The following is a 52,238-nucleotide window of genomic DNA, read 5'->3' on the forward strand; positions in this document are numbered from 1 at the left end:
GAGCGTGATGAAGTCCGGCGACGGGCCGGCGAGGGCGCGGACACCGGGGTTGAAGCCGCCGCGGGTCTTGATGTTGGCGTTCGCGACCAGGACCTGACCGCGGACCGGCCCACCGGGCGTGGCCGTGATGCTGGCGGGCATCACACCCAGACCAGCGCTAGCTCCTGGTCGACCGGACTCTGAGCCGGCCAGCTGGGCGGTGGTGTAGACGAACGGGTGGTCGGTGTAGTTGTGCGCCTTGTCGTTGGTGCTCCGGTCGACCACGGTGCCGGAGAAGGTGACGGCAGGGCTGCCCATGATCCAGTCGATCTGCTGGTCGCTGGGGTTGGCGCTCGACCAGCCCGGACCGGCCACCGACAGGAACAGGCGCTTGAACCGGGCCTTGTCGTTCATGTCGCCGACGAGGAACAGCGGCGTGCTCGGCTCGGCGGCTTGCAGTTTCCCCAACGCCTCGGCCTCGGCGCGGACGGCGGCATCGCGCATCGCGTCCGAGCCGCCGACCGCGTTGGCGGGGTTGTGGGTGTTGAGCACCCAGAGCGACCCGAGTCCTGAAGTGGAGGTGAACCGCACCAGAGGGACCTGGATCATCGGGCCGCCGTACCTGATCGAGACGTAGCGGACCTCGTCGACGTTCCAGGCCGAGGGCTGATAGGCGATCGCGTCCGCGGGGGATGGGTGCCCCCGGCGCTTGCCCGCCACGATCTTCCACGCCCCGTCAGTGGCCTCGAGGAAGGCCTCAGCCTGTGGCGGCTCGAACTCCTGGAACCCGATGATCGAGGCCCCTGAGGCGCCGATCTTGGTCACCATGTTCGGCACACGCTCGCCGTAGGGCCGCTCGCCGGGGTGGGGGTTCTTGTTGTAGTGCGAAGCGCCGCGCCAGTTCAGCGTGCCGATCCCGAAGGACCCGCCCGTGCTTGAGTTGGTCGTGGTGGCGCATGCCGCGCGGACCGCCTCGATGTTCGCGCTCCCCATGCCCAGCATGAGCAGCATCAGTGGAGCGATCAGCACCAGCGGCAGGCCGAGGAGGATGCCCTTCTTCACGACTACCGCCTCTTCACACAGACGCCGAGCGGCTGCAAGTTCGACGCGAAACCGTCAGAAATCCGGCGAACATTCAGGTCACAATCTCTAGGAACTCAGGTTCGATCGGACGCCCGGAGGCCCTGATCTGAGTTCGTGCAGGTCGCGCCGGTTCGACGCTCATCGGCACTTGACTTGAGATGTCGTCACTCTGGCTGACGGATTCGTTGTAGTGTCGACGCATGATCGCCTCGCTTGAAGTCGGTGTCTGATGGGCTTGGTGGCGTTGCCGGGTGGCAGTACTGCTGATCCGGCACTGATAGGTGCGCAGGCGGCCGCGGACTTCGAGCAGGAGCTTGTTGACCAGTACGCGCTGGCGATGTCCGCGGCAGGTCTGACTGACCGCCACATCGGCTCGACCAGGGCGATCGTCATCGAGTTCGCTCGTTCGCTGTCGTCTCCGCTGTGGGAGGCCAGCTGTGGGGACGCGGACGCCTTCTTGGCCCAGCAGCGCCGGCGGGGACTCAGCGTGTCGACCCGGGCGGGCAAGGCGGGCGCGCTGGCGGGTTTCTACGTGTTCGTGATCGCCCGCTACGAGGGCACGATCCGCCGCGCGACTGGTGTCTTGGTCGAGCAGCCGATCGATGAGTTCAATCGCCAGTCGGGGGCGTCGTTGGGCAAGGTCCGGGTGCCGCCCTCGGATGAGGAGATCGACTCGCTGTTCACCGCCTGGCGCGGGTCGGTCACGCAGGCGCGCAAGTACCGGCCGGCGGCTCGCGACTACTTCGCTGCCTCGTTGTGGCGCCGACTCGGGCTGCGGATCAATGAGACCGTCATGCTCGACATCCGCGACTGGCGCCCCGATCTGGGTGAGTTCGGCAAGCTCCACGTGCGCCACGGCAAGGGATCCGGCGGCCGCGGACCCAAGCCACGGCTGGTGCCCGGAATCAACGGCGCGAACCAGTTGATCGACTGGTGGCTGGCCGAGGTCCGACCGCAGTACGGCGAGGATTGGGCCGACCCGGACGCCCCGCTGCTGCCCTCTGAGCGGTTCGACCGCGATCTGGATCGGTGCGGACGCGTCGGCGCGAACGCGCTGCGCCGCGCCCTCGGGATCCAGGTCGACGAGTGGCTCCCGGCGTGGTCGGGACGGATGACGCCACACGTGCTGCGGCACTACTGCGCCTCGTCGCTGTACGCGGCCGGGATGGACATCAAGGCGCTCCAAGAGCTGCTCGGCCACCAGTGGCTGGCCACCACCTCGGGCTACCTCCACGTCCGCAGCGACCACATCGAACGCGCCTGGAACAGCGCGAGCGACCGCATCGAAGCCCGGCTCGGCCTCAGCACCAACTGACTTGACCGAGGAACCCACCGAAGAACCGAAGGAGAGGATCCAGATGAAGTGGAGCCTGCGGCTGCGGGCAGCCGAACGAGGGATCTGGAAGTCCGCGCAACTGCGGCGGATGCTGGCAGATGCCGGGCTCGAGATCTCCGCGGGCAAGATGTCGTCGTGGTGGGCCGGAACCCCGCCGACGATGCGCCTCGAAGAGCTCGACGTGCTGTGCGCCGTGCTCGAATGCACCCCGAACGACCTGATGACACCAGAGCCGGACAAGGTCGCCGCCCGCCGTCCCCGCAACACCGACGCCGCCAACGGCAACGGCGCCAACGGGGATGCGGATACGAACGGCAACAGCGGCACGCCACCGGCGGTCACACCGCGGCTCGGCAAGCCCCGCTCGACCCCACCGCTGTAGCCCCAGTCCGCGCCGACCACGGACACGACGAGGACCGCATGCCCGCGCCCGGCCCCAACGCGGCGTTGCGGCTGCCGCCCAAGTGCAACGCCTGCCAGAGCAACCGCGTCGCGTGGACCAGCCCCCGGGTCGACTTCTGTTATCAGTGCCTGCCCGGCGGCCCGTTCGCAGCGCCACCCTGCAACCGCTGCCGCGCCCGCACCGACTACTTCAGTCAGGGGTTGTGCAGCCGGTGCCATCCTCGCAGCCCCGAGCACATCGGATCCTGCAAGGGCTGCCTGGCCTGGGGCGTCTACCCCCGCCACAACTGGACCTGCTGGTCGTGTCGCTGGTGGCAGAGCCACTACCCGACGGGCACCTGCGCCTACTGCGGCCGCACAGGCCACGTCAGCGACCGGCAAGCCTGTCGCCTCTGCCTCGAGAACGCCCGCCTCGAACAGGAACCCGGCCGCGCCCCTGACCTGGCGAGCGCGAGCACGGACAGTCAGCAGCTGTTCTTCGCCAACATGGTCTTCAAGAGGCGCCCCACGCCGGTGCCCGACTACGTCAGCTGGGATGGCCGGTGGTCGAAGAAGAACAAGAACCAGCTGCCCTACCAACCCGGCGCCAGCTTCGACGGCCACGCTTTCGAGCAGCTGACTCTGTTCGACATGGACCCCGAGCCGGAGGTGCTGCGCCAACGCCTCCTGATCGAGGACAGCGAACTGACGCGCTATTGCGCGGCCATCGTCGCCGACCACGCCCGCCGCTACGGCTGGAGCGTCAGGCAGCGCAATGCCGTGATCCAGTCCCTGCGGCTGCTGCAGATCCTGCGGCCCACTCCCACCGCGAAGGTCCGCGCCAGTGACGTCGTGGCGTTGCGCCGCTACGACGGCACCATCACCTCCACCCTCGACGTCCTCGCCGAAGCCGGGCTCCTGATCGAGGACGTCCCGACCCGGGTTGAGCGGTACTTCAACGCCAAGTTCATCGAGTCCGGAGCCCTCGCCGACACCATGCGGGAGCACCTCCAGCTGTGGCTTCAGATCATGCTCGGCGGATCCCGGCAAGCACCACGCCAGCTGCCCCGCGAACCCGAGACCGTCGAGATCCACATCCAAGGTCTCGCGCCCGTCGTACAGGCATGGGTCGAAGCCGGGCGCCAGTCGTTCGCCGAGATCAGCACCGACGACATCCTGGCTGCCCTTGCGGCCCTGCCCGCCGGTACCAGCCACCGCCACTTCGCCGAGATCGGACTGAGGTCGCTCTTCAAGATCCTCAAGGGCCGCCGACTCGTCTTCACCAACCCCATGAAGGGCATCGACCTGACCCGCGTTCCGACGAACCTTCCACTGCCGCTCGACCCTGCGCTGATCCGCGCCGAGTTGGACTCGCCGAACCCGGCCATCGCGCTCGCCGTCGCGCTGGTGACCTTCCACGGCCTGACCGGCAAGCAGGCCCGTGAGCTGCTGCTGACCGACATCGTCGACGGCCAGCTCCACCTTGACGGCCGCGACATCCCACTCGCCGCACCCGTCAGGAGCCGGCTCGCCGCCTGGCTCGACCACCGCAACCGAACCTGGCCAGCCACCGCGAACCCGCACCTGCTCATCAACCGACGCACCGCCCCGCGGCTCGTCCCCAGCGGCCCGTCCTTTCCCTGGAGGGACAGCCGCGTCCGCCCGCGCGCCCTGCGAGAGGACCGCATCCTCCACGAGATCCACGCCACCGCCGGCGACGTACGCCGCATCTACGACCTCTTCGGACTCAGCGTCGAAGGCGCCACCCGCTACCTCAAGACGATCGAACACCCCGACCTGAGAAACGAGGACCAGCCCGCCAACCGGCCATGACCATGTCCATTCGTACCGCGCGGCGCGGCCAGAGAGTCCTCGCAACATCCTCACGCCACGGATAAGCAACCGCGACGCGCACGAATCGGACACTCTGACGCCACTGACTTTGGTCACGGGCCGCAGCGTGGCGGCTCAGCGTCCCCCTATCCGTCCCCCCGTGCCCTCCCACCCCAGGGGGACGCGGCAGCCCCCGCCACGTTTGCGCAGGTCAAACAGCGTCCCCCCGAAATTCAAGAAAGTTCTTGAGACCCGGTCGCTCGGACGGTAGGAGGAGTCCCGCAAGCGGATCCGCCTGCGGGACGACGTCATTCACCAGTGCGCCGAGCACAGGTCGGCCCGCTTGACAGTCATACGCGGCGGTATGTGGCATCGACCAGTCCGGCGGTGATCACGACGGCGCGATCCGCGATTGCCCAGGCCAACCAGGCCCCACAGGGCTTCCTCTCGCTGCCCACAGCCACCGGCGTGCTCGGACCCTGGCGCCGGCGCACGAACAGGGCGTCGACGCCGACGCTGCGGCCACCCAGCTCGGCGAGCACGGGCGCCATCACCTGGACCTCCGCCGCGATCGCGGGACGCGACCGGGTCAGCGTCGCCCTTGGAGGCGTGGTACTGCGGGCGGTTGTAACCACCGACGATGCCGAAGACCGAGGAGATGTTGATGATGCTGCCGCCGCCGCCCCCGCGGAGGCGTGGGATGACGTGCTTGGTGCACAGGAAGACGGCGTCACGTTCACCGCCATGACTTGGTTGTACTCCTCCAGCGGGACCGACACGTCCACGGGTCAGTCCCGCCAGAAAGGCGCCCAAGCGAGTTGCACGACGCGGCCGAAGCAGGTGGCGCGTGGTGCGGGCGGCCAACAACACGTACATGCCACGCGTCCTGAGTTGAGTCGTGCCTCGCGTACCGCTCGAGCCTCGTTGTTGTCCGGAACGGACGCTGGCCGAGGTATCGGAAGCGAAGCGACTTCCTCTGCAGCACACGCTTGACCGGCCACGCTTGGGTGTCGCGGCCGGCGCCAGGCTGTGGGCTCACGGTCTGGCCGGCGTCTACCTGACGGGATCTGTCGGGCGACGAGCCGGTTTGGTCTCATACCAGCTCGGGGCCGGTCTTCTCCCGCACCTCGTCCTCGGTGACACCGGGGGCGAGCTCGACGAGCTTGAGCGCCCGGTCGCCGAGGGTGCCGGACGGGGCGACCTCACCGGTCGTCGGGTCGATCACGTCGATGACAGCGAGGTCGGTGATGATCCGCTGCACGACGCGCTTGCCGGTGTAGGGCAGGTCGCACTCGTCGAGGATCTTCAGCGACCCGTCCTTGGCGGTGTGCTCCATCAGCACGATCACCCGCTTGGCGCCGTGGACCAGATCCATGGCGCCGCCCATGCCCTTGACCATCTTGCCGGGGATCATCCAGTTGGCGATGTCACCGACCGCGGACACCTGCATCGCGCCGAGGATCGCGGCGTCGATCTTGCCTCCGCGGATCATCCCGAACGACTGCGCGGAGTCGAAGAACGACGCACCCTTGCGCAGCGTCACCGTCTCTTTGCCCGCGTTGATCAGGTCGGGGTCCTCCTCGCCCTCGAAGGGGTACGCCCCCACACCGAGGATGCCGTTCTCGCTCTGCAGCACCAGCTCGACGTCGTCGCCGACGTAGTTGGGCACCAGCGTCGGCAGCCCGATGCCGAGGTTCACGTAGGAGCCGTCCTGCAGCTCCGAGGCGGCCCGGGCCGCCATCTCCTCACGGGTCCAGCCCTTGCGCTCCGCCATCGCCGATCAGCCTCCCAGTCCGTGCGTCGCCGCGTCGTCCACCAGCGCCTCCCGCGATGTGTCGGCGGACGAGTCCGGCCCCGCCGGACGAGGTCGCGTGGTGACCTTCTCGATCTTCTTGTCCGCCGCCTGCTCCGGCGTCAGCTGCACGACCCGCTGCACGTAGACGCCGGGGGTGTGTACGTCGTTGGGGTCGAGCACGCCGGGCTCGACGAGTTCCTCGACCTCGGCGATCGTGACCCGGCCGCACATCGCGGCAAGCGGGTTGAAGTTGCGCGCGGACTGCCGGTAGACCAAGTTGCCGTGCCGGTCGCCCTTCCAGGCGCGCACCAGGCCGAAGTCGGCGACGATCGCCTCCTCCAGGACGTACTCCTTCTCAACAGTCGAGCCGCCCTCCCCGTCACGGACGGAGAACACCTTGGTCTCCTTCGGCGGCGAGGACACGATCACGTTGCCCTCGGTGTCGTACTTCCACGGCAGTCCGCCTTCGGCGACCTGGGTGCCGACGCCGGTGGCGGTGTAGAAGCCCGGGATGCCCGAGCCTCCCGCGCGCATCCGTTCGGCCAGCGTCCCCTGGGGAGTGAGCTCGACCTCGAGCTCGCCGGAGAGGTACTGCCGGGCGAACTCCTTGTTCTCACCGACGTAGGAGGAGATCATCCGCCGCAGCCGCTTCGCGAACAGCAGCCGGCCCAGGCCCCACTCGTCCACACCGCAGTTGTTGGAGACCGCCTCGAGGTCGGTCGTGCCGGCCTCCAGGACCGCGTCGATGAGCACCGAGGGGATGCCGCACAGTCCGAATCCGCCGACCGCGAGCCTCGCCCCGTCCGGGATGTCGGCCACTGCAGCGGCGGCCGAGCTGACCACTTTGTCCATTTGGTTCCTTCCAGGATGTGTGCGTGCCGGTTGGCTCGAGGTCAGAAGCCGACGTTGTCGGCGCCCTTGAGGTCGAGCATCGACCGGGCCTCTTGTGGGGTGGCGATCTCGTGGCCGAGCCCGTGGAGGATGTCGCGGATCTTGGCGACCTGTTGGGCGTTGGACTCGGCGAGCTCGTGGTAGCCGATGTAGAGGCTGTCCTCCAGGCCGACTCGTACGTGCCCGCCGTGTGCTGCGTTGGTGGTGGCGAACGGAATCTGGTGACGTCCGGCGGCGAAGACGGACACCACGGTCTCTTTCCCGAGGAGCCGATCCGCAGTGTCGAGCATGTGGGTCAGGTGCGAGGGGTGGGCGCCGATGCCGCCCTTGATGCCGAAGATCATCTGGACGAAGAACGGCGGCTTGGCCAGCCCGAGCTCGGCGAAGTGGGCAAGCGTGTAGAGGTGTCCGATGTCGTAGCACTCGAACTCGAAGCGGGTGCCATGCCCCTCGCCCAGGTCTTGCAGGATGCGCCCGATGTCGCGGTAGGTGTTCTTGAAGATCGTGTCGTCGCTGGCGAGGAGGTAGGGCAGCTCCCAGTCGTGCTGCCACTGGTCACGGTTCGAGGCCATCTGCGAGAAGACGAAGTTCATCGAGCCCAGGTTGAGTGAGCACAGCTCGGGCTTCGCGCGCAGCGGGGCGGCCAAGCGCTCCTCGAGGGTCATCTGAACGCTGCCGCCGGTGGTGAGGTTGATGACGGCGTCCGTCTGGTCGCGCAGCGCGGGAAGGAAGCGCATGAAGACGTCCGGGTCGGGCGTCGGGCGGCCGGTCTTCGGGTCTCGGGCGTGGAGGTGGAGGATCGCGGCGCCCGCCTCGTGCGCGTCGCGGCCCGAAGCGATGATCTGCTCAGGGGTGATGGGCAGGGCCGGCGACATGCTGGGCGTGTGGACCGCACCGGTCACGGCGCAGGTGATGATCGTCTTGTTCCGTCGTTCGGCCATCGTGGTCTCCTTCAGCTGGCGGTTGCGGGGCTGGCCAGCAGGTCGCGCAGGCGGTCGTTGAGGGCGGGCGCAGTGAGGTCCATCGACAGGGCCGTGACAGCGACCCGGCCGTCGGCCACGGCGTAGAGGTCGGTGTCGGGTTCCTGCTCGCCGGGGTCGTAGCGGACCTTGACCCAGTAGTAGGGGATGTTGCGGCCGTCGAGGCCGCCCAGGGGCGTGAACGTTCCCGGGTTGCGCTGGCCGAGTCGCGTGACGTGCGGTCGGCCGTCGTCGCTGATGCTTACCGGGAAGTTGACGTTGACCACCTGACCTGGCGCCCACTCCATGTCGAGGAGGCCGCGGAGGAGTCCTGGTGCGGCCGCTTCGGAAGATGCGAAGTCGGGCTTCTGCCCGAGAGTCCTCTTCTGGCTGAGAGCGACAGCCGGGACACCGAGGATGGCGGCCTCCATGGCGGCGCCCATGGTGCCGGAGTACGTCATGTCCTCTCCGAGGTTCTCACCGTGGTTGATGCCGGACAAGACGATGTCGGGTCGTTCGTCCATCAGCTCCCAGTAGGCGAGCAGCACGCAATCGGTGGGTGTCCCGGACACCGCGAACCGACGGTCGTCCAGCTGTCGGGCACGAACCGGCTTGTCGAGGGACACCGAGTGACCCCCGCCGGAGTTCTCGTGCTGCGGTGCGACGACCCAGATGTTGTCGGTGAACTCGGCCACCTGCCGTTCGAGCAGTGCCAGCCCCTCGGCCTGGATCCCGTCGTCGTTGACCAACAGCACCCGCGGTCCCCCGGCCATCCTCAGTACCCCTTCTTGTGGAGCTCGACGTTCATCTGCCCGATCGCCATCTGCAGCGACGGGGCGCGGACGGTCTTGATGAGGTCGACGACCTGTCCCATCTCCGGTGAGCTCAGGAGCGGAAAGACCGTCGCGAGGGGACCGGCTTCACGCATGCGCTGGAGGTCCGTCTCCGGCACGAGGGCGCGCAGCAGCAGCTCGTCGTCGTCATCGGTTCCGTGGCGCTTGCGGAGCTCCTCGATCGTGGGCTGCTCCGGCGGGTTCGCCGAGAGCTCCTTGGCGCGCGTGGTGGAGAGGATCTTGTCCTGCACGTCGGGGTCGATCGGGGCGACCATCTCGCCGTAGTGGCCGGCGGCGTACCAGACCACCTCATCGCTGACTCGCTTGTACCGCTCGCCGGTGACGACGTTGAGCACGGCCTGGATGCCGACGATCTGGCTGAACGGCGTCGCCATCCCGGGGTAGCCGAGCTCGCGGCGTACCGTCGCGGTCTCCCACAGCACCTCCTCGAGCCGGTCGACCATGTTGTGCTGGGCCAGGTTCTGGCGAAGGGTGCCCACCATGCCGCCGGGGATCTGGTGCTGGATGGCGAGCGCGTCGTACTCGTTGTTGAGGTGCACGGGCCAGCCGGTGGTCCGACCGACCTTCTCGAAGTGCTCGGCCACGGGCGCGAGAAGGGCGGTGTCGACTCCGTGGGTGTGGCCGAGCAGCGACAGGTTGTGGCACGTCATCTGCGTCGACGGCACCGCCGGCCCGTTGGCCAGCGGCTTGTTGCTGGTGTGCAGCACGGTGACGCCCAGGTCGACGGCGTCGAGGTATGCCTTGCCCGACTGGCCGAGGATGTTGTTCGCGTGGATCTCGATGGGCTTGCCCTGCGAGACCGCGACGAGGGCCGGGATCAGGGTGCTGAGCCGCTCCTTCTCCAGGACGCCGGCGGTGTCGTAGACGAGGATGGAGTCGATGTCCGGCGACGCGGCGAGCTGTCGTGCCTTGTCGGCGTAGTACTCGTCGGTGTGGACCGGCGAGAGGGTGAACATGAGCGCGCCCGCGCAGGTGGACCCGAACTCCTTGGCGACCCCAGCGAGGCGAAGCATCTTGTCGATGTTGAACAGCACGTCGTAGACCCAGGTGCTGCGGATGCCGTGCACGTTGAGCTGGCGCATCCACGCATCCATCAGCGCATCGGGGGTGATCCCGAACGTGACCGAGGCGTTGGACCGCATGCCGGCGCGCTTGGGGGTGTTCGGCATCGCGGCAACCATGGCGTCGAGACCGTGCCAGGGGTTCTCGCGCATCGTTCGCACGAGGACCTCGAACAACGAGGAGGCGGTCAGGTCGATGGTGTCGAACCCGGTGCGGTCGGTGATCGGCGCTACCGGCAGGGCCATGCCCGCTGTCATCCGCATCCCCCAGACGGCCTGCTGTCCGTCGCGGAACGTGGTGTCGAGGATCTGGACGTGCGTCATGGGGTGTTCCTCCCGATCAGGGTGGTTGCGGCGGAGTCGAGCCACCGCGTGCTGGTGGTGTTGTCGATGAAGTCGCGAGCGCGCACCAGCTCACGCAGGAGCGGGATGTTGGTGTGGATGCCCTCGACGTGGAAGTCCTCGAGCGCCTCGGCCAGCCGTGCGATCGCCGCTGGCCGGTCCTCGGCGGTGACGATGAGCTTGGCGATCATGCTGTCGTAGTACGGAGGCACGAACGAGCCGGCCTCGACCGCGGAGTCGAGACGGATCCCGTCGCCCTCGGGCGCTTCCCAGCGGGTGATGCGACCGGGTGAGGGGCGGAAGCCGTCCGCGGGGTCCTCGGCCAGGATCCTGACCTCGATGCTGTGACCGCGCTGGTGGATGCGCTCCTGGTCCCAGTGGAACTCCTCGCCCGAAGCGATGATGAGCTGGAGGTCGACGAGGTCGATGCCGTTGACCTCCTCCGAGACGGGGTGCTCGACCTGGAGTCGTGCGTTGACCTCCATGAAGAAGAAGTCGTCGGTGTCGGGGTCGTAGAGGAACTCCACCGTGCCGGCTCCGCGGTAGTCGATCGCCCGCAGCAGCGCGACGGCTGCCTCGTGCAGGCGGGCGCGAGTATCCGCGGCGAGGAGCTGCGCGGGAGCCTCCTCGACCATCTTCTGGTGGCGTCTCTGGATGCTGCAGTCGCGTTCGCCGAAGTGCACCACCTGCCCGGTGCCGTCGCCGAAGACCTGCACCTCGAGGTGACGGGCCCGCTCGACGAAGCGTTCGAGGTACAACCGACCGTCACCGAAGGCCTGCTCGGCCTCACGGGCCGCGGTGTCGAAGGTGGCCGCCAGCTCCTCGGCGTCGTGGGCGATCTTCATGCCCCGTCCGCCGCCGCCGGCCGAGGCCTTGGTGATGACCGGGTAGCCGATGCCGGCGGCGATCTCGAGCGCGTCCTCGACGGTCTTGACCTCCAGGCTGCCGGCAGCCATGGGCACACCGGCCTTCCGTGCAACCTCCCGGGCGCCGAGCTTGTCGCCGATGCCTCGAATGGTCTCCCCGCGAGGGCCGACGAACACCAGTCCAGCCTCCTCGACGGCGTCGGCGAAGTCGGCCCTCTCCGAAAGGAACCCGAAACCGGGGTGCACGGCCTGGCAGCCGGTTGCGATCGCGGTGTGGATGAGGAGCGGGATGTTGAGGTACGACGCTGCCGCGGCCGGAGGGCCAATAACGACCGTGCGGTCGACACGTCGTGCGGCGAGGCTGTCCCGGTCTGCTTCCGAGGCCGCGAGCACCGTCTGGACTCCGCGCTCGCGGGCGGATCGGGCGACGCGCACGGCGATCTCGCCGCGGTTGGCGATCAGCAGGCGCTCCATTGTCTCCTCACTCCCCGTGGGGGCGGACCACGAACAGCGGCTGCCCGTGCTCGACCAAGGCGGCGTCGTCGACAAGCACCTGGACGATGACGCCGTCCACTCCCGCCTCGACGGCCGTGTAGAGCTTCATGACCTCGAGCAGGCACAGCTGCGAGGACGCGGTCACGTCCGAGCCGACCTCGACGTAGGGGTCCGCTCCGGGCTTCGGCGAGCGGTAGAAGGTGCCGAGGCTGGGCGCTCGGACGACGACGCCCTCAGCGAGCTCGTCGCCGTGGTCGCCGGCACCCGTGTCGTCTCCCCCGGCGGCGGGTGTCGTTGCGGCGGCCGCTGTCGGCGCTGGGGCAGGTGCGGCGGCTGGTGACGCAGCCGTTGCGGTGGCTCCGGGTGTGGAGACGGCTCGTTCGGAGCGAGGCGACTTGTTGACGTGGAGACGGAAGTCGCCTGCGTCGATTTGCAGTTCGTCCCAGTCGGACTCGTCGAAACGGGCGAGGACCACCTGGACGTCGTCCATGGTCGGCTTCATCGTGGTTGACCCTTCGTGTCTGTGGGTGAGTTGGTGGATGTCGGTGCTGTCGGGTCGGGCTGGCCCGGCGCGGTGTGGTGGACGGCGGCTAGCAGGGCCGGGAGGACCGGGTCGGTGACGATCCGGGAGACACCGGCGTCGATGGCAGCGGCGACTGCTTCGGGCGATCCGGCCGCGCCGCCCCTGATGGCCTGGGTGGGTGGAAGCCCGGCGATGGTCGCGGCGACCTGTTCAGGGTCGATGCCTCCGGGAGTGTTCGCGAGGTCGACCACGTCGTCGGCGTCGAGTCCTTCGGCGGTCGCCGTGATGGAGATGGGTGAGAGCGTGCGGGCCCAGGCGATGACGGTGCGGAGGTCGTCGGAGTCGTCTTCGCGGGGGACGTGGACAGGCAGCTCGCCGGCGTACACAGTGCCGGTGGCGCCGTCGACGGTGACGATGCTGCCGACGTGTGGGGCCAGGCTCCCGGCTCCGCAGCCCACCACGCACGGGAGGCCGAGTGCGCGACTGACGACGGCGGCGTGGGATGTGCTCCCGCCTTCGTCGGTGACGACTGCTCGCGCAGCGAGCATCCCACCGAGGTCTTCGGGGCTCGTCGTCGGGCGGGCCAGGATGACGGCGACGCCGTCGGCGGCGAGGGAGATGGCTTGGTCCGGGTCGTCGACGACCTGCCCGATGCCGACGCCGGCGCACGCGCTCTCGCCGCTGGCCACGGGCGGGTCGCTCTGGTTGGTCGTCGCCAGTCGGGGCGCGACCAAGGACCTCGCTTGCGAGGGGGTGAGCCGGCGCACCGCGGCGTCGATGGAGAGCACGCCTTCCTCGACCAGGTCGATCGTCGACCGCAGGGCGGCCTGGGGGGCGAGCTTCGCGGTGCGCGACTGGAGCAGGTAGAGCTGCCCGCTCTGGACGGTGAACTCGACGTCCTGGACTTCGCGGTTGGCCTGTTCCAGCGTCTGGGCCGCCGCCAGCAGCTCACTGTGCAGCGCCGGGTTCTGGTCGGCCAGGTCGCTGAGTGGCTGCGGGGTCACGCGACCGGAGACGACGTCTTCGCCCTGTGCCCGGCGTAGGTACTCGCCGTAGACCTGCTTGGAGCCATCCAGGGGGTTGCGTGAGAACAGCACACCCGTGCCGGAGTCCTCCCCGAGGTTGCCGAACACCATGGCCTGGACGGTCACCGCGGTCCCCAGGTCGTCCGAGATGCCTTGGTGGGCGCGGTAGCGGCGTGCCCGTCGCGAGTTCCAGGACTTGAACACGGCCTCGATCGAGGCCATCAGCTGACCCTGTGGATCCCACGCGACGTCGGGTCGCGCGGTGGAGACGCTCGCACGGACCGCGGCCGGGGAGTCCGCGCGGTGGTCGTGCGGGTCCAGGCCCAGAACGACGTGACTGAAGAGCTCCAGGAACCGGTGGTGGGTGTCGCGGGCGAACGAGGCGTCCCTGCTCTCGGTGGCCAGTGCCGCCTCCACCTCGTCGGTCATGCCGAGGTTCAGGACGGTGTCCATCATCCCGGGCATGGAGATGGCCGCACCCGAGCGCACCGAGAGCAGCAGCGGCGTAGGGCCGACACCGAACTGGCGTCCTGTCGAGTGCTCGAGGTCCGCAAGGCCCTCGAGCACCTGTGCCCGCAGCCCTTCGGTGAGCTCGCCGGCCTCGTGGAAGTGACGGAACCCGTCGGTGGTGACCACGAACGCGGGCGGGACCCGCAGGCCTAGCGACGTCATCCGCGCCAGGGACCACGCCTTGCCGCCGACCAGGTTGCGGTCGGGCAGGCCGGTGGAGTCCGCGAGCCGGTGCGTGTAGGACCTGGTCGGGAAGGCTGCGCTACTCAACGCGCACCTTGCCCAGCATGCAGAGCAGGTCCTCGTGCATCTCGAACCACACCGTGTGGAAGCTGGGGAGGTTGACGTCGCTGACCCACTGCCGATCTCCTTGCTCGGCCTTGTGGAGCGCGGCGTCGAGCTTGTCGGCGTAGCGCTGCAGCCGCGGGACGACCGTGCACATCTCCTGCAACGTCGGCTCGAAGCGTTCGTGGAGCGTTCCCAGCCGGTCGATCACCTTCTCGTCGTAGGCCGCGTCCGAGTGGTCGTTGGTGACAGCCTCTCCAGACGGCAGTTGGCGCACCTGCCAGCTGGTGATGAGTGCCTTGACCTCTTCGTTGACGCGCTCGAACCGTTCGTATGCGGCGAGGAACGGTTCGCTGCTGCGGACGTCCGCGAAGTGGCGGGAGTACTCGCCCTTGACGATCATTCGGCCTCCGGGCATGAGGGTGTACTTCCCGTTGAGGTCAGCGACGCGGCCCGTGGTGACGTTGGCCGCGAGGACCTCCTCGACCCTCGTGGGGTCATCGCCGATCGCGTCGGCGACCTCCTCCGCGGTGGCGTGCCTCTTGACCGCGAGCCCGTGCAGGACCAGGTGCTCGTCCGCTCTCATGTCTTCTCCTCCATGTGCGAAGTGTCGGTGTCAGCCAGCTGGGGTCACTCGGACCGGAGACGCTCGACGTCGTCGCGGCGCAGCCCGGCGCCCTTGCCGGCCAGCACCCGGGACTGCTCCTGGTCGACCTCGTAGAGCGAGGCTGCCAGTGGGGTGTCGAAGTTGTACTTCACCCATGCGTCGTCGAGGTAGCGCAGGTCCTCGCCGGCCAGGCGCGGCGTGAAGTCGCGCGTGGCCTGGTTGAGCTCGTCGGCCGTCATGGTCCCGCGGGTGGTCCAGTAGCGGTCGACCTTTTCGGGGAGGTAGGTCACTCCGGGGCTCAGGTCCGCGCCCACGGACGGCACGTAGTCGTCGTCCTCGGCTTGCAGGACGGTGTACGGGATGGGCGAGTAGGTCCGCTTCGGCAGTCCCGAGTGCCGCATCATCTGGTACTCGTTCTGCTGGTGGCTGTTGAGCGAGAGCGGCACGAACAGAGCGCCGAGGATCTCGTTGCCGTACTCGTCGTTGAGCAGGACGCGGAACCGGTCGGCGCGCTCGTCGATTGTGAACCAGTCCTTCTGGTCGTACACGCCAGCGACGTGGGCGAAGTCCCGGATGATGGCGAAGTAGGTGAAGGCGCCGGCGTCCATCAGCTGCTCGCGCTGGTAGCCCGCCAGACGCTCCCACAGCTTGGTGGTGACGTCCTTGAGCTTCTGCGCGTAGTCGTTGAGGGTCTGCGTCAGCTCCTCGCGCGATCCCATGCCGACGGGGATGTGGGTCTCCGAGAGGTCGTCGGAGGTGTAGAGCCCGACCGTGACCAGGTTCTCCGCCTTGTACTCGGGCTTGGCCTCGTAGCTGCCCCAGTCGTCGACGATGTAGAAGTGAGTGTCCTTGACGCCCGTGGCCAGGGTGAGTCGGCTGAACGGGAGCTCGTCGGCGATATTGTCGAGCCAGGGCAGGTCGCCCTGGCCGAGGTCGAAGAACTCACGCACGAGAAGCTCCCGGTCCTCGCCGAGGTTGTACGGGCCGTGGTTGGTCATGCAGACACGGCTCTCGCACGCGATGAGGACGGCGTACTGGCTGATGGCGGCGGTGAAGTTGATCGCAGCCTCGTGCAGCTCGTCACCCTCGGCACAGTCGAACATGTCCGCGTGCATGACCTGCACCTGCCGCTCGGGCAGCACCTGCGAGCGGTGTCCACCCTCGAGGTTCGTCAGGTGACCGTCGTCGCGGCGCCAGGCCAGCTGGTAGCGGCGCCAGAAGTCCAGGACGTAGGCGACGTCCTCGGCCGCGTCCTGCGGCCGGATGACGCCCATGTTGATGAGCATCTCGCGTCCGAGCAGGTAGAAGTTCGGCATGCACCAGTTGGTGCCCATCGACTTGAGCTTGGAGTTGGTGTTGCGAATGCGGTCGGCGATCTCCTCGGGCGGCATGGCCGCCTCGACCTTCCGCAGCAGCGCGGGGTAGCGGTAGAAGGCGTTGAGGTACCCGAGCATCACGTAGGCGGAAACGGGGAAGAACTTGGACTCCTGCACGGTGCGGGTGATGCCGAGGAAGAGCGTCTCCTCCCCCTGGCAGCGCATGATGTTGTTGGTCTGGAGCAGGTCTGCGTAGCTGAGCTTGGTGGCGGCCATCGTGGACTCCTTGGTCACGGTCGGTCGGGAAGGATGGTCAGGACGAGGAGGCGTGCTTCCAGACGGGCACGGACATCTCGCGCCCTTCCTGGTAGGCCTCGGTCGTCTTGGCAGCGCCGGACACTCCGACCTCGACGGTGTCGCCGTTGACGATCCCGGAGATCTTCGAGTTCATCACGCACGGGATCCCGTACTCGCGCGTGAGGATGCCCAGGTGGGAGCGGACAGTGCCGCCCGCGCAGACGATGCCGGTGAACTGCTCGATGATCGGCGCGGTGAGCGTGCCGCCCGAGTCGTCGATGATCGCGACCGTGTTCGCCGGCACGCCCTCACGCAGACCGGTCATCACGTCGTCGATGGAGCGGTAGTAGCGCGCCGTGCCGATGACGTTCTTGGCGTAGGTCGCGACGTTGTCGCCCTGCCCGACCTGCGCCCTGCCGTCCTCGAGCTCGCTCGTGACCGCGTCGGCGTGCTCGAACGAGAACGTGTCCGAGGTCGCGTCCGCGCCGGCGATCGGCGAGTAGGCCTCCGGTCGCTCGATGAACGAGATCACCGCAGAGGTCTGATAGCGGTAGCCGCTCTCCACGACGCTCTTCTCGATCGCCGCGATGGCTTCTGGGGTGATGAACTCGTACTCCTTGGAGAATACGAACTCCTTCCAGGAGACGCCCGCCTTGTCGAGCGAGGACCGTACGAGGTCCTTCATCGCGGCGTGGAACGCCTCGACCACGACCGGGCCTTCGTGGGACTCGAACTTGTCGGTGTCCGTATACAGCTTCACCATCTGTCCTTTCCGTTGTGCTGACTCTCCGAGCCAGCCCGCAAGGGCTTCTCGGCCGACGCACCGGTTGGCCCTCTCGTACGGGCGTCGGCGCGGATTCTGCCGATTCGCGTTTCGGCATAGCAGTTATCGCAATTAGAACGTAACATGTGATGGGCGCCACGTCTACGGCCTTCCGTCAACATCAAGGAGATCTCATGAGCACCACCGCGATCCGCCCCACCTACTCCCCACACAGCGTCCTCGCCGACGTCCTGCCGCGCCATGCCGTCGTCGACGTTGCGGTCGTCATTTCCGGCGCCGCGCTGACCGGCCTGGCCGCACAGGTCGCCGTCCACACGCCCCTGTCCCCGGTCCCCTTCACCCTGCAGACGCTGTCGGTCCTGCTGGTGGCCGCTGCCGTAGGCCCGGTGCGCGCCGTGCTCACGATGGCTCTGTACCTGGGTGCCGGCGCGGCAGGTGTGCCGTGGTTCGCGCAGCACTCGAGCGGATGGGGTGGCCCGACCTTCGGCTACCTGCTCGGCTTCCTCGCCGCAGCCCTGCTGGTCGGAGCCCTGGCCCGACGAGGGGCCTCACGCAACGCACTGGCCACCGCACTCACGATGGTGGTGGGCAATGCCGTCGTGTACGCCGTCGGCGTCACCTGGCTGGCACTGTCACTGTCGCTGGACCTGTCCACCGCGCTCGAGCTCGGCCTGTGGCCCTTCCTCGTCGGGGACGCGGTGAAGCTGGCGGTCGCCGCCGCAGCCCTGCCCACCGCTTGGGCGCTCCTGGGGCGCCTGGATCGGCGCGCCCGTTGAGCCGCGACCCGAGCCAGGACCCACACCCGGGCCAGAACCAGGACCCGGACCAGGCCGAGCGACCACTGCTCGTCGAGCGGTTGACCGACGACCCGCGCGTCATGGTTCTGACCCTCAACAGGCCCGAGGCGAGGAACTCGGTCGACATGAGCCTCGCGCGGGCACTCTTCCAGGCACTCGCCGACTTCGACGCAGACCCGGACCTGCGGGTGGCGGTCCTCACCGGCGCCGGCAAGGGCTTCAGCGCCGGGATGGACCTGAAGGCGTTCGCGTCGGGCGATCTGCCGTTCCTCGAGGACGGTGGCTTCGCCGGACTCACGCGACGCCCTCCACGTAAACCGGTGGTCGCAGCGATCGAGGGATTCGCGCTGGCCGGCGGGCTGGAGATGGCCCTGGCATGCGACTTGATCGTGGCAGCCGATGATGCCCAGCTGGGCCTGCCGGAAGTACGGAGAGGACTCGTCGCCGCAGCTGGAGGACTGCTGCGGCTCCCCCACCGGATCCCGTGGCATGTCGCCGCCGAGGTGGCCCTGACCGGAGAGCCCATGAGCGCGGCGCGTCTGCACGAGGTCGGCCTGATCAACCGGCTGACCCCGCCCGGCGGCGCCGTAGAGGCTGCAGTCGCGCTGGCTGGCACCATCGCCGACAACGCACCGTTGGCCATCGAGACGTCGAAGACGATCCTCGCCCGTGCAGCGGAGGGCGGCTCCGACCTGACCTGGGACGAGCACGAGATTCTGACCCGTTCTGTGTTCGAGTCGCATGACGCACGCGAAGGGTCGCTCGCCTTCGCTGAACGGCGTCCGCCCCGATGGGCGGGGAGGTAGACCCGAGCCATGCCGGCCGAGTGCCAGAATGCCGACGTGGCGACTGACAAGCGCGTACCGCGCACAGCGAGCGAGGTAACTGCCGTCGCCTCATCGCGCCTGATCGACTCCCGACGGCTCCTCTACTTCATGCACGTCGCTCAGGGCAGAAGCTTCACGGCCGCCGAAGCAGCACTCGACATCGCCCAGTCCGCCCTGAGCCGCCAGATCCGGCAGCTCGAGACCGATCTGGGCACCAAGCTCCTGGAGCGCCGAGGACACGGGGTCGAGCCCACTGCGACCGGTCGTGTGCTCCTGCAGTACGCAGTCGAGGTGCTCGACCTCATGGGCACGGCGGTCGACGAGGTCCAGCAGTCCAAGCTCGGCCCCCGCGACAGGGTGTCGCTGGCGGTGTCCCGGCCGTTCTCCACCACCTACGTCCCCGACGTCCTGATGCGCTTTGGCAAGGAGTACCCGCACATCCACGTCTCGGTGTTCGAGGCTTCCAGCGGCCAGGTGTACGAAATGTTGACGAGCGGCGCAGTCGACCTCGCAGTCGTTCTCGTGCAGGCGAACTCACCCAAGATCTCGACGACGAAGCTCTTCGACGAGGCACTTCTTGTGACCGGACGCAGCGACAACCCCGACCTGCAGCAGGAGGTCGTCAAGCGCGCCGACCTCGCCGGCCTCGAGCTCATCTTGCCCGCGGCGCCCTTCGGGACCCGCGGCATCTTGGAGCGCTACTTCGAGGACGGAGACCTCGAGATCGACCCCGGGCTGCGCTTCGACAGCGTGTCCCTGATGAAGGAGATGATCCGTCGCGAGGGGTACAGCGCCATCCTCCCCGAGAGTGCCTGCGTCGCCGAGCTCGCGTCCGGTGAGTTCGTAGCGCGGCCCCTCAAACCCAGCTTGCAGAGGACCCTGCGCCTCGCGCACCTGCGCGACAAGCGTCAGTCCGAAGCACTCACCGCGCTGCGTGAGACGCTCCTGTCCGTCGTGATGGAGCAGAGCGCTTGAGCGAGTTCTGCTCAGCCGTGCACCGACGAGGTCATCTGTTGCATGGCCGGGGATCGACTCCAGGTCGCCCTGACCCGTAGGCGCCCGCCTGATTGCCCAGACCGTTGTACCATGCACGAGTTCATCGAGATGTGCGGAGTCCTCGGCGGGTGAGCTACCGGTAGCAGGCCCGATCTTCCAAGCGTCGGTGGAGCTGCAGGAAACGGAGTTCGAGCGCGACACGATCGCGGCGACCGCCTCCACGCTGGATCCCGAGCCGCCCGTGTCTGGATGGTGCTGGCTGCTCCCTCCGGTGTACTGGCAGCTGTCGCGGCGGCGGAGCCGCCGTCAGCGAGATGCCGTGTTCATGGCGCTCACGCCCGACCAGCGCGAACAGTTCGCGGCGTTCATGGCCAAGGCCTTCGGATGGTCGATGGTCGCGACGGGAGCCTTCTTCATCGCACTCAAGTAGACCTTCGAGTTCGTCGAGGCCTACCCACAAGTGCTGCTCGCTGACCCACATGGCGACCAAGTCCAGCCACGCCCATAGCTCAGACCGCATCTGGCCGGTGCAAGAGGCGGGGTCCCATGGCCGCGGCATCTGTGCCAGCAGGTCCAACTCCTCGTCGGCCGGCGGCTCGACCACGGCATGCTGCAACTGCTGCATTGCGGCGCGGAGCGTTGGCCCTGGCTTCGGAAAGGGACGCACCATCAGCCCGACGAGCGGCATCATCTGGGTGCCATTCGGCGCACGGGCCTCACCCGCTGGACGGGATGCAGCCGAAGGGGGTGTGGTGATCTCAGGAGTCATCGGTTGCTCTTGGCTCTACTTCGGCATCCCGAGCCGCTGCTTGGTCCGCGAGGTTGTCTCGGTCGGCAACTTGGGCTCGGCATGCAGCAAGTGGGTGCTCTGTACGGCCTCGTCGTCGCCGTGGGCGGCGAGCCGGGCAAGCTTCTGCGCGGCCAAGAGTTCTTTGCCTCGCTTGCCGTCGATGCACCGGTGCAGGTCCGCGATGATGGGGTCGTACGTTTCGGCCAGCACCAGGGCCCTGCGCTGCTCGATGCGGCGAAGCTCGGCAGGTTCGAGGATCGGCACCCTGCGCTGGTCGAAGGATCGGTCCAGCGCGCCGAACCACTCGCGGCCTCACCGCGAGAACCCAAGGAACCGTCCCCGAGACGGGGGCCGGCAGCAGGCCGGAGGAGTAAGCGTTGCGATGGGGTACATCCTGTGCAGCGGATCCGTGGCAGGTGGTCTCGACCTCAACACGGCGGCTTCTAGTGAATCGCCCCGGGTCTGATGGAGGCTCTCAATCCATGCAGGATGAGAGTCATGGCAGCACCCAGGAAGTACCCCGACGAGCTGCGTGAGCGCGCCACCAGGATGGCCGTTGAGCTCCGCCAGGACCCAGCGACGAAGCAGGGCGCGATCGCGCGGGTCGCTGAGCAGCTCGGTATGCATCCCGAGACCCTGCGCAACTGGGTCCGCCAGGCCGAGATCGACGGCGGTGTCCGGCCGGGCACGACGACCAGTGACGCACAGCGGCTGGCCGAGCTTGAGCGGGAGAACCGCGAGCTGCGACGGGCCAATCACATCTTGCGGACGGCGTCGGCTTTCTTCGCGGCGGAGCTCGACCGCCCCACCAGCAGGTAGTGGCCTACCTCGACGCCCATCGCCACGACGTGGTCGATGGGCGCGAGGTCGGGGTCGAGCCGATCTGCACTGTGCTGAAGCACGCCGGCGTGCAGATCGCCCCGAGCGGCTACTACGCAACGAAGACCCGGCCGCCGTCCGCGCGGTCGGTACGCGACGCTGGGCTGGTCGAGGACATCAAGGTTGCCCATAAGGCCAACCTGGGTGTCTACGGTGCGCGCAAGATCCATGCCGAGCTCAACCGCGAAGGCATCCCGGTCGCTCGGTGCACCGTCGAGCGCCTTATGCGCCAGGAGGGCCTACGTGGCATCCCGCGAGAGAAGACCCGCAAGACCACCATCGGCGATGGTGCGGAGACCGAGCGGCCCGAGGACCTGGTCAAGCGGAAGTTCGTCGCGACCGGTCCGAACCAGCTGTGGGTGGCGGACCTCACCTACGTCCGCACCCACGCCGGCTGGACCTACGTCGCGTTCGTCCTCGACGTCTTCAGCAGGATGATCGTCGGCTGGCAGGTGTCCACCAGCCTGCGCACCGACCTCGCACTCGACGCCCTCGACATGGGCCTGTGGACCCGGCAGCGGGCGGGCCAGGACGTCACCGGCCTGGTCCACCACAGCGACCGCGGAGTTCAATATCGAGCAATTCGGTACACCGAGCGGCTCGCCGAAGCCGAAGCCGTCGCGTCGGTCGGATCACGGGGCGACAGCTATGACAACGCAATGGCTGAGGCGCTCAACTCGCTGTTCAAAGCCGAGTGCATCCGCAACCACGTCATGCGCCCCAAGGGCGGCTGGAAGTCCGTCGGTGACGTCGAGATCGCGGTCGCCGAGTACGTCGACTGGTTCAACCACCGGCGCCTTCACGGCGAGATCGGGCTCGTCCCACCCGCCGAGTTCGAGACCAACCACTGGGCCACTCAGCAGGCAAGCATCACGCCCGAGCACTACCCTCAGACACCCGTCCCGATCGGGGCAGGTTCCAAGTAACCGAGCCTCCACGAAACCCGGGGCGATTCAGCGTCCTGTACGGACTCGCGATGGACTACCAGGTCTTCCTGGTCTCCTCGATGCGGGAATCCTACGTACACGGGGACCGCGGCAGCGACGCTGTTGTCCACGGTTTCAACCGGTCCAGCCGCGTCGTCGTAGCTGCTGCGGTCATCATGGTCTCGGTCTTCGCCGGATTCGTGTTCAACGGCGACCCGATGGTAAAGCAGATTGGCTTCGCACTGGCCGTCGGCATCCTCATCGACGCCTTCGCCGTCCGCATGACATTGGTTCCCGCCGTCATGGCGATGTTCGGCGACCGAGCCTGGTGGCTCCCTCGGTGGCTCGACCGGGTCCTGCCGGACCTCGACGTCGAAGGCGACAAGCTTCTCCAGGCACTAGAGGCGAATGCACGCTCAGCCACGCAGGCCGACTCCTGACAGGACCCCCACCGATCGCAAGCGGGGGCGGCGCGGTAGCGCGCCGCCCCGGTTCCGCGATCATTGCGTCAGCAAGTCGGCCTCGTCGAGGGCTTCGGTGGCAAGTTGTCGACCCAGAGCGATCATTTCCGTCGCATCTTGGAACTCCAACATGCGGCAGGCCGCCGTGGGGACCGTGATCAAAACGTCCGGTGGATAGCTCGCCAGTCGGTACCTGACCACGACGCGCTGAAGCGCTCCAAGCGAGAGCTCCATGACGTTCCTCGTGCGCAACCCAGGCGGCAGGACCCCGAAAACCTCCGCTACAACTTCCTCGACTGCTTCCTCGGCCGCCTCCTGGACGGGACCCCCGTCGGGGCCCTGCCGGCTGCTGCCCCCACGGGCGTGCGTGATCCGACCGGCGAGGCGGCCGATCGCGTCGCGATCGAGGACCTGCCCAGCGATGCGCTGAAAGCGTTCGAGCCACTCCTCGGTGGGCCGTTGCTGCGCGGTGTCGCGAACCGGGCTTGTACCCAACAAGCCCGGACTTTCCTCCGAGAGTGACACCGCCACAGTTGCGTTGGCCTTGGCCGCGGTGGTCGCCGCGACCGGAATCGGATTCAGCAGACCACCGTCGGCAAGTAGCCGACCATGGATCACGACCGGTGAGATGAAAGGTTGGTAGGGCAATGGAGGCTCGGATGGCCGCATCCAGGGGCCCTTCCTGAAACCCAGACCTCCTTCTTGGGCGAGGAGGTCTGTGGCGACCGCGGTGAACGGCACAGGCATGTCCTCGTTGCGGCTGCCGCACATCCGTCGCCACGCACCCGAGGTCGTTGCGACCGCGAAGCCCCAACGCTGGGAGCCCGCCGAGGTGTTGAATGCGCTGTTCGCCGAGGAGGTCGCCGGCCGGGAGCGCTCCGCACTGCCAGCCGCAGAGAGGCCGCGGGGTTCCCGACCGGGAAGACCCTCGACGCGTGGCAGCCCGAAGTTTCTTCGATCCCAGCCCCGACCCAGCAGGCGCTGCGCACCTCGGAATGAGTCCACCGTCGGGAGAACCTCCTGGTGTGCGGGCCGTCGGGGACCGGGAAGACGTTCCTGCTGGAGGCCCCTGGGCAACAGGCCGTCGAGGAAGGGTTGAAGGTCGCCTGGTTCACCCTGAAAGACTTCGGCGTCCTCCTGCGGCGCCATCGTGCCGACGACACCGTGTCGAAGGCGATCGCCCGAGTGCTGCGAGCCGATCTGGTCATCGTCGATGACATCGGCCTGCTGCCGGATGCCGCGGACGCGACCGAGGGGCTCTACCGGCTCGTCGATGCCGCCGATGACAAGCGCTCGGTCGCGATCAGCTCGAACCTGCATCCCTCCGGGTTCGATGAACTCATGCCCAAGACGCTGGCCACCGCCACGGTCGACAGACTCCTGCACCACGCCCACGTCTGTCAGACCAGCGGCGACAGCGTGCGACTCACCCAAGCACTCGCCGGCCAGGGGGTGAGCCCGTTGAGTTGACCATCCCGGGTCGGTGGTGGACCGCAGCCGCTTGGGCAGACCCTGTGGCCACCACCGGGCAGATCTCGTGGCCGTCAGCGGGCAGATTTCATGTCCGCCACTGGGCAGTTCCTACTGTCCCTTGACACTGCGGCCGTACTACACGTGTCGCCCTGCCTCTCCTACGCCGGTGCGGGGTGAACGGCGACGCCGTCGGCAGGCCACTGCTCTACCTTCAACGTGATGCCTCGGGCGGATGGATTCGAACTGTGTGTCGCTTTCATCCGGCCTGCTGATCCAGGATCAGGTCATCGGCATGCCAATCCGAGGTGGTCGATCAGGGAACGGGAGGACTCGCTTCGTGCCTGAAAATGTGAGCTCCGTCCGCGCGGCGCGGCGCATGGCAACGGGTCGCCGCATCGTGCGGGCAGCCAATGAGCTGACCATCGAGCGAGGGCTCGACGGCTGGACGATGGACGACCTCGCCGAACAGAGCGCTGTTGCCAGGCGGACCCTCTTCAACTATTTCGCCACGAAGGTCGACGCAGTCCTCGGGGCAGCCGACCTCCATCTACCGGTCAAGGAACTCGAAGTGTTCCGTGCAGGGGGCCTAGCGGTGTCCTCTTCCGAGACTGCTTGGTCGTGGCTCGCGCAGTCATCGCGCGCGAAGACTTCAGGGTCCACGATGTCGGTCTTCGACGCCAGGCAATGGTTACGGACCCCCGCCTACTCGTGTACGCTCATGAGCGTTTCGAGCAGCTCGGCAGCCAGGGGATCGAGCACATCATCGCCCGCGAGGGGCAAGAATTCGACCCCGTCAAGGCCCGATTGCTCGTCCGGCTGGTAGTCGCCGTCTTCGACACCTGCCTCGATTCGCTGGCCGACTGGACCGAAGGCACGGAGGTGCGCCCGGTCGTCGAGATCTTCGACGAGGTTGCCGGAGCCACCCGGGACCTAGTCACTTGAAGCGTGTGACTTCCACTGGGGGTGTCTCTGCAGCACCATGACGCTGACGGAGCTCAAGGCTCTTCCGCGGAGCCGTCGTCATGCACCTCATCGCGGACAGACCAGCCCGGGTGATCCTCCACCACCCCGCTCAACTCACGAGCTGGGCGTTTCGCAGGTAGGTCCGGGAGCGGTTCAGCGGGCCGCCGGCGCGGCGACGCATGTTGTTCAGGCCGCTCTCCTGGATGTCCTCGGGCAGGCCGCGGCCGTCGTCGGAGATCCGCAGCTGGACCTGCTCGCCGGCGCTGAGCTCCAGGTCGACCGCGCTCGCCTCCGCGTGCCGACTTGCGTTCGACAGCGCCTCGCCGAGCACCGCCAGCAGGTGCGGGGCGACGTCGTCAGAGAACCAGGGTCCGGACGGGCCGTCGAAGCGCAGCGCCAGCCGGAACTTCAGGGTGCCGGCCGCGCGGTCGACGATCCGGGTCACCTCGGCCTTGATGTCGGACGTGGCCTCGAGCGACCCGAGCGCGAAGATCGTGCGCCGGATCTCCTTGATCGTCGCGTCCAGCTCGTCAACCGAGGTCTCCAGCCGCTGCGCGACTCCGGGCGGTCCACGAGCCGGGCCGCGCCCTGGAGCGTCAGGCGCGACCGCGAACAGCCGCTGGATGACCACGTCGTGCAAGTCGCGGCCGATCCGGTCCCGGCCGTCGAAGACCACCCGTCGCTGCTGGTCGGAGCGGGCCCGCGCCACCTGCAGCGCGAGGGTCGCGTGCTCCGCGAAGCTCGCCCAGAGCTTGGCCTCGACCTCGTGGTGCAGGTCCGCCCGCTCGGGAATCCAGGCCAGCCGAGCGCACCACAAACGGCGTGGCCAAGCGCGCTACGGCGCTTCAAAGATGGCTACACGACGGCAGTTCCGAATGCCGAACCCCCAGCGGTGAAGCCGCAGGCCGGCCTGCTCGCCGCTACTCACGCGTTCCGTATGCCCCGCCCGGAGAGGTTCTCGGTGACGGCTGCCTATTGGGGACGGGACACGCGTCCACAACGCCCTCTCCGAACCTGAGTGCGCTCCTCGGGTCGAGGCCGTTGCGTATGCTCAGGTTCGTCGCAGAAACCGTCAAAATTCGCGCGAACTTCTAAAGAGCCGGGTCGATCGCGTCGTTGGTGTACGTGAGCCGCCTTTCGAGAGGCGTGAGCAGCGTCTGCACCTTGTACCGCTGGTCGCCGACCATCCACAGGGCGCGGCCCTTCTCCTGCATCGCCCAGTTCGTGATGACGGACTGCTGCATCTCCGAGAGCCCCATCAGACGGCCGAGCTCGTCGGCGACCGACTCGTCCTGACCCATCAAGATCCGCACGTCGGAGAGGTTGAGCAGGTCCTTGGCGATCTGAGCGGCCTGGCTGCCCTCGTCGCCGGCCGAGAGCGGGTCGGAGGGCTTGTGGTAGGTCACCAGCTGGATGTCGCCCTCGGTGCGGGAAAGCCGCAGGTTGGCGTCCAGCGCCATGACCGCGTCCAGCGACAGCCGGGTCTGCAGCCACGCCTCGTCTCGGAGCACGATCCTCCGATCACCTGCCGATGCGGTCTCCCGCATGCCCTGACCCCAGGAGTTGAGGCACATCAGCGCGATGCCCACGGCGACCTTGTTGCCGGTCTCGTGAAGCGAGCGCAGCGACAGCGTCTGGATCGGTGCACGCCAGTCGGGGTTGAAGGTCGACTCGGTGTCGAACATGCCCTGCAGCGATCCCTCGCACAGCGCACCCAGCGCGTCGCGCAGCGGCCGGGTGCCGTCGTAGAAATCCTGCTCGGTGGCGTAGCGGCAGTCCGCGACCAGGTCTTTCGTGGGCGAGTCCAGTGCTGCCCACACCTGCGGGATGGTGACCGGCTTGAGCCGGGAGGCGCCAACAGACCAGCCGGTCAGGTGCCGCAGCACCTTGTTGATGACCCGCTCCTCGGTCGGGGTGAACGTCACGCCCTGGGAGCCGATCAGGCCCCGGATCAGGAACAGCCAGCGGTTGAAGATCACGTTCGCGCGGCGGTGCTGCTCCTCGCGGGTCTGCTTGTCCCAGTCCACGCCGAGCGGGCCGAGGTCGAGGGGGTTGATCCGGCCCGCGAGACCGGGGCCGATGCGGAACGGGTCGACGCCGAGGAACCGAGCGAGGTCCTCGTACTCGTCCTTGACGTCGCCGAGCACCAGGGACCGGTAGCCGTATCGGATCATCCGGAGCATGAACGCCTTGACGGTCGCGGACTTCCCGCGGCCCGGCTTGCCGAAGATGAAGATGTTGGGGTTGGTGACCGGGATCGAGTCGTCGAGCACCCAGCCCATCGGGTCGCAGTAGAACTTGCCGCCCGAGAGGACGTCGTATCCCATCTCGGCACCCCACGGCGGCAACCCGTCACCGGAGATCAGAGGCCACAGGACCGGGGTCTCCTCCGAGGTCATCTGATAGCCGGCCAGCGGCGGCATCGTGGCCGCCCACCCATGCCCCATCCGGCGTACGCCGTTGGGCTTGACGGAACCGGGGAACAGCTTCTCGGCCGGGGGATCCGCGACCGGAGCCTCCTTGCGCGGCATCGTGGTCCCGAAGTCCGACAGCAGGTCGTCGATCGTCCGCGACGACGGCTGCGGGGTCTTCGAACGACCACCACGAGCGCGGGTCTTGGTCGCCGCCACGCTCACCACTCCCCCGTCGTCACGCGCGTCGAGGGGTGCGTGGTCGCCATGGCGTGCAGGCGACCGACCAGCGGCGGTCGCGCCGCGCTCAGGTCCGAGGGGTTCCTCGATCGCGTCGACATCACAGGGGTCTCCTTCGGCAGGGCGGATTGGTGCTCCATGCCTGGAGAAGCAACAGCCCGGCCGCCAGATCGGACATCTGACGACCGGGCGTTTTCAGGCCGGGCCGGAGTCTGCGCGCTTCTCGGGTTAGCGGCGCTTCTTCGGCAGGCCTGCCCCCAGCGGGATCGCGGACACGGCGAAGGCCGCGTCGTGTGCCCCGTCCAGAGGGAGTGGGGTGAAGCCGCTGATGCGGATCGAGGCGTCGAGACGGCGGCCGAAGTCCTGGATGTTCCATCCTGCCGGAACCGTGACTGAGACCGCCGAGGACACCTTGACCAGTGAGCGACCCATCTCGAGCTTCTCGTCGCGCTCGTGCAGCTTGCCGACCGACTGGCGGTCCTTGGCCCGTTCGACCTTGCCGGCTTTCTCGCGCAGCGTGCCGGCCATCACCGCTGACATCTGCGCCCGGCCGGTGGCCCGGTCGGCCGCCTGCTGCGAGACCGGCCGGTAGAACACCGTCAGTGCGCGCCGCTCGCCGGGCTGGGATGGGACCAGCACCCGCGCCAGCGCACCCATCCGGGCGCCTTTGCGGGGCAGCAGGATGGTGGAGGAGATCGACTCCCACTCCCCGTGCCGGTAGGACCGCAGCGCGGTCGACGCGTTCGTCGGACCGGCGGCGCCAAGCGGGACACCGGCCGCGATCGCCGGGTCTTCGCGGTGGTGGATCGCCGCGTCCGCGAGCGCGGGCGCATCACCGGGCTCGAAGCCGGTGCGGATCGCCACTGCGAGCTCGGAGCTGTCGAGCCAGTTCACCCGGGTGCAGCCGATCGACCCGGTTAGTCGGGCCTCGACCTCGGCCAGCACCGAGTACAGGATCCTCGCCCGGCCCATCACGCCTCGCCCAGCGCGCTTGGCGTCCTTGTTGATGACGTCCTCGCGAACCACCACGGTAACGAACGCCTCGCGGCGCACAGCCGCGCCGGCGGTCATCGACTCCAGTTGGGCGTTGACCCGGGCTGAAACCTCGGGCTCGTCGGGGCGCGCGTTGTGACGCACCCACTCGTCGCGCTCGGTGCCGTCGTCGGGGATGGTGCGGACCTGAACCACGACTAGGTCGATCTGGTTGCCGGCGGTCGCGGCCTCCATCATCTCGGTGAGGCCGGCGCCCATGCGGAACCGATCTGCGTCGTCGCTCATCCCGATGCCGGGGTGGACGACCCGCGCGGTGGCCGCCCACGTGCGGGTTGCGTGGTTCTGGATGATCGCCGGGCGTGCGGTCTGTCCGGTCATCGGCGGGCCGTCGTGGATCTGGATGCTGGACAGGATGCCGGGCAGGTCCGCCTCGCCCGCGTCGCCGTCGTCCTCATCGTCGTCGGCGTCCCCGAGGTCGAGGTCGCCGGCGGCGGCCTTGGACTGGAACCGGGACCAGCCGAACGCTGCCCCGGCCAGGTGCCGGAACAGGACGCCGATCCACTGGAAGGCCGAGTGGCCTCGGATCGGTAGGCAGGTCAGTAGCGCAACCACGCCCCACATCGGGACGAGGCCGAGCAGTGCGAGCCACTGCCCGATGGCGATCGCCATCCAGGTCGGGAACCCGGCGGCCAGCACCATGAAGAACTGGGGGCCGGTGAGCCCGAAGAGCCAGGCCTGCCGGTCACGGGTCGCGGATGCTCCGTAGACACTCATGCGATGAATGCTCCGTCCTCAACTGCGGCCTGGGCCTCGGGTGGAATGTCGTTGGCGACGCCGTCGCCGTTGGTGTCGTTGAGGGGCCGGAGCTTCTGTCCCTGCTGTCCCTGACGTTTCTGCTTGGGGGTGTGGTCGGTCGGGTAGTAGCCCTGGTTGCCGATGCCGGACTGGCCGAGCACGTCGACGCTCATCGAGGCGCCGGCCTGGGCGACCTTTCCGGTCTTCTCCATTGCCCCGCCGACGACCCCGCCGACCTTGCCGCCGAGCTTCTTGAACCCCGAGGACTGGAACCGGTTCGCGGTTTCAGCGTCAGCACCGTTCTCTGAAGTAGTGCGGCCGTCCGAGGCGGTCTCGCTGGCAGCACCAGAGCCGGACGCCTGGGCGCCGGCGCCCTTGCCCTTCAAGAGCCCGGCGACGCCGCCGTTGGCGTCCATCGTCGACCGGAACGAGGCACCCGAAGCGGTGCCGGGGTCGACGAAGGCCAGCAGCCGGAACAACACCAGCGGCATGAAACAGGCCACCAGCATGATGATCGACCCGACCACGGACATGCCGATGTTCTCCGACGTCGAGGAGAAGTGCAGCGCCTTCTCAGCGGGGCTCTGCTCCTCGCCGTCGGGCATGCCGGCCCAGGCGAACTGCGTGCCCATTCCCACCACCAGCGCCAGCAGCGGCTCCATCAGCACGCAGGCCAAGAACCAGCGGATCGACTTCCACATCCACGACTTCGTGCCCTCCGACAGCGCTCCCGCCGCCGCCATGGGCATGGTGGCCACCAGGATCAGCAGTGCCGCCGAGCGCACCATCATGATCACCATGTGACCGAAGGACGCCGGGATCAGGATGAACAGCGCACAGATCCCGAGCGTGGCTGCCTGGGTCGTGCCCGAGACGCGGTCCACGAACCCGTCGCCAGCCGCGTAGCCAGAGAAGCTGTCGACACCGAGCAGCGTGTCCAAGATGCCCTTGGTCAGACCGGAGGCGGCGGCGATGAACCCAGCGCTCACGGTGATCCAGCACGACAGGACGACGCCGTACTGGACCACGCCGGCCGCCAGGGTGCCGAACCCACGGCCGTCCTGCCGGAGAACCGCGAGGCCGATCTGGCCGAACGCCATCACTAAGGCGATCACCAGGGCGATCCACAAGGTGACCGAATACAACTTGGCTAGGTCGGGGTCGGCGACGTTGGGGGTGAAGTTGTCGATCAGTCCGAAGGCGGTCTTGAGCAGCCACAATGCGCCCGACCAGATCGACATCATCATCGACGTGAACCCGTCGGCCAGGCCCTCCTTGGCCTTGTCCCCAAGCCAGTTCAAGGGGTTGAGGTCGATCATGGGGACGACGCCCGCAACGGTCTGCGTGCTCATGACTGCGGCACCTCCAGCCACTCGTAGCCGGCGTCGAAGGAGGCCTGGGAGCCGGGCCACAGCGACGGTGCCGGTGCCGGCTCCTCGCCCTCGCCGATCACCCACCGGCCGTCCTGCCACACCATGCGCTGGCAGTCGGCGGCCGCGACCTGCTGCGGCTGGCCCGACGCGGTGGTGGCGGTGATGATGAAGTTGATGCACGGAATGACGAAGTCGTCACCGACCGTGCCCTTGATGAACCCCATCTTCGGCTCTGCGCCGATCGTGATCGTGTTCTGAGCCTCCGAGGACATTCCGGCCGACTCCAGGAGTGCGGCCAAGCCCTGCACACCCGACCAGCTCTCGGCCGTCGGACCACCGGGCGCGGCCCACGCAGTGATGACCTCCTGGGCCACTCGAACCGACGCGGAGGTCAAGGCGGTCGTGTCGATCGCGGCCAGCTGAGCCAGGGCGCCCTCCGGCGTGTGCGGGAACCCGGTCGCAACACCGACCTCCCCCACCTCCATCGGTGCCGGGATCTCGAGTGTGCCGGTCTCGCCCGACGACAGACTTCCGGGCTGGGCGGCCTCCAAGGGCGCGTCGGGCAGCTGCTTGTCGGCGAGCTGGTCCTGGGCGGACTGTGCCGAATCGGACCCGGTTTCGTCGCCGGACGAGGAGCCGGTGAGCATGCTGACCACCGACCACACGCCGCCCGCCGCCATGGCGAGTACGACGACAGCCACGGCCCCCAGCAGGATCTGGAGCCTGCGGCGGGTCCATTCGGTGTCGGGGTCAACCAGCTTTGACTGGTAGACGTGTCGGGTCCGGGTGATCATGTCAGCAGCCGTTCCCGACGATGCCGTTGAGGATGGCGTAGATGCAGACGAACGCGATCGCGCCGATCACGGTCCAGAACAGCCCCGAGGCGCCGATCTGAGCGGCCCGGCCCATCTGGCCGAACTTCCCCACGATCAGCGCCCCTGACGAGGCGAAGCCGGCGCCGATGATGATGGCGATCACGCCGTACTTGACCCACCCGAGGATGTCGTTGACGTACGGCTTGACTCCGGTCGGGGCCTGAGCGCACACGTCGCCGACGCCTTCGGCCTTGATGTTTCCCGCGGCCGCGATCTGGATGGCGACCTCCGAGATGGTCTCGATGATCATGTCTTCTCCTTCTTTCCTTTCAGGTCCGGTTCGCCGTCAGCGGGCCGGTGATGGTGGTGATCCGCTCCAGCAGGCGCAGGGAGGGGCTTGTGAGCTGCTTGGGCAGCGGGTCGGGGCCCAGACCAGGCAGGGCCTTGGCGGGCAGCAGCGGCGCGAACAGAACGGCCTCCTGCTGTCGAGCTACACGCAGCAGCCGGCCGGCGGGGGCGAACTCGCGGTCGCTCCAGCGGGCCGCGCCCACGACGACGACCACGACCCCGTCGCGGGTGAGCTGGTCCTCGAGATTCGCCAGCGCGGCCTCGGTCTGGCTCAGCGCCAGTCCATGCGGCCGGGTCACCAGGACCTCCGCGCGTGACGGCGTTGTGGCGACCCAGGAACCCGCCCCGGAGGCGGCGAGCTCACGCATCGACCAGCCGGCGTCCAGAACCGTCAGGTCGACGCCGTCCACCGACCGTGGGCTGGGCACCTCCCCGGGCATCCGGACCGGTTCCTCGACGCGGTCGATCAGCACGCCGTCGCCGCGGCGGCCGCGGCGCCATCCCTCGGCGGCGCCGAGCTCGGTGACCGTGGCGCCCAGCAGTCCGGACCACGCCGGGGCGGCCGCATCAAGCACACGGGTGCGGATACCGGCGGCGTCTGCGACATCGGCCAGGGCGAGGGCGATCGTCGAGGCCCCGGCGCCAGCGTTGGCGGCACGCACCCGCACCAGCGGCCCGGCCCCCGTCGACACCGCCGCCGTGGCGCCCGGGCTCGGCGTGTAGCCGTCACCACGGGGGGCACGGTCACGCTCCCCCTCGGTCGCGGCGGTCACTTCGAGGGTCGCCTGCGGGTCCTGGTCCTCGGCCGTCTCCGGTGTCGAGGGTCGAGTGGCCGGGGTGGCGAACTTGCCGGCCGCCAGTGCGGCGGCGGCAGCCCGCAGCTCGCGGGTGGAGTACCGGGTCGCGGTGCTGGTGCTCATCGGGTCGCCTCGATCCGGGCTGCCCGGAGCCGCAGCGCTTCACGGAGAACGGCGGCGGGGGTGTTGCGCAGCACTTCGCGTGCCTCCGCGGCCTCCTCAGCGTCGGCGCGCAGACGCGCAATCATCCGCTCCATGTCGGACAGCGCGTGGTCGACGCTGTGGTCGGCCACCACGTCCAGCAGCTGCGCGACGACCTCGGGGGTCGGCTCGGAGGCCGTGACTGCGGTGTGTGCCTGCTCGCTCATGTTTGGAGAAGCAACCGCGCCCTGTCCGGATCGGACAGGGCGCGGCAAAGTTCTTCGAAGAATGCTGACCGAGGTGCTCAGGCGATGGCGGCCAGGTACTTCGGGGCGGCGTCCCGCAGCCGCGCGGCGGTGCGGTCGCGGCGACGCCGGATCGTCCGCATCGCGACGCCGCGGCGCTCGCCGACGACCCGCTGGGCCTCCTCGCGGGCCATGCCGTCATTCTCCGCTGCGAGGAGCTCGATGAGCAGGTCGATCTCCTCGGTGTCGATCACGCCGACCTCGCGCGCCCAGGTGAGCAGGTCGGCCAGGTCCTCGACCGGGTCCTCGACGTCGGGGCCCGCGAGGATCAGGTCGCGGTCCTGGTCGGAGCGGCCCGCGCCGTCGGTATGGCTGCCGAGCACCAACGAGTTGTTCGTCTCGGTCCGTGCGTCCAGAGAGGTCGTGGCGACCCGGGAGACCATGCCGGCGGCCGGTCGGCTGAGACGCTGTCGGGTGCGCCGCAGCAGGTAGGTGGCCGCGTGGCAGTCCACCTGCGGCTCAGCTCCCTTGACCTCCTCCCACACCGTCGCGTTGACGTCGTCGATCTCGCACACGTCGGTCAGGGTCATCGCCACCCGGTTCACACCCTCCTCGAGCAGCACCGCCGCGGCCAGCGCGGCGTCGTCGTCATCGCCTCCGCGGCGGGACCCGAGGGCGGTCAGGCCGGCGACGACCTGGTAGCAGCGCTCGTCGCGCCGACGCCATCCTTCCCGTGCCTCCTCGAGGCTGGCGAACCCGGCCAGCCGGGGCTCAACCTGCTGCCACTTGGCCCACTTCCCGGAGCGCTCCAGGCTGCTGATGACCGAGGTCGCCAGGGCGCTTTGGGCCTTGCGCCGCTGGTGCTGGCCGTCGCTCCAGGACAGACGAGGGGTCGGGATCTGGGATGCGGCGCCGATGGTGACTTCGTGGGCGGGGTGATTGGCCGACATGGCGGTCCTCCGAGAGAGGCGATCAGGACGCGCCTACTGCAGAACCGACCCCTCACCACCTCGCTCACCACAGCGCTCACCACACCCCCGGACCGGCCCGGTGACCGCTCACCACACCCGCTCACCAAACGCAAAACCGCAGGTCAGAGCCGGTGAGGCCACTCACCAGTTCCCGCCGAGAAAAAGTCAAAAAAGTTCGTCCGAACGGTTGCGGACACCCCTGTGGGCGACCAGAAAACGGGCTTCGGCCTGTCCGTGGCCATGAAAAAGTCCCCACTGGTGGCCAGGTCGAGGTCCCCACTGGTGGCCAGATAGAAGTCCCCACCCTTCGCGTCGTGTCGTAACCGACGGTGAGGGCCCTGCGTGGTGACGGTGGCGGTGCCAACCAGTCACCGAGCACCACGCAGGGGCTTCCATTGAAGAACGCGAAGGAACGAATGGACGTGATTTCCGCCTACCGAGATGTAGGCACCTATCGAGGGGCGGCCGCGATCTGCGGCACGACCCACAAGACCGTGCGACGGATCATCGAGGCCCACGAGGGCGTCGGCACCGGCCAGGTGCCGGCGAAGCCGGTCCGACCGCGGAACTACGACGAGGTGGCCGAGCTGGTCGCTGAGAAGGTCGCCAAGACCTTCGGGAAGATCAGCGCGAAGCGGTTGCTGCCGGCGGCGCGGGCGGCGGGCTATGAGGGGTCGGACCGCAACTTCCGACGTCTGGTCGCGACCGCGAAGCGGGATTGGCGCCATGGCCAGGCGCGGCAGAGTGGACGTCGTCCGGCGGTGTGGTCGTCTGGTGAGGTGCTCGCGATCGACTGGGGCGAGGAGTTCGTCGCCGGCCGCAAGGTGCACGTGTTCTGCGCGGTGCTGGCGTGGTCGCGGTTCCGGTTCGTCCGGTTCGCCGTCGATGAGCAGCAGGCCACCACGCTGGGCATGCTGGCGGAGTGCTTCGAAGTCCTCGGCGGTGTCCCGAAGACGGTGCTCGCGGACCGGATGGCCTGCCTGAAGGGCGGCGTGGTCGCGAACGTCGTCGTGCCGTCCCCGGACTACGTGCGGTTCGCGACCCACTACCGGTTCCGGCCTGACTTCTGCCACGCCGCGGACCCGGAGTCCAAGGGCATCGTGGAGAACTTGGTCGGCTACGCCAAGGACGACCTCCTGGTGCCGCTCGAGCTCGACGACGACCCGTGGGCCGAGGGCATCGCGGGACTCAATGACCGTGCCCTGGCATGGTGCGAGGAGGTCAACACCCGCCGCCACAGTGAGATCCATGCGATCCCGGCCGAACGGTTGGCCGCTGAGGTCGAGCTGTTGGGCGAGCTGCCGTCGCTACGGCTGGAGTTCGGGCCGAAGCCGATCACCAGGAAGGTCGACAAGCTCTCCTGCATCCGGTTCGGATCGGCCCGTTACTCGGTCCCGAACCGGCTCATCGGCAGTACCGTCACCGTCCTGGTCGACGAGCGGGACCGCATCCTGCGAGTCATCGAGCCGGTCACCGGCGAGGTCCACGCCGAACACTCCCTGATGGCGCCGGGCGAGGTGAGCATCGTCGATGACCACTACGACCGGCCACGTCCCGACACCCCCCGGCGGACGGCCCGGGGCCGGACGCCGGTCGAGCGGGAGTTCCTCGCGCTGGGCACGGTCGCTGAGCAGTTCCTGACCTGCGCCGCAGCCGCGGGTGTCACGAAGCTGGGCACTGAGATCGCTGAGATCCTCACCTTGGGCGCCGCCCACGGCACCGACGCGTTGCTCGCGGCACTCGAGCGGGCCGTGACCTTCGGCCGGTGGCGGGCAGCCGACGTCCGGTCGATCCTGGCCACCAACGGTCACGCACCCCATCCGACGCCGGCCGGGCAAGCACTGGTCCTTACCCTGCCGTCGGTGTCGACCCGGTCGCTGGACGCCTACCGGATCGACGGGACCGATGGGGGTGAGGTGTCGTGACCGCGACGACTCCACCGCCGCTGCCAGCAGACCTCAACGAGGGGCTGAAGCGGTTGAAGATGGCCGCGATGCGCCGACTGGCGCCCGAGCTGCTGGTCACCGCGAAAACCCAACGTTGGAAGCCCGAGGAGTTCCTGCGCACCCTGATCGAGGCAGAGATCGCGTCGCGCGATGAGTCCAACGTCCGCACCCGGATGCGGCAGGCAGCCTTCCCCGTCACCAAGACGTTGGCCGAGTTCGACGTCGCCGCGTCCTCGATCCCGGCCGCGACGTTCGACTACCTCTCCTCCTTGGAGTGGATCCGAGCGGCCGAGAACGTGTGCATGATCGGACCCGCCGGCACCGGGAAGTCCCACACCCTGATCGCGCTGGGGATCGCCGGAGTCGAAGCAGGGCACCGGGTCCGCTACTTCACCGCCGCCGACCTCGTCGAGACCCTCTACCGAGGGCTGGCCGACAACAGCGTCGGGAAGGTCATCGACAACCTGCTGCGCAACGACCTGATCCTGGTCGACGAGCTCGGGTTCGCTCCGTTGGATGACACCGGCGCCCAGCTGCTGTTCCGATTCGTCGCGGCCGCCTACGAGAGACGCTCGCTCGGCATCGGATCGCACTGGCCCTTCGAGTCCTGGGGACGGTTCCTACCCGAGCACACCACCGCGGTCAGCATGCTCGATCGGCTCCTGCACCACTGCCACACCGTCGTCACCGACGGTGACTCCTACCGAATGCGACAGGCCCGAGCGAACGGAGGGACCCGGCTCAAGACCAACTGAACCTCAGCGAAGGGTGGGGACTTTCAGTTGGCCACCAGCGGGGACCGCAACATGGCCATTGACATCGGCCCTGTCCCACCATCCAGGTGAGACAGGGCCGAAGCCGTCCTCGAGAGCCCCGTCGGAGCCTGCCGCGAGCTACCCGGTGGCACCCCACTCGCGCTGCTCCACGACGGCCTCCGAGCGCGGCGGGAGGTCCTCGTCGTACCGGTCGAGGACCTGCTCGCGGATGAGCTCGCCAGCGGCGTCACGACCGCTCTCGGCTTCGGTGGCCGCGGCCTCGTCGAGCCACGCGATGTCACTATGAGGGCTGGCCTTCCGGGCTGCGTCGCAGGCCACCCGGACCAGGTCGGTCCGGCCAGCCGTGACCGCTCGCGTCGCCAGGATGTGGGCCGCGTCATGGATGGCCCCCACCAGGATCTCGTCCCACCGCTGCTGCCCCGGCTTGAACAACCACTTGAACCGGCTCTCGGTGGCCGCCTCGAACGGGGCACCAGTCACCAGCGACAGCGCGGTCACCAAGTCCTCCTCGCAGCCGTTGTCACCACGGCGCTCAGCCCGGTGCTTGAGCCGCACGAACAAGTCCGCACTGTTGAGGACCCCGCCGGTCCCCCGCACGAGCTCGTAGGTGGGGCTGGTGCCCCGCCGAGCGCCAGCGCTCATGCTTGCGTCCGGCAGCCAGTCGCTCCCGTCGGGCCGGGTGCCCAACAGGAAGCGGGCGTTGGTGGCACGGTTCTGGACCGTCTTCTGCGTCTTCCACCCGCACGCTACGGCGGCACGCTCCCCGGTGACCCCTTGGTCCTGAACGGCCAGGTAGGCGATGAAGGAGACCGTGCCCCCAGCGTTGTCGATCGCCGCGGGGTCGCCGCCGTTGAGTGCGGTGACCGAGACCGGACCGAGCAGGTGCACCTTGGGCCGCGGCGAGGACTCGTCGAACCAGTCAGCGACGTCTTGGTCCAGCGTCGGGTCGAGTGCCGCGATCTCGGCGCGGATCTCCTCGGGAACACTCGGCGCGGCCGAGGCGAGGTCTTCGGTGGTGGTGGCCGCAGTGGCCAGGTAGACCTCGTCGGCATCGGGCAGCATCGAGGACGGGTCGTTGCCCTCGGTGCGCCGCGGCTCGGTGTACTCCTCACGCAGCGACCCGTCGGCACGGGCGTACTTGCCCAGCGGACCATCGTCGGACTGCGTGGCTGGCACCGGCTCGTCCTCGAGGTTGCGGGTCGACGCCACCAGCGCCGCCATGGCCTCCGCCTCGGCGGTCGGCAGCGTGAAGGCCTTGACGCTGATGCCCCACATCGGCAGGAATGCCATCCCGTCGCCGGCCAGCTCCACGGCCGGCGTCTCCTCATCCCCGTGCACGACCACGACCCGGGAGCGGTCCCGGTCCTCGATGTCGGCGACGAACTCGCCCTCGGGACGGGAGGACACCACGACCACCACCGGGTTGGTGCTGTCCAGCAGCAGCCCATCGCGGCGACGAGTCAACACGTCAGCATCCAGGTTCTGCTCGCCCTCGCCCATCTCACCGGTCAGCACAGCTGCCCGGGCCAGGGCGTCGCTGCGCTGGACCTGCCGCAGACGGGCGGGGTTGAGGCCGATCGTCTCGGTCCCGAACTGGTCCGCCAGCAGCACCTCACTCCCCTCCGACCATGCGTTGACCGCCAGCTCGGCCACCATGAACCGCGCCAGGTCAGCCACCTGCGCCGGATCGCCGCCGATCCCGCACATGCCCAGCGTCTCCAGGTCGAGCAGCCAGGTACGACCGCCCTCGTCCTGGCCGATGGTCACCAGCGCCGGGTACGGGGCCGGCTGGTTCTCCAGGTCCTCCTCGAGGAAGGTCCAGCGCGGCAGCATCCAGGCCCGGGCGTCATCGGTCGCGGTCCAGCCCTCCGGCGCCTCGCCGGGGGCGGGGTCGGTGAAGAGCAGGGTCAGGTCTTCATCGCCCAGCACGGCAGCGCCCAGCTGGGGAAGCGGGTGGCCCGCCCCCTTGCAGCACGCGGCGATGTGCCGAAGAGCCCGGTCGAGGAACGCGACATCCTCCTGCGCCTCTGAGCCATGCTCGAGGATCGCCTGCTCCACTTCCACGAGCTCGTCGGGCGTCGAGGCAATCGTGCGGCCGATCCGGCGCCGCCGGAACTGGCGACGCCGGTTGGCGGCCACCAGTCCCAGGGCTCCCACCGACAGACACGCGGCGGTGGCCAGCAGCGCCCGCAGGCCCGTGACCCCGCCCTCGTCGCTGGCCTCGTCGGCTTCGGTGGAGACCTGCTCCGTGCTGCCCGGGGCCTCTTGTGCCGATCCTTCCGACGGTGCGGTCGGGGTAGCCGGCTCCGCGGGCGTCTGTTGCTGGTCCTGCGCAGCGTCCACGTCTCCGCTGGAACCGTCGTCCCCCGTGTCGTCTCCCTGACCGTCCTGCCCGTCGATGGACTTGCCGGGCACGTGGTCGCGCTGCCCGGGCTCTCGCTGGGGCGGCCGGTCGGTGCCCGTGGCCGGGTCAACGGCACCAGCGCCCGGCAGTACGAGAACCTGGCCGGGGTAGATGAGGTCGGGGTCGCTGCCGATGACGTCCTTGTTTGCCTCGTACAGCGCTTGCCAGTTGTCGGGGTCGCCGCTGGTCTCCTTGGTGATCCCGCTCAGCGTTTCTCCGGCCGCGACGACGTGCTCGGTCTCGGTGGTCTGGTCGCCAGGCAGGTTGGTCGCATCGGTGGGCAGCAGCAGCTCCCAGCCAGGCTCGATGCTGCGCGGGTTGTTGAAGGTGCGCCCGTCGGACATGGCCCGCCCCTGGTTCAGGTCCGCGATCTCCTGCCAGCGGAACCCGTCTCCCAGATGCTTCTCGGCCAGGCCCCACAAGGTGTCGCCCTTGTCGGTGACGATCCTCGGAGGGTCGGCCCGGCGGTCCTGGGTGGTGTCCGGGGCGGCCTTGACCGGCGAGGCGGCGGGACCGGTCTCCGGGTTCGCGGCCGGCGCCGGGTGCGCGACATGGGTGACGGGCCGCAGAGGTGCCGCCGGGGCAGCCTCCGCGATGGCTGCGTGCGAACCGAGCAGCGTCGTCGAGGAGACACCGACCGCGAGCACGGTGTGGACCAGCATCCGGATGAGCCTCTGCTGGCCACCAACCGCGATCGGCAGCCTCGAGGCCCCCTCGGTCTCGTGGCGCAATGCGGGCGGGATCTCCCACAGGGTGCACAGCAGCAGCTGCGCCCACACGAACCAGCCCAGCAGCGAGACGATCCCGAGCACGGCTGAGTTGGTCATGAGCGACAGCTCGTTCAACCCGCCGTCAGGCCACGGGTTGCCCACAGCCGCGAGCAGCAGGGCAGGGAACCCCACGAGGAGGCCCAGCAGCAGTGCGAGGGCTCCGAGTCGCTTGACCAATCCCAGCATGGTGTTTCTTCTCTCTCCCGGGAACCTAGTTCGGGCCCGTGATGGACGTTGCGGTGCCGGTCTCGTCGACCGGGAAGCTTGTGAAGCCGAGGACGTTGAGGAACGCGTTGTCCGATTTACCGGTCACCCTCACGGTGACGTCAAGGCCGTCGATGTTCACACTGCCGCTCCAGCCGGCCTGCTGCAGGATCTGGTTGGCGCGGGCGGTCGCGGTCGCCTGGTTGATGCCTTCGGTGCCGTCGCGGACGCCGCGCATCTCGTCGGCGGCCGCACGAGCGGCCTGCTCCGCGGCGCGGTGGGCCGCGATCCGCTGATTCATGGCGTTGCCGCCGTCATAGACCAGGCCAAGCAGCACCAGGAACNGTCGTCGGATCAGCCGCGAAATCATGGCAGTCTCCGGTACTGCTCGATGGGGACCACGGCCGTGCTGGTGAAGTCCTTGGCGCCAGGCAGGCCGAACCCGACGACGTCGCTCAGGTTCGCGTGGCAGGTGACCTCGACCCTCACGTGGCCTGAGGTGCGGAAGTCGGTTCCCGCGAACGACACGGTCAGTCGGGTGCAGGCCTTGCCCCGATCTGCCAGCGAGTCGGCAGCCGCGTCGCGGCCGGCGATCTGTCCGGCCTCGAAGTTCGATTCCAAGGATGCTGCCCGCGCGGCCGCGTATGCAGCGTCATCAACCTGGCTGTTCGAGTCGACGATCCGGCCGCCGCCGACGACAACGGTGATGAAGCCGACCAGCACGGTGGTCATCGCCAGCAGCTCGACGGCGGCGTAACCGCGCTCGTCCCGGGGTGCGCGAAGACGCGCTCGCCAGGAACGGCCTTGGCGCGGGTAGCGGTGGCGGGCGGAACGGAGCGACTGGACCACGACCCACGGCGAGGCAAGGTTCCTGTCACGTCCGACTCGCCAAGACCCATCTGTCTGGCGGGAGACGCTCTCCCCGCCGATCTTCAGCGGCTCGTCGTCGGGCGTCAGCTTCTGGAGGGCCGCCATCAGGTCCGGATGCTGGGCTGCGAGCACTTCATCGCCTCCGGGGCCGTCGTGGCTGAAGGAGTCGATGGCGTCTCGCCAGTCTGCTGTCGTGGTCGGCGGCCGCGTCATTCTGCGAACCTCTCCCGTGGCACTGTGGCAGTGGCGGAGACCCGCTTGGTGAAGCCGGGCAAGAGAGTCATCACCTCGCCGGAGACGGTGACGGTGACCTCGGTCGCCCCCACGTTGATCTTGACGCTGATGTTGGACAGGTCGCTGCCAGAGTCGGCCAGATACTCGTTGGCGGTCTGCCTGCCTGCGTCTTCGGTGCCTTCCCAGGAGGCGGCGTCGACCGCTGCCTCACGGGCCGCGGCGTGCACGATCCGGTCGTTGTACAGCTGCACCGACCACTGCACCAGCATCAGGAAGATCAGCATCACCAGCGGCATGACGACCACGAGCTCCGGGGCCGCGATGCCGCGCTCGTCGCGGCGGCGCGGCAGCAGGCCCCACAGGGGCCGGAGGCGCTTCGGGATGGTCATGGGTGGTCTTCTTCGTTTGCGGTGTCCAGTAGCAGCAGGTGGCTCTGCGGCCCTACTGGCCGTTGAGCTCGTTGCCCTTGTTGGTGACGAAGGTGCGCACGGCGATGATCGCCAGCGCCGCGATCGCCAGAATGCCGAGCAGCAGTACCAGGTACTCCGGTGCCGAGGCGCCGCGTTCGTCTCGCTGGGCGACCTCCCAGCGGGAGCGCCAGTACTCGATCGCCATCTTCAGGTGGGTGGACTCGTTCATGAGGTGGTTCCTTTCTTCAAGCAGTAGTGGTTCGGGCTAGGCGGTGAACAGGAACAGGACGCGGGCGAGGATCACGTACGCGGCGGCCACCAGCGCCATGACCATCAGGTTGTTGCGCATCGCGTCGGTGGACTTGTTCGCACGGGCGTGGGCATCGGCCAGTCGGGCGTCGCGCATCGACTGGGCGCGGGCGATGAGGGTGTTGCGGATGCTGGAGCCCTCGTCCTGCGCCAGATTCAGCGATGCCCGGAGGTCGAGCAGCTCCACGACGCCGAACCGCTCACCGACCTCGCCCAGTGCCTCCCACGGGGTCATGCCGTTGGGCCGGGCGTTGTCGATCGCGTCGTAGAGGGCGTGGAAGGCCCACCCGGTGCCGATCTGCGCCACGGTGGGCAGCGCGTCGGCGTGGCTGCGGCCGCCCTCCATCGACATCACGACCAGGTCGAGGAAGTCTGATAGCGCGTCGCACAGCTCCTCGCGGCGCTTGCCCGCGCTCTCCCGCAGTTCCCTGACCTCGCCGATCACCGCGACAACGGCACCCACGACACCCAGTGCAGGAGCAGCCAGCATCGGGATGCCGAGGCCGGCGGCGTTGCCCAGCAGTACCAGGGCGACCGGGCCCAGTAGCCCGATCAGGAACCACACCAGCAACTTGGCCAGCCACTCCTCCATCGGCTGACCCGTGACGGCGAGGTCACGTTCGTAGGTCTGCATGTCGTCGGGCCGACGGTTGCGCAGATTTTCGGCGAACCACTCCGCGGCCCTCTTCGACCAGGTCTGGTCCTCGGGTGCGATGTCCAGGCGTGCGCGGCGGCCCGCCCGGGCGCGTGCCCGCTCCCACCGTGCCGCCTGTTCGGCCAGCGGCGGCGCTGAGGGGAACGCCAGCCGGTGCAGCCGCAGCAGCCCCATGCCCGCCACCGCGGAGACGATCAGCATCGGAATCACCAGGCCACCTCCCGTCCCGTGGCCTGCGCCAGAGCGTCCGCTCCGGAGAGGAACCGGGGGTGGGGCTCAGGTTCGGCCAGACGCTGCAGCCGGACCAGCAGGCCCACGTAGACCGCGGCCAGCACCGCGAGGACCATCTGCCCGTACACCGTGCTGTAGGGCTCGACCCAGCCGCGAAGGAAGACAGCCTGCAGCCCGGCCAGCGCGAGCAAGCCCAGAGCGACCTGGTTGGACTGCCGGCGTACCCCGTTGCGCTCAGTGAGCACCCGGCGGCGCATCTCCAGCTCGGCCCGGGTGTTGGAGGCCAGCGTTGTGAGCACTCGCTTGAGGCTCCCAGCACGCTGCTCTGCGGTCAGCGAGAGGGCGATCACGACCTTGTCGGCGCCCCGGTCATCGACCTCGTCGGCGAAGTGGGCCAACGCGACCGGCAGCGGCGTACGCAGGTCCAGGGCGTTGACCAGGTTCCGCAACGGCCGGCGCAGCAGCGCCGGCGCACCGTCCAGGGTTGCCGGCAGCGCCTGCTCCAGCCCCGACTCGGCGGCAGCGGCATCGCGCAGCGACTCGGTCCAGTTCGCGATCGCCTCGATCTTGGCCACGCTGTGCTTCTCGATCGCACCCGAGCGCGCCAGTTTCGGCCACAAGATCACCACGGCGACCGCCATCAGCCCGGCCACCGGCCAACGGGTCAAGATTCCGACCACGACGCCGACGATCAGCGCGATCGTGAGCGACCGTGCGGCCTGCTGCGGGTCGGCCACCTTTTGCCGGGCCGCGGTCACCCGAGCAGGGAGCAGGTTCTTGCCACGGGCAGTGCGGATCACTCCGATGATGCCGAGGCAGACCGCCAGCACGCAGGCCACGAACAGAGTCATCAGATCTGCCACCCCTCATCGCCGTCAGTGCCGTTCGGCACGGCGAACCTGTTCAGGTCCGTTGTGCCGTCGGGGTCCCAGCCGACATCGAGAAGGGCCTCCTCGCGGATGATCGCCTTCCGGGTGAACTCGGTGCGGCCCGTGGCCTTGTTGAACTTCCACAGCTCGGTCGTCTTCACACCGTCCTCATCCCGTCCGGCAACCTCACGGATCGACTCGACGATGCGGCGCTGACGACCGTCCTCTGTTCGGATCCGGCGAAGGAACACGATGAAGTTCAGTGCGTTTGCGATCAGGCCGTTGGTGGCCTCGAACGGCAGCCGCTCCTGAGCCTGCAGAGCGTAGGTCTGGATCTTCCCGATGACGTCGCGCGAGGAGTTCGCGTGGATCGTGCTCAGCGATCCGTCGTTGCCCTGGGCCATGGCGTTGAGCATCGTGATGACCTCATCGCCCAGCACTTCGCCCACGATCACCCGCGAGGGGTTCATCCGCAGCGAGTTGCGCACCAGATCGGCCAACCCGACCGCGCCTTCTCCTTCGACGTTCGCCAGCCGCTCCTCGAGCGGAACGACGTCAGGATGCCGGTCAGGGTCCTCATGCAGTCCGAGCTCGATGGAGCGCTCCACCGTGACCAGACGCTCGATCGGGTCGATCTCGGAGGCAAGCGCCCGCACAAGCGTGGTCTTCCCCGCGCTCACGGCTCCAGCGACCATGATGTTCTGACGCGACTTCACAAGCGCAGATAGGAACGCCGCGAGGTCGTGGTCAACGGTTCCCTCACTCAGCAGGTCCTTAGTGCGGAGCGACTCCGGAACGCCGGCGGCGCGCTCCCGCTCGGCCAGGCCGGGCACCGGAAGCAGGGTGGCCCTCTTGTGGCGGTGCTTCCGGATCGAGATCGACAGACCGTTCGCGCTCACCCCCTGGACCGCGTGGAGACGTGAGCCGTCGTGCAGCCTGAGGGTGACGTTGTAGTTGATCAGGTCGAAGGGACGGGTGGACAGGCCGTCGTGGGCGGAGATCGTCTTGACGATCTCCTCTAGCTCTTTGTCCGACGAAGCAACCGGCGGCATCTGGGCCTTGGTGCCGTCGGCGTAGGTGACGAACACGTTCTGCCAGCTGTTGATCACGATGTCTTCGGCCTCGGGATCGTCCAGCAGCTGATCGAGGTTGCCCGCGCCGAACAGTTGCGCCTTGAGCGCAGCCTCCAGCCGGTCCCGGGCATCATCCTCCAGCGGGGCACGGCCGTCCTCGACGAGGTCGGACTCGTACTCGGCCAGCACCGAGGCCAGCAGGGCTTCGGTGTGCTGCCTGGCGTCCTCGCCCTTGGGGGTCGGCTGTCCGTTGCGGCGGAACTCCTCCAACGCCTTCCCACGCCGAGCACCCACGCGCGACTGGAGACGCTTGACCAGCACCTGGTCGACCGGCACGAGCTGCTTCAGGTGCATCCCGTTCACGTGCGCGCCACGGCCATTCGAGCTGGCTCCGTTGCTGCTATTCATCACGTCTCTCCCCCCTGGCGGGCGTACGCGTCCACAGCTGCACCCTCATGCGCGTCGTACGGCCCGACACCAACGGCCTGGTTGATCTGGTCGTTGAGGACGCCTGCAGACCTCAACAGCGGCGTACGCGCGTTCTTCTTGCCGCCGACCTGGCCGGCATGCATCGCCTCGACCCCGGTCGGGTCCAGCGCGATCCAGCCGATCCCCGCGATGACGCCGGCGGCGTTGCTCGGCGCCAGCATCCGACCGACGTGCTCGAGCACCGAGCCCGCGATCCGCTTCGGCGTCACCACCACCGGCACCACGACCGGCGGGGCGTTGCGGATGTTCGCCAGCACCGGGGCGAGCCGCTCCAGCCTGTCTTTGAGGTGCATCACCGCACCCACCTCCGGGCGGGTCACCATCACGACCACATCAGCGGCCGCCGCGACTGGGATGGTCGGTGAGCTGGAGTGGATCCGCCCCAGGTCGGCCACTACCCGCGATGCGGAGGCGCGCAGCGCCTCCGCCAACGGAGTCCAGTTCTTCACGCCCGCGGCCTGCTCGGCCGAGAAGTGTCCTGGCACGATCCGCGTCGACCCAGTGAACTCGTGGGCCTTGCTGGCCGCCAGACCCGGGGTCACCGACGTACGAGCCTCGGTCGCCAAGGTCAGCACCGTCGGAGTCGGCGGGAATGCCTCACCATGGCCACCGGGCGCGACACACCGCAGCGCCAGATCACCGCCGTACGGGTCAGCCTCGACCACGATCGTCGGCTCCGCCGTCGAGACGCCCAGCGCCAACGACGTCGTCGTCGACCCCGGGGCGCCTCGGTCGCAGCACACAGCGATCAACATCAGCCCTGTCCCCCGGTCGACCCATCGTCCTGCGGAGCGGAGTCAGCCGGGTCACCCTCGGTGATCGGGGCCTGCAGCAGCGTCAACTGCCCCACCGCCCCGTACGCCGCCACCGTCTTCGCGTCGGTCTCCGAGATCAGGATCGTCACCACCACGGTGCCGTCCTGTGAGTTCTTCGAGGAATACACCGTGGCACCGGCCGAGATCACCACCGGGTCATCGAGCGCCTTCGGGTCACCCGCCTGGCCCTCCTGCGGCACCGCGATCGCGTCGACCACCGAACCAGGAGCCAAGGTGTCAGGCACCCGGCCGGCCGGGAGGTTCACCGCGATCAGGCGCTTGCCCTCCTGCGGCAGCAGGTCGCTGGTCAGCGAGTCCTCGGTCAGCACCTGACCTGGCAGCAGCGCCACCGTGGTGCGCTGCCCAAACACCGAATCCACATCGGCGACCGGGATCGCCCCGTCGATACCGGAGACGCTACGAGCGACCAACAGCGGATCCTTGGAGGTGCGGACGTCACCCTCAGTGATCGGGTGCCCGGCCGGGATCGGCTGGGCAACCACCAGCACCTCTTCCACGCCACCCTTGTTGACGTAGAGCCAGCCACCCGCGATCACGGCCGCGATCACAACCAGGACACTGATCAGCATCTGCCCGTACTTGCGCGGCGCCTTCGACACCGCCTTCGACAGCGAGGCAGCACCAGGAAGGCCCCCCGGCAGCGGGGTCGAGCGACGGTCGTTTGCTCGTCGGGTCGGTTGGGATTGCAGGCTGGTCACTGTGTCACCACCGTCTGTCGCTGAAGCACCGTGAGAGAAGTCGGCTCTCCCGCCAACGCGGTCACGTCGCCGAGGTCGCCGCTGTTCTGGCCGCCACAATTGCCCGTGCAGGTCCATCCGACCGAGTAGTTGATGGCCGCTGACACGTTCCAGGTGTCACCCTCGGGGTCCACCAGGGCTGCATATGTGAAGGAGCAGTTCGTCGGGGCGTTCTCGGGCATCCCCTTGACCCACTCGCGACCGGGACCGACGCACGAAACCGTTTCGCCGTTGCCCATATCCCACGCGGTGTGGGAAGGGGTCGCGGTTAGTGTCACCGTGGCTCCGGCAACCGTCAGGCTCACCGACACGTCGTGCCACTGGCTCTCCGGGATCCACAACCAGTTCTTGTAGTTGATGTAGGTGTGGTAGTCGGCCCCTGGCGCCGTGTGCGCATTGGCCAGCTCGAACGGTGCCTGCTCCACGAGCTGTTGGGCAACCTGCCCCGGATTGATCACCGCCGCGCCGTTGGGAACGAACCACACGTTCTCGGGCACGGACACCGTCGGATCGCAAGACCAGATGGTGCCTTCGGCCGGGTCATGGCCACCCCATAGGGGGCTGTTCGCCTCGGGTTGCGGGTCCAGCGGGAACCCGTAGCAGTTGTGCGGTGGGCCGATCCAAACGAACCCGTACTCGTTCACGCACACCCCGTTTGGCGCGCCCGGACATGCAGGTCCGCTCGGCCCGTCGTCGCCCGTATCCCCCGGGTCGCCGGGATCGGTATTCCCCGGGTCCTCTGGGACGGTGTCGGAGAGGCAAATTCCCGTCTCGTCGACCGGGTCAGGAGGGCAGTCCGCCATTGCAGGGCTGCTGGTGCCGATCACCAGAACAACGACAAACGAGACCAACATCGCGGCTGCGGCCGCAGCACTCACTCCGCGGCGCATGGCTTCTTGTCCTTCAGATCTGTCTCGTAGTACATCCAGTCGTGCTGCTCGTCCGGCTTGGTCATCGTGATCAGCAGCGGTGTCACGAGGTGCTTCGGCTTCTTGATCTTCTGCGGCTTCCCGTTTCGGGTGTAGCGCAGGGGCTCGTAGTCGGTGCATTCGACGATCACTACTTCGCCCGACTTGCCACCATCGTTGAGCCGAACTGACTTCACGTAGGACCACAGAGCTTCGACGTCGGCCTCTCGCCGCAGACCGCCCTTCTCGTAGGTCTCCCCCAAAGTCACCATGTCGCGCTGCCACCAGAAGTCGTACTCCTGGAGCGTCGCCTTGGCTCCCGGGGTGAGCACGCCGTTCCGGTAGATCTCGGCCGATCGCTGGCGCCACTCCTGCCAGCGGGCGAGGGCCTTCTTGCCCGCGGCCAGCTCTGCCTGGGTGAAGTTCGACTCCCAGTCAGTTGGCGGGCCGCCCGCGTCGCTGGTGGGGGTTGGCGACGAACTCGTAGTGGGTGATTGCGTCGGGTCGGCCTTCGGCTCGTCATTACCCCCGCAGCCGGCGAGGGTCCCCGTCAGGGCGAGAGCGGTTGCAGCAATGAGCGTGCGCTTCATGAGCGTCCTTCCTGAGCCCGAGTCGCCCGGTGCACGGGCCTGGGGCACCAGTCTTGACGACATGGCCGACGGGTTGCCGACCGCGCCGTACTGCGCGTCGGGTTCAAGGTGACGTCCTTCCCTCTGGGTGGGGTTCTCTAACAGCGAAGGCAACCGGCGGCAGGGCGGATCGGACACCGGCGGCGAACAATCTTCGGAACGCGCGATCGCGCGCCTCAGTGGAATGGGGTGTCGCAGTGTCAGACGCGGCAGCTGGCGCGGTGGTTTCGGCCACCAGCGGCGGCTGGTCGTGGGACTGGTCGCAACTCCACGCGGGTCAGCGAGCGGGGAGTCTGGCGCACCGAATCTCACCGGGGGCCTCTGTGCCCCCGTTTGTCGTATCTGCTGACGCATCCCCAAGACCGCGCGTCCTTCCCGCCCCCGCCCGAACCGGGGGCCTTCATTGTCCAGACGCCGTCAAGACGTTCCGGACTGACCTGTGGCTCCCACCACCGGGTCCCGATCTGCATTACCCTGAGCATGACACATGACGGGTACTAAATACACGTCATAACGAAGAGTCCGGCGCGTTTCGGGGTCCGGCACAATGCAGCGCGTGCCACGTCTGTCGAAGCCGCCCACGATGCCCGAGGGGGTGCTGGCGATCATCGACGCGATTGGCAACAGTGCGCGCACCGAGATTCTGCGGCATCTCTCGCTCCGGGCCATGAGCGCGCCGGAACTGGCCCAGGCGATCGGCGTCGACCCCAGTCAGGTGCGTCGTCATCTATCTGCGCTCGAGGACCTGGGACTGGTCACCGCCGACCACCCGCGCGGCGACCGCCGTGCAAAGGGGCGGGTTGTGCTCTGGGAGACCGACCCCGCCCGCGCTGAGGAAGTCGGCAAGATCTGGATCGACTACGTCACCGGCCGCCACTCCCCCGACACCACTCAGGAGCGGTAGGAGTCGCGCGGTGGCAGAGATTCTCGGGGCAAGTGTCCGATCCGGTGTGACTCGTGTTGCTGTTGTTGACGTGAGGTGTTCTCGGACTACTCGCGCCACCCGGTTGGCGACGGCGCCCGCGTCCCCGAAATTTCGCGAAATTTCCAACACGCCGTTGATCCGAGGTTGCCGGGCGAACCCGGCGAATCGCGGTTGGATTCTCTGCATGGGACGCAAAGCGAAGGGCGATCGGCACACGATCTTCACGAGCATGCCTACCGAAGCGGCGCAGATCGTGAAGGCAGAAGCCTCCAAGCTCGGCTGCTACATCGGCGACTACATCGGCTGGGTGGTCTGCGACCACTTCAACGTGCCCGCAGAGGTGCCCCTTGGGGAGGTCACCGACCATCCCGAACCGGCGCCCACGGCCGACGGGCGCGTCAAGTATCGCGCCATGATCCCCCGCGAGGCAGCCGACCGGGTGATCCCCGAAGCCGAGCGTCGCGGCAACTCCCTGGGCGACTACGTCGCCAAGATCCTCTGCGACCGGTTCGGCGTCCCATTCGAGCCCCGTGTCAAGAAGAAGGCCCTCCGGGCCTGGCAGATGGCCGGCGAGGCCAGAGAGCAGTTGCCGATGACGGGTTGACCGGGTCAGGGCAGTGCCCTGAAAACGACGAAGACCCCGCTGGAACGGGGCCTAGTCGGAAGCTTCACCGGGTTGCCGCCCGGATTCGCAAAGTCTGATCCTCACGAGGAGGTGTTGTGCTGCCCACTGTAGAGCAGGTCCACGTAGCGCGGACTTCATTCCCGCGCTGGCGTGTCGACGCGCGAACACAGCGACACGTCACCGCTCCTGGTGGTGACGAGATGCGAGTCCTGGTCGCGGCCCCGGTACGAGGCACCCGGCCTACGAGCTTCCTGCCCCTGCAAGCACGGAAGGCGGTGGTGGACGCCGGCAGCGTTCGGGACGGCCCATAGGCCCAGAAATGACGAAAGGCCCCGTTGGCGCGGGACCTGACCGTCTTGGTGATGACCGGGAACCAGTTGGCGCTGGTGACCGGGATCCTCCGAAAGGAGAAGCAGTAACTGTGTCGCTCACTGTAGCGGCCTCGCGTGGCGATGCCGCACACCCTGATGCAGGTCGGCGTGTCTCGCCGGCTCTGCTGGCGCTGGATGAGCACATGTTCAACCCTGACGCGTCGCAGTGGCTGGTGATCGACTCAGGCAACACGGCTGTCCCCCGGACCGTGGTGCCGTCGCTGGTCGACGGGCTCGAGCTGATCGGCAAGGGCCGTATCGCCGCCCTGGTTGGTCACCTGCGCGACGGCGTGGGCGTGGTCGACGTCGACGTACCCGGCCCGCTCGGTGACTTCCTCACGGCCGAGGTCTCCGACTGGCTGTCCCGCCGCGGCTGCTGGGTGTTGGAGCGGCCCTCCGGCGGCGCGAAGGGCCGCTGGCACATCTTCTTCGCACACCCCGACTTCCACTACGCCCCCGCCGCTGCCCGGACCGGGTTCGCGGCCGGGGTCGGCGAGTTCCTCGCAGCCCTGGCCGAGGACGTGAAGGTCCCGCGCAGCGAGCTCGACCTGCGCGACGCCGTGCGCCCCCTTTCCTCACCGCACCGGTTCGGTGCGGTCACCAGGCCGAAGGGCGAGCTCCGTGAGGCGCTGCGCGGCCTGAAGCGGCTGCTCCCGGACCCGCCCGCGCCGTCGCCATTGCGGCCCCGCGCCAGGGTGAAGCCCGCCAACGCAGGCCACCAGTCCCCTGCGGCGCCCGGCTCGGGCCTGGTGGTGCCGTTGGCATTGCAGCGGTGGAAGCGTCAACTGCGCACCGAATGGCGCACCTACCTGCTGACCGGCGAGATCCCGGCCGGGTCGTGGGCCGCCGGCGCGACGAAGACCCGCACTGCGGTCGAGGTCGACCGGTCCCTCGTCGAGGCGGCCTGCACCCGCGAGATGGTGTGGGCGATCGGCGACCCGGAGATGGCCTGGCGGATCATCCGTGAGTCGCACCCGAGGGCGATGACCAAGGCCAAGCACCAGGGCTACTCGTGGTGGCTCGGCTACGTGTGGAACGACCTTGTCCGCTCCGCCGGCGAGTTCAACACCAACTCCGAGAAGCCTAGGCAGGTCGAAGCGCCGCCGGGTGAGGTCCTCGACGCCGTCGCGGCCGCCCGTCAGGAGTTGGACCAGTTGAAGTGGACCGTCCCGGCCCGCCAGCGGGCCGCCCTGTTGCTGGTCGGCCACCAGCTGCTTGACCGGGTGCTGCGTGAGGGGAGGCTGCGGATCCCCTGCCCGGAGCGGGATCTGCTCCTTGACACCGGCCTGGGCGACCGCAAGACCGTCCGGGCTTCCCTGGCCAGGTTCAACGGCCGCCTCGGCACCCTGCACACCGACTGCCTGTCCCTGACCGAGCGGGATTCCACGAGTTATGAGTTCGAAATCAACTCCGCACCAGACCGGGAGGGAAGGGAAATCCCCCCACCTGTGTTTGACCCACCCCCCACCCCCCGCGGTCTCTGGGCAGTCCTCCCCCGTGCCAG

Annotated in this window: 50 protein-coding genes and 4 pseudogenes (1 of these 54 only partly in view); 17 read left to right on the forward strand and 37 right to left on the reverse strand. The window is 68.3% G+C overall.

Features of this window, described 5'->3' with window-relative positions; translation table 11 throughout:
• On the reverse strand, positions 1-1,041 hold the 5' end (the start) of the coding sequence (locus tag ASH02_RS02330) for an endonuclease/exonuclease/phosphatase family protein (protein WP_057294219.1). Its footprint begins 1,614 nt before the window's first position; the window shows 1,041 of its 2,655 coding nt (coding positions 1-1,041); the start codon lies at positions 1,039-1,041; its stop codon lies off the left edge, out of view.
• 358 nt (positions 1,042-1,399) lie between these two features.
• On the opposite strand from ASH02_RS02330, the gene ASH02_RS02335 reads away from it, so the two are divergent.
• The 3 genes from ASH02_RS02335 to ASH02_RS02345 are packed head-to-tail and all read left to right on the forward strand — an operon-like array spanning position 1,400 to position 4,612.
• On the forward strand, positions 1,400-2,377 hold the full coding sequence (locus ASH02_RS02335; RefSeq protein WP_235538953.1) for a tyrosine-type recombinase/integrase: 978 nt from the start codon (positions 1,400-1,402) through the stop codon (positions 2,375-2,377).
• Positions 2,378-2,420: 43 nt separating this feature from the next.
• Complete coding sequence (locus ASH02_RS02340; protein ID WP_057294266.1) at positions 2,421-2,780, forward strand: helix-turn-helix domain-containing protein; 360 nt, start codon at positions 2,421-2,423, stop codon at positions 2,778-2,780.
• A gap of 38 nt (positions 2,781-2,818) precedes the next feature.
• A complete protein-coding gene (locus ASH02_RS02345) occupies positions 2,819-4,612 on the forward strand; it encodes a hypothetical protein (RefSeq protein WP_057294221.1) in 1,794 nt (597 codons plus the stop codon).
• A gap of 350 nt (positions 4,613-4,962) precedes the next feature.
• Here the strand turns inward: ASH02_RS02345 and ASH02_RS26880 are convergent, their stop codons facing one another.
• From ASH02_RS26880 to ASH02_RS02405, 13 genes and pseudogenes are all read right to left on the reverse strand, one after another.
• A complete protein-coding gene (locus ASH02_RS26880; protein WP_057294222.1) occupies positions 4,963-5,163 on the reverse strand; it encodes a hypothetical protein in 201 nt (66 codons plus the stop codon).
• Positions 5,164-5,221: 58 nt separating this feature from the next.
• Positions 5,222-5,488 (reverse strand): annotated as a pseudogene (locus tag ASH02_RS27450) (SDR family NAD(P)-dependent oxidoreductase); the annotation flags it as partial.
• Between the two features lie 217 nt (positions 5,489-5,705).
• The gene (locus tag ASH02_RS02355; RefSeq protein ID WP_057294223.1) at positions 5,706-6,386 is read right to left on the reverse strand and encodes a 3-oxoacid CoA-transferase subunit B; all 681 of its coding nucleotides are present in this window, start codon (positions 6,384-6,386) and stop codon (positions 5,706-5,708) included.
• Positions 6,387-6,392: 6 nt separating this feature from the next.
• Positions 6,393-7,259, reverse strand: a complete 867-nt coding sequence (locus ASH02_RS02360) for a CoA transferase subunit A (protein ID WP_057294224.1) — start codon at positions 7,257-7,259, stop codon at positions 6,393-6,395.
• 41 nt (positions 7,260-7,300) lie between these two features.
• Entirely contained in the window at positions 7,301-8,239 is a 939-nt protein-coding gene (locus tag ASH02_RS02365) for a 3-keto-5-aminohexanoate cleavage protein (RefSeq protein WP_057294225.1), read from the reverse strand.
• Positions 8,240-8,250: 11 nt separating this feature from the next.
• Positions 8,251-9,030 carry a 5'/3'-nucleotidase SurE gene (gene surE, locus ASH02_RS02370; RefSeq protein ID WP_057294226.1) on the reverse strand — a complete coding sequence of 260 codons (780 nt, stop codon included), beginning with the start codon at positions 9,028-9,030 and terminating at the stop codon, positions 8,251-8,253.
• Positions 9,031-9,032: 2 nt separating this feature from the next.
• Entirely contained in the window at positions 9,033-10,496 is a 1,464-nt protein-coding gene (locus ASH02_RS02375) for a pyruvate carboxylase (RefSeq protein WP_057294227.1), read from the reverse strand.
• On the reverse strand, positions 10,493-11,854 hold the full coding sequence (locus ASH02_RS02380) for an acetyl-CoA carboxylase biotin carboxylase subunit (RefSeq protein ID WP_057294228.1): 1,362 nt from the start codon (positions 11,852-11,854) through the stop codon (positions 10,493-10,495). The genes ASH02_RS02375 and ASH02_RS02380 overlap by 4 nt, the downstream gene beginning before the upstream one ends.
• Positions 11,855-11,861: 7 nt before the next feature.
• Entirely contained in the window at positions 11,862-12,377 is a 516-nt protein-coding gene (locus ASH02_RS02385) for an acetyl-CoA carboxylase biotin carboxyl carrier protein (protein WP_057294229.1), read from the reverse strand.
• A complete protein-coding gene (locus ASH02_RS02390; RefSeq protein WP_082620777.1) occupies positions 12,374-14,203 on the reverse strand; it encodes a pyruvate, phosphate dikinase in 1,830 nt (609 codons plus the stop codon). Before ASH02_RS02390 ends, ASH02_RS02385 begins: the two co-directional genes overlap by 4 nt.
• On the reverse strand, positions 14,196-14,804 hold the full coding sequence (locus ASH02_RS02395) for a hypothetical protein (protein ID WP_057294230.1): 609 nt from the start codon (positions 14,802-14,804) through the stop codon (positions 14,196-14,198). Before ASH02_RS02395 ends, ASH02_RS02390 begins: the two co-directional genes overlap by 8 nt.
• Before the next feature lie 44 nt (positions 14,805-14,848).
• Complete coding sequence (locus tag ASH02_RS02400) at positions 14,849-16,417, reverse strand: hypothetical protein (RefSeq protein ID WP_057294231.1); 1,569 nt, start codon at positions 16,415-16,417, stop codon at positions 14,849-14,851.
• A 37-nt stretch (positions 16,418-16,454) separates the two neighbouring features.
• A complete protein-coding gene (locus ASH02_RS02405; RefSeq protein WP_200959052.1) occupies positions 16,455-17,198 on the reverse strand; it encodes a PEP-utilizing enzyme in 744 nt (247 codons plus the stop codon).
• 197 nt (positions 17,199-17,395) lie between these two features.
• Between ASH02_RS02405 and ASH02_RS02410 the strand changes: the two genes are divergently transcribed.
• From ASH02_RS02410 to ASH02_RS25890, 4 genes are all read left to right on the forward strand, one after another.
• The gene (locus ASH02_RS02410; RefSeq protein ID WP_057294233.1) at positions 17,396-17,998 is read left to right on the forward strand and encodes a biotin transporter BioY; all 603 of its coding nucleotides are present in this window, start codon (positions 17,396-17,398) and stop codon (positions 17,996-17,998) included.
• Positions 17,995-18,825 carry a crotonase/enoyl-CoA hydratase family protein gene (locus tag ASH02_RS02415; protein WP_235538957.1) on the forward strand — a complete coding sequence of 277 codons (831 nt, stop codon included), beginning with the start codon at positions 17,995-17,997 and terminating at the stop codon, positions 18,823-18,825. The genes ASH02_RS02410 and ASH02_RS02415 overlap by 4 nt, the downstream gene beginning before the upstream one ends.
• A 36-nt stretch (positions 18,826-18,861) precedes the next feature.
• Positions 18,862-19,821: a LysR family transcriptional regulator gene (locus ASH02_RS02420; protein WP_162262570.1), complete on the forward strand. Its 960-nt coding sequence runs from the start codon at positions 18,862-18,864 to the stop codon at positions 19,819-19,821.
• A gap of 187 nt (positions 19,822-20,008) precedes the next feature.
• Positions 20,009-20,272 (forward strand): hypothetical protein, encoded by a 264-nt coding sequence (locus ASH02_RS25890; protein WP_057294235.1) that lies wholly within the window; start codon positions 20,009-20,011, stop codon positions 20,270-20,272.
• A 354-nt stretch (positions 20,273-20,626) separates the two neighbouring features.
• Here the strand turns inward: ASH02_RS25890 and ASH02_RS02430 are convergent, their stop codons facing one another.
• On the reverse strand, positions 20,627-20,896 hold the full coding sequence (locus ASH02_RS02430) for a hypothetical protein (protein WP_057294236.1): 270 nt from the start codon (positions 20,894-20,896) through the stop codon (positions 20,627-20,629).
• Positions 20,897-21,130: 234 nt separating this feature from the next.
• On the opposite strand from ASH02_RS02430, the gene ASH02_RS02440 reads away from it, so the two are divergent.
• Both ASH02_RS02440 and ASH02_RS02445 read left to right on the forward strand, forming a co-directional pair.
• A protein-coding gene (locus ASH02_RS02440; RefSeq protein WP_235538959.1) for an IS3 family transposase occupies positions 21,131-22,437 on the forward strand; the annotation gives its coding sequence in 2 pieces (ribosomal slippage) (positions 21,131-21,410 and positions 21,410-22,437; 1,308 coding nt in all).
• Between the two features lie 35 nt (positions 22,438-22,472).
• Complete coding sequence (locus ASH02_RS02445) at positions 22,473-22,877, forward strand: MMPL family transporter (protein ID WP_327152808.1); 405 nt, start codon at positions 22,473-22,475, stop codon at positions 22,875-22,877.
• Positions 22,878-22,937: 60 nt separating this feature from the next.
• Here ASH02_RS02445 and ASH02_RS02450 read toward each other — a convergent pair whose 3' ends face one another.
• Positions 22,938-23,645, reverse strand: a complete 708-nt coding sequence (locus tag ASH02_RS02450; RefSeq protein WP_156409689.1) for a hypothetical protein — start codon at positions 23,643-23,645, stop codon at positions 22,938-22,940.
• Between ASH02_RS02450 and ASH02_RS27455 the strand changes: the two are divergent.
• From ASH02_RS27455 to ASH02_RS26885, 3 genes and pseudogenes are all read left to right on the forward strand, one after another.
• Positions 23,644-24,368, forward strand: a pseudogene (locus ASH02_RS27455) (ATP-binding protein). The gene ASH02_RS02450 and the pseudogene ASH02_RS27455 sit on opposite strands and share 2 nt — an antisense overlap.
• 379 nt (positions 24,369-24,747) lie before the next feature.
• A pseudogene (locus ASH02_RS27460) lies at positions 24,748-24,876 on the forward strand (helix-turn-helix domain-containing protein); the annotation flags it as partial.
• Positions 24,877-24,989: 113 nt separating this feature from the next.
• The gene (locus ASH02_RS26885; protein WP_235538964.1) at positions 24,990-25,313 is read left to right on the forward strand and encodes a hypothetical protein; all 324 of its coding nucleotides are present in this window, start codon (positions 24,990-24,992) and stop codon (positions 25,311-25,313) included.
• Between the two features lie 130 nt (positions 25,314-25,443).
• On the opposite strand, the gene ASH02_RS02465 is transcribed toward ASH02_RS26885, so the two are convergent.
• The 9 genes from ASH02_RS02465 to ASH02_RS02505 form a co-directional block, all read right to left on the reverse strand.
• On the reverse strand, positions 25,444-26,151 hold the full coding sequence (locus tag ASH02_RS02465) for a sensor histidine kinase (RefSeq protein WP_057294241.1): 708 nt from the start codon (positions 26,149-26,151) through the stop codon (positions 25,444-25,446).
• A 274-nt stretch (positions 26,152-26,425) separates the two neighbouring features.
• A complete protein-coding gene (locus ASH02_RS02470; RefSeq protein WP_057294270.1) occupies positions 26,426-27,964 on the reverse strand; it encodes an ATP-binding protein in 1,539 nt (512 codons plus the stop codon).
• 249 nt (positions 27,965-28,213) lie between these two features.
• Positions 28,214-29,752 carry an SCO6880 family protein gene (locus ASH02_RS02475; protein WP_057294242.1) on the reverse strand — a complete coding sequence of 513 codons (1,539 nt, stop codon included), beginning with the start codon at positions 29,750-29,752 and terminating at the stop codon, positions 28,214-28,216.
• Positions 29,749-31,125, reverse strand: coding sequence for a hypothetical protein (locus tag ASH02_RS02480; RefSeq protein WP_057294243.1), 1,377 nt, complete (start codon positions 31,123-31,125; stop codon positions 29,749-29,751). The genes ASH02_RS02475 and ASH02_RS02480 overlap by 4 nt, the downstream gene beginning before the upstream one ends.
• Complete coding sequence (locus tag ASH02_RS02485) at positions 31,122-31,940, reverse strand: hypothetical protein (protein ID WP_057294244.1); 819 nt, start codon at positions 31,938-31,940, stop codon at positions 31,122-31,124. The genes ASH02_RS02480 and ASH02_RS02485 overlap by 4 nt, the downstream gene beginning before the upstream one ends.
• Position 31,941: 1 nt before the next feature.
• Positions 31,942-32,271, reverse strand: a complete 330-nt coding sequence (locus tag ASH02_RS02490) for a hypothetical protein (RefSeq protein WP_056689268.1) — start codon at positions 32,269-32,271, stop codon at positions 31,942-31,944.
• 19 nt (positions 32,272-32,290) lie between these two features.
• A complete protein-coding gene (locus ASH02_RS02495) occupies positions 32,291-33,229 on the reverse strand; it encodes a hypothetical protein (RefSeq protein ID WP_057294245.1) in 939 nt (312 codons plus the stop codon).
• Positions 33,226-33,474 carry a hypothetical protein gene (locus tag ASH02_RS02500; RefSeq protein WP_057294246.1) on the reverse strand — a complete coding sequence of 83 codons (249 nt, stop codon included), beginning with the start codon at positions 33,472-33,474 and terminating at the stop codon, positions 33,226-33,228. Before ASH02_RS02500 ends, ASH02_RS02495 begins: the two co-directional genes overlap by 4 nt.
• 77 nt (positions 33,475-33,551) lie before the next feature.
• Positions 33,552-34,442 carry a hypothetical protein gene (locus ASH02_RS02505; protein WP_057294247.1) on the reverse strand — a complete coding sequence of 297 codons (891 nt, stop codon included), beginning with the start codon at positions 34,440-34,442 and terminating at the stop codon, positions 33,552-33,554.
• A gap of 416 nt (positions 34,443-34,858) precedes the next feature.
• Here ASH02_RS02505 and istA point away from each other — a divergent pair, with 416 nt between their 5' ends.
• Together istA and istB are read left to right on the forward strand one after the other, a co-directional pair.
• Positions 34,859-36,388, forward strand: a complete 1,530-nt coding sequence (istA, locus tag ASH02_RS02510) for an IS21 family transposase (protein WP_156409690.1) — start codon at positions 34,859-34,861, stop codon at positions 36,386-36,388.
• Positions 36,385-37,164, forward strand: coding sequence for an IS21-like element helper ATPase IstB (gene istB, locus ASH02_RS02515; RefSeq protein ID WP_057294249.1), 780 nt, complete (start codon positions 36,385-36,387; stop codon positions 37,162-37,164). Before istA ends, istB begins: the two co-directional genes overlap by 4 nt.
• Before the next feature lie 138 nt (positions 37,165-37,302).
• Here istB and ASH02_RS27360 read toward each other — a convergent pair whose 3' ends face one another.
• From ASH02_RS27360 to ASH02_RS02575, 12 genes are all read right to left on the reverse strand, one after another.
• Positions 37,303-40,545, reverse strand: coding sequence for a LysM peptidoglycan-binding domain-containing protein (locus ASH02_RS27360; protein ID WP_057294250.1), 3,243 nt, complete (start codon positions 40,543-40,545; stop codon positions 37,303-37,305).
• Positions 40,546-40,570: 25 nt separating this feature from the next.
• The gene (locus ASH02_RS02525) at positions 40,571-40,900 is read right to left on the reverse strand and encodes a pilus assembly protein TadG-related protein (protein WP_268793366.1); all 330 of its coding nucleotides are present in this window, start codon (positions 40,898-40,900) and stop codon (positions 40,571-40,573) included.
• 29 nt (positions 40,901-40,929) lie between these two features.
• Entirely contained in the window at positions 40,930-41,646 is a 717-nt protein-coding gene (locus ASH02_RS02530) for a TadE/TadG family type IV pilus assembly protein (RefSeq protein ID WP_057294252.1), read from the reverse strand.
• Positions 41,643-42,056 carry a TadE family protein gene (locus tag ASH02_RS02535; protein WP_057294253.1) on the reverse strand — a complete coding sequence of 138 codons (414 nt, stop codon included), beginning with the start codon at positions 42,054-42,056 and terminating at the stop codon, positions 41,643-41,645. The genes ASH02_RS02530 and ASH02_RS02535 overlap by 4 nt, the downstream gene beginning before the upstream one ends.
• A 52-nt stretch (positions 42,057-42,108) precedes the next feature.
• Positions 42,109-42,306 (reverse strand): hypothetical protein, encoded by a 198-nt coding sequence (locus ASH02_RS02540; RefSeq protein ID WP_057294254.1) that lies wholly within the window; start codon positions 42,304-42,306, stop codon positions 42,109-42,111.
• A gap of 36 nt (positions 42,307-42,342) precedes the next feature.
• Positions 42,343-43,242 (reverse strand): hypothetical protein, encoded by a 900-nt coding sequence (locus ASH02_RS02545; protein ID WP_057294255.1) that lies wholly within the window; start codon positions 43,240-43,242, stop codon positions 42,343-42,345.
• Positions 43,243-43,247: 5 nt separating this feature from the next.
• Positions 43,248-44,123 (reverse strand): type II secretion system F family protein, encoded by an 876-nt coding sequence (locus tag ASH02_RS02550; protein ID WP_057294256.1) that lies wholly within the window; start codon positions 44,121-44,123, stop codon positions 43,248-43,250.
• Positions 44,123-45,622 carry a CpaF family protein gene (locus tag ASH02_RS02555; RefSeq protein ID WP_057294257.1) on the reverse strand — a complete coding sequence of 500 codons (1,500 nt, stop codon included), beginning with the start codon at positions 45,620-45,622 and terminating at the stop codon, positions 44,123-44,125. The genes ASH02_RS02550 and ASH02_RS02555 overlap by 1 nt, the downstream gene beginning before the upstream one ends.
• Positions 45,622-46,458 carry a hypothetical protein gene (locus ASH02_RS02560; protein ID WP_057294258.1) on the reverse strand — a complete coding sequence of 279 codons (837 nt, stop codon included), beginning with the start codon at positions 46,456-46,458 and terminating at the stop codon, positions 45,622-45,624. Before ASH02_RS02560 ends, ASH02_RS02555 begins: the two co-directional genes overlap by 1 nt.
• Entirely contained in the window at positions 46,458-47,108 is a 651-nt protein-coding gene (locus tag ASH02_RS02565; RefSeq protein WP_235538967.1) for an SAF domain-containing protein, read from the reverse strand. The genes ASH02_RS02560 and ASH02_RS02565 overlap by 1 nt, the downstream gene beginning before the upstream one ends.
• A 125-nt stretch (positions 47,109-47,233) precedes the next feature.
• Positions 47,234-48,166: a hypothetical protein gene (locus ASH02_RS02570; RefSeq protein ID WP_057294260.1), complete on the reverse strand. Its 933-nt coding sequence runs from the start codon at positions 48,164-48,166 to the stop codon at positions 47,234-47,236.
• Positions 48,151-48,774, reverse strand: a complete 624-nt coding sequence (locus ASH02_RS02575) for a hypothetical protein (protein ID WP_057294261.1) — start codon at positions 48,772-48,774, stop codon at positions 48,151-48,153. Before ASH02_RS02575 ends, ASH02_RS02570 begins: the two co-directional genes overlap by 16 nt.
• 622 nt (positions 48,775-49,396) lie before the next feature.
• On the opposite strand from ASH02_RS02575, the gene ASH02_RS02580 reads away from it, so the two are divergent.
• The 3 genes and pseudogenes from ASH02_RS02580 to ASH02_RS02590 form a co-directional block, all read left to right on the forward strand.
• Positions 49,397-49,717 (forward strand): ArsR/SmtB family transcription factor, encoded by a 321-nt coding sequence (locus tag ASH02_RS02580; protein ID WP_235538968.1) that lies wholly within the window; start codon positions 49,397-49,399, stop codon positions 49,715-49,717.
• 250 nt (positions 49,718-49,967) lie between these two features.
• Positions 49,968-50,342, forward strand: coding sequence for a hypothetical protein (locus tag ASH02_RS02585; RefSeq protein WP_200959058.1), 375 nt, complete (start codon positions 49,968-49,970; stop codon positions 50,340-50,342).
• Between the two features lie 535 nt (positions 50,343-50,877).
• Positions 50,878-52,238 (forward strand): annotated as a pseudogene (locus ASH02_RS02590) (hypothetical protein); the annotation flags it as partial.

It is taken from the genome of Nocardioides sp. Soil796 (assembly GCF_001429525.1).
Classification (GTDB): domain Bacteria; phylum Actinomycetota; class Actinomycetes; order Propionibacteriales; family Nocardioidaceae; genus Nocardioides.

Coding starts and splice junctions, on each gene's coding strand:
- ASH02_RS02395 (WP_057294230.1), bottom strand. CDS start 14,804: ATGAGAGCGGACGAGCACCTGGTCCTGCACGGGCTCGCGGTCAAGAGG.
- ASH02_RS02540 (WP_057294254.1), bottom strand. CDS start 42,306: ATGAACGAGTCCACCCACCTGAAGATGGCGATCGAGTACTGGCGCTCC.
- ASH02_RS02345 (WP_057294221.1), top strand. CDS start 2,819: ATGCCCGCGCCCGGCCCCAACGCGGCGTTGCGGCTGCCGCCCAAGTGC.
- ASH02_RS02550 (WP_057294256.1), bottom strand. CDS start 44,123: ATGACTCTGTTCGTGGCCTGCGTGCTGGCGGTCTGCCTCGGCATCATC.
- ASH02_RS02545 (WP_057294255.1), bottom strand. CDS start 43,242: ATGCTGATCGTCTCCGCGGTGGCGGGCATGGGGCTGCTGCGGCTGCAC.
- ASH02_RS02340 (WP_057294266.1), top strand. CDS start 2,421: ATGAAGTGGAGCCTGCGGCTGCGGGCAGCCGAACGAGGGATCTGGAAG.
- ASH02_RS02355 (WP_057294223.1), bottom strand. CDS start 6,386: ATGGCGGAGCGCAAGGGCTGGACCCGTGAGGAGATGGCGGCCCGGGCC.
- ASH02_RS02560 (WP_057294258.1), bottom strand. CDS start 46,458: ATGTTGATCGCTGTGTGCTGCGACCGAGGCGCCCCGGGGTCGACGACG.
- surE (WP_057294226.1), bottom strand. CDS start 9,030: ATGGCCGGGGGACCGCGGGTGCTGTTGGTCAACGACGACGGGATCCAG.
- ASH02_RS02505 (WP_057294247.1), bottom strand. CDS start 34,442: ATGTCGGCCAATCACCCCGCCCACGAAGTCACCATCGGCGCCGCATCC.
- ASH02_RS02360 (WP_057294224.1), bottom strand. CDS start 7,259: ATGGACAAAGTGGTCAGCTCGGCCGCCGCTGCAGTGGCCGACATCCCG.
- ASH02_RS02530 (WP_057294252.1), bottom strand. CDS start 41,646: ATGACGCGGCCGCCGACCACGACAGCAGACTGGCGAGACGCCATCGAC.
- ASH02_RS02385 (WP_057294229.1), bottom strand. CDS start 12,377: ATGAAGCCGACCATGGACGACGTCCAGGTGGTCCTCGCCCGTTTCGAC.
- ASH02_RS02575 (WP_057294261.1), bottom strand. CDS start 48,774: ATGAAGCGCACGCTCATTGCTGCAACCGCTCTCGCCCTGACGGGGACC.
- ASH02_RS02480 (WP_057294243.1), bottom strand. CDS start 31,125: ATGAGCACGCAGACCGTTGCGGGCGTCGTCCCCATGATCGACCTCAAC.
- ASH02_RS02535 (WP_057294253.1), bottom strand. CDS start 42,056: ATGACCATCCCGAAGCGCCTCCGGCCCCTGTGGGGCCTGCTGCCGCGC.
- ASH02_RS02500 (WP_057294246.1), bottom strand. CDS start 33,474: ATGAGCGAGCAGGCACACACCGCAGTCACGGCCTCCGAGCCGACCCCC.
- ASH02_RS02555 (WP_057294257.1), bottom strand. CDS start 45,622: ATGAATAGCAGCAACGGAGCCAGCTCGAATGGCCGTGGCGCGCACGTG.
- ASH02_RS02490 (WP_056689268.1), bottom strand. CDS start 32,271: ATGATCATCGAGACCATCTCGGAGGTCGCCATCCAGATCGCGGCCGCG.
- ASH02_RS02585 (WP_200959058.1), top strand. CDS start 49,968: ATGCCTACCGAAGCGGCGCAGATCGTGAAGGCAGAAGCCTCCAAGCTC.
- ASH02_RS02565 (WP_235538967.1), bottom strand. CDS start 47,108: ATGCTGATCAGTGTCCTGGTTGTGATCGCGGCCGTGATCGCGGGTGGC.
- ASH02_RS02580 (WP_235538968.1), top strand. CDS start 49,397: ATGCCCGAGGGGGTGCTGGCGATCATCGACGCGATTGGCAACAGTGCG.
- ASH02_RS02570 (WP_057294260.1), bottom strand. CDS start 48,166: ATGCGCCGCGGAGTGAGTGCTGCGGCCGCAGCCGCGATGTTGGTCTCG.
- ASH02_RS26880 (WP_057294222.1), bottom strand. CDS start 5,163: ATGGCGCCCGTGCTCGCCGAGCTGGGTGGCCGCAGCGTCGGCGTCGAC.
- ASH02_RS02450 (WP_156409689.1), bottom strand. CDS start 23,645: ATGCCTGTGCCGTTCACCGCGGTCGCCACAGACCTCCTCGCCCAAGAA.
- ASH02_RS02380 (WP_057294228.1), bottom strand. CDS start 11,854: ATGGAGCGCCTGCTGATCGCCAACCGCGGCGAGATCGCCGTGCGCGTC.
- ASH02_RS02475 (WP_057294242.1), bottom strand. CDS start 29,752: ATGAGTGTCTACGGAGCATCCGCGACCCGTGACCGGCAGGCCTGGCTC.
- ASH02_RS02400 (WP_057294231.1), bottom strand. CDS start 16,417: ATGGCCGCCACCAAGCTCAGCTACGCAGACCTGCTCCAGACCAACAAC.
- ASH02_RS02335 (WP_235538953.1), top strand. CDS start 1,400: ATGTCCGCGGCAGGTCTGACTGACCGCCACATCGGCTCGACCAGGGCG.
- ASH02_RS02495 (WP_057294245.1), bottom strand. CDS start 33,229: ATGAGCACCAGCACCGCGACCCGGTACTCCACCCGCGAGCTGCGGGCT.
- ASH02_RS02375 (WP_057294227.1), bottom strand. CDS start 10,496: ATGACGCACGTCCAGATCCTCGACACCACGTTCCGCGACGGACAGCAG.
- ASH02_RS27360 (WP_057294250.1), bottom strand. CDS start 40,545: ATGCTGGGATTGGTCAAGCGACTCGGAGCCCTCGCACTGCTGCTGGGC.
- ASH02_RS02485 (WP_057294244.1), bottom strand. CDS start 31,940: ATGATCACCCGGACCCGACACGTCTACCAGTCAAAGCTGGTTGACCCC.
- ASH02_RS02365 (WP_057294225.1), bottom strand. CDS start 8,239: ATGGCCGAACGACGGAACAAGACGATCATCACCTGCGCCGTGACCGGT.
- ASH02_RS02410 (WP_057294233.1), top strand. CDS start 17,396: ATGAGCACCACCGCGATCCGCCCCACCTACTCCCCACACAGCGTCCTC.